This window comes from Mameliella sp. MMSF_3455, from assembly GCF_030733205.1.
Taxonomy (GTDB): domain Bacteria; phylum Pseudomonadota; class Alphaproteobacteria; order Rhodobacterales; family Rhodobacteraceae; genus Antarctobacter.
Map to the genome: position 1 here is coordinate 55936 of NZ_JASHJL010000004.1, position 54085 is coordinate 110020.

Sequence of the window (54085 nt, forward strand, 5' to 3'; positions counted from 1 at the left end):
TTCGAGGCCGTGGGCGAGAAATACTGGCCCACCTATTTCGAGACCGTGCAGGCGCGCCTCAAGCCCGGCGGCCACGCCACGCTGCAGATCATCACAGTGCAGCACAAGCGGTGGGAGATCTATCGCCGGGGTGTGGACTTCATCCAGAAATACATCTTTCCCGGCGGTATGCTGCCCTCTCCCGAGGTGCTGCGCGCCGAGGTCGAGCGTGCCGGCATGCAGGTGGTGCGCAGCCTGGAATTCGGCGAGAGCTATTCCCAGACCCTGCGCCGCTGGCACGAGACCTTCAACGACCGCTGGGACGAGATTGCCGAAATGGGGTTCGATGCGCGGTTTCGCCGGATGTGGAATTTCTACCTGGCCTCTTGCGCGGCGACCTTTCACAGCGGTAACTGTGACGTGACCCAGATCACCATCGCAAAGCCCGCCTGACTGATGCCCAACGCCGCGAAACTGATTGCCGCCCTTGGCCTCGCGGCGCTGGGTTGGATCGTCTCGGACATGATCAAGCCGCTGGTGCCCTTCAGCGTCAATTTCGGCTGGTTCAACTACGTCAACGCAGCGATCGGTGTGCTGGTCGGCTGGCTTTTCCTTGGACCCCGCTCGGGGCAGGGCATCACATCGGCGATCAACAACGGTATCACCGCCGCCATTGTCATGGTGATCGTGGGCCTGTTCGTGCAGGGCGTGAACGAGATGGTGCGCTTGTCCTTCGCCCGCCGTTACGACTCGCCTTTCGAGGCCATAGCGGCGATTTTCGAGATCAGCCTGGACTACGGGATGATCCTTCTCGACATGCAGGTGGTCCTGGCGCTGCTGGTCGGCGGTATCGTCGCCGCGCTTTTTGCCGAGACCATGGGCAGACGCTGGAGTTAATCTTGTCAGACCTGTTTTTTTACGGAACGCTGCGGCACCTGCCGTTGCTGGAACTGGTTTTGGGCCATGCGCCCGAGGTCGAACCGGCGCAATTGCCGGATCATGCGGTGCTCTGGGCCGATGGACAGGCCTTTCCGATGATCGTGGCCCAGCCGGGCGCGCGGGCCGAAGGGGTGCTGTTGCGCGGGGTCAGCGACGCGGACCGCGCAGCGCTGGATTACTACGAGGGCGGCTTTGCCTACGAGTTGCGCCCCGTGACGGTCGATACCGCGGCGGGCCCTTGTGCGGCAGAGGTCTTTTTCCCTGTATCGGAGGGCCGCTGGCAACCGGGGGCGCCCTGGTCGCTGGACGATTGGCTGGACCGCTGGGGCGGGGTGACAATGCGCGCCGCGCGGGAGGTCTTGGACCGGCGCGGTGCCTACGCAGCGCAAGAGGTGGCGGGGATGTTGCCTTTCTTTCGCGCGCGGGCCTGGGCCAATGAAATCGCGGCAGAGGGCGCGCCACAGACGCTGCGCCGGGCAAGCGGTCTGGAGGATATCGATTACCAGGGGCTGCGCGGGCAGCCCTTTCGCGGTTTTTTCCGGATCGATCCGTTCCGCCTGCGCTATCGCCGGTTTGACGGCGAGTGGAGCGCGCCGCTGGAACGGGAGTGCTTCATTGCTTTCGACGTTGCCCTTGTGCTGCCCTACGACCCGGTGCTGGACAAGGTGCTGCTGATCGAACAGATGCGCTTTGGCCCGATCCACCGGGGCGACCCGGCCCCCTGGGTGCTGGAGGCCGTGGCCGGCGTCGTCGACGCGGGCGAAAGCCCCGAGGAGGCGGCCCGGCGCGAGACCATCGAGGAAGCCGGGCTGGAGGTGAGCGCCCTGCTGCCGGCCTGCAAGGGCTATGCCTCACCCGGGTACACGACGGAATTCTACCACGCGTTCGTGGGGCTTTGTGACCTGTCCGGTCGTGAAAAGGGGATCGGCGGGCTGGACGAAGAGCACGAGGACATCCGCAGCCATGTCGTTACCTTGGATCACGCGATGGAGTTGATCGAGACCGGCGAGATCAACGCCTTGCCGCTGGCGATGCTGGTCAACTGGGTTGCGGCACGGCGGAGCGACCTGCGCGCGGGGCAGGCTGCACAAGCGTGAGGACACGGGGAGTGGCCCGGATTCAACGGGTTACAGGGGGAAATTGCGGAGGCCTGTCTTCGGCTGGTTGCCATGCTCTGTCCTCGGTTCCAGCCGCGCGCCTTTGGTGTGCCGCCAGCCATGGCCCCGGCGCCGACTGGCGCGGCTGTGATCAGCGCGCCGCTGCGTCTTGAGTTCCCCCGACCTCGGCCCTACACCAATGGGAACACGTTTCGGAAAGGACACGTCATGCGCAAATCGCAGGACCTCGCACAGGCTGTCGGGCAGACGCCGCTGATCAAGCTTCGCAAGGCATCGGAGCTGACTGGGTGCGAGATCTGGGGCAAGGCGGAATTCATGAACCCGGGCCAGTCGGTCAAGGATCGCGCGGCGCTCTACATCATCAAGGACGCCATCGCGAAGGGCCAGCTTGCGCCGGGCGGCACCATCGTCGAAGGCACCGCCGGCAACACCGGGATCGGCCTGGCGCTGGTGGGCGCCTCGATGGGGTTCAGGACCGTCATCGTCATGCCAGAGACGCAGAGCCAGGAAAAGAAGGACATGCTGCGTCTCGCAGGGGCCGAGTTGGTGCTGGTCCCCGCCGCTCCCTACAAGAACCCCAACAACTATGTCCGCTACTCCGGCCGGCTGGCCGAGAAGCTGGCCGCGAGCGAGCCCAACGGTGCGATCTGGGCCAACCAGTTCGACAACGTGGCCAATCGCCAGGCCCATATCGAGACCACCGGCCCGGAAATCTGGGAACAGACGGGCGGCAAGGTCGATGGCTTCGTTTGCGCGGTGGGCTCTGGCGGGACGGCCGCGGGCGTCGGCATGGCGCTGCAGCCCAAGGGCGTGAAATGCGGGATCGTCGATCCGATGGGGTCGGGCATCTACAGTCTCTACAAAGACGGCGAGGCCAAGCCCGAGGGCAGCTCGATTTCCGAAGGGATCGGCCAGGGGCGGATCACCGCCAACCTCGAGGGGTTCAAGCCCGATTTCCTGACCCAGGTCAGCGATGAAGAGGCCCTGCCCATCGTGTTTGACCTGCTGGCCGAAGAGGGCCTGTGCATGGGGGGATCGACGGGCATCAACGTTGCCGGCGCGATCCACATGGCCCGCGAGATGGGGCCGGGGCACACGATTGTCACCGTGCTTTGCGACTATGGCACGCGCTACCAGTCCAAGCTGTTCAACCCGGATTTCCTGCGCGACAAGGGCCTGCCGACCCCGCCCTGGATGACGCGTGGACCGTCCAGCATTCCCGGTGTATTCGAGGACGCATGACCTCTACCTCCCGTTTCTTGATGCGGGCGCTGACTGCGCTCGCCCTGTCGCTTTTCCTGTGGACAACCGCGGCGCTGGCCCAGCAGGCCATCACGCCCGACTATTCCGCATGGGACACAATCGCCACCCGTGCCGAGTCCATGATCGACGCCGAGCGGGCCTCTGATGACCGGCTAGAGACGCTGCGCGCGCAGGTGGCTGACTGGCGTGAGCAATTCCTGGCCGCGCAGAACGCCAATGCCTCGCGTATCCAGACCCTGGAGGCCCAGCTCAACGCGCTCGGCCCTGAACCGGAAGACGGTACCGAGACGGCTGAAATCTCGGAACAGCGGGCGCTGCTGAACCAGCAACTTGCCCAGCAGCGGGCGCCGGTCCTGAGGGCCGAGGCCGCCTATTCCCGCGCCGACGCTATCATCGGTGGGATCGACCGGATCATTCGGGAACGACAGGCTGACGAGCTGCTGGAATTCGGGCCGTCACCGCTGAACCCGGTGCACTGGCCCGGGGCTCTTCAGAATGTCCAGACCACCTTTGTCACGCTTTGGCAGGAGATCGTGCAGAACGTCAGCACCCCTGCCAACCGCCGGGCGGCGCTGCAGAATGCACCCAGCGTGCTGTTGTATCTGGTGATCGGCATCATGCTGATCGCGCGGGGCCAGTACTGGGCGCGCGCCGGCGTCGACAAGCTGCGCGCAGGCACGCGGCGCGGCACCGGGGTGTTCAGGTTCCTCGTCTCTCTCGGGCATATCCTGTTGCCCTACCTGGGGGTTGTCGCCCTGTTGCAGGGTGTTGCCGCAACGGGTTTCGCCATCGATGAATGGAACGTGCTGCTGAACAAGCTGCCGCTCTGGGCGGCGATGCTGTTCGGCATCCGCTGGCTGGCAGACCAGGCTTTCAACAAGGATGACGAGGTGGCGGCGCTGCCGCTCCCGGCAGAGGAACGGCCCAAGGCGCGGCGCCTGTCGAACCTGCTGGCCGTGCTCTACGTCCTCGAATCTCTGGTCGCCACGCTGATCGAGCTGGACGGCTATTCGCCTGAGACCACGGCCGTGGTGCAATTCCCGGTCCTTGTTCTGGCGGGCTTTCTGCTGTTCCGCCTTGGCCGCTTGCGCAACGACGCGGCAATGGTCGGGTCCGAGGCGGCCCGCGACGAAGGCGCCGGGGATTTCCGCCTGCGCTTTGCCAAGCTGCTGGGCCGGATCACCCAGATCGTGGGTGTCGTCGGCCCGATCATGGCGGCCATCGGCTATTTCAAGGTGGGCGAGGCGCTGGTTTACCCGACCATCGCGACCCTGGCCCTTGTCGGCCTGGTCATCGTTCTGCAGCGTTTCATCAACAACCTGTACGAACTGATCCTGGGCCGCCAGCCGGACCACTCCGAGAGCTTGCTGCCGGTGCTGGCAGGATTCGTCCTGTCGCTGGCCGCGCTGCCTCTGCTGGCGCTGATCTGGGGCGCACGCGTGGCCGACCTGACAGAGATCTGGGCCCGCGCGCAGGAGGGGATTTCCCTGGGCGACACCCGCATCTCGCCGACCTCGATCATCGTGGTGGTGCTGGTCTTTGCCGCTGGCTACATGCTGACCCGGCTGATGCAGGGGGCGCTGCGCTCCTCCGTCCTGCCCAAGACCAAGATGGATCAGGGTGCGCAAAACGCCATCGTCTCCGGCGTGGGCTATGTCGGTGTCTTCCTGGCGGTCATCATCGCGGTGACGGCCGGGGGGCTGGACCTGTCCTCGCTTGCGATTGTCGCCGGTGCGCTGTCCGTCGGTATCGGTTTCGGCCTGCAGAACATCGTGTCGAACTTCGTTTCCGGGATCATCCTTCTGATCGAACGCCCCATCGGCGAAGGAGACTGGATCGAGGTCAACGGCACCCATGGGATCGTCAAGGACATCTCTGTCCGCTCGACCCGGCTGGAGACTTTCGACCGCTACGACATGATCATCCCGAATGCGGATCTGGTTTCCGGAACGGTATCGAACTACACCCGTGGCAATTCCCTGGGCCGGATCATCATCGACGTGGGCGTGGCCTACGGCACCGATACGCGCAAGGCCGAGCGTATCCTGCTGAACGTCGCGCGTCAGCACGACATGGTCCTGATGAACCCGGCGCCGGCGGTCGATTTCATGGGCTTTGGTGCGGACTCGCTGGATTTCCGTATCCGGGCGATCCTGTTCGACGTCGGGCAGGGCCTGGCGGTCAAGACAGAGATGCGCCACCAGATCGTCGAGGAATTCGCCCGCGAGGGTATCGAGATTCCCTTTGCGCAGCGCGATCTTTGGTTGCGCAATCCTGAGGTTCTGGCCGATGCGGTCGAAAGCCGCTGGACCGCATCGCAGGACCGGAATGCTCAATCGGGACAGCACCGTCCGTCAGAGCGCAAGTCCAACGCCGTCATGGGGGATGAACGTGTGGACGACGACGGAGAAGATGCATGAGCGAGGATCTGCTCTACCAAGAGGACCCTTACCTGCGCGATGCCCCCGCCGAGGTCGTGTCCCTGACCGACGAGGGTGGCATCGTGTTGTCGCGGTCTCTCTTCTATCCGACCGGCGGTGGCCAACCCGGCGACAGTGGCTGGCTGGAATGGGATGGCCGCACGCTGGAGATCGCGACCGCGGTCAAGGGCGAGGGGGGCACCTCTGTGCTTGTGCCCGCCGAACCGGCGAAATTGCCGGCGGTCGGGACGAAGCTCGTGCAGATGCTGGACTGGGAAAGGCGCCACAAGCACATGCGCATTCATACCGCGCTGCATCTCTTGAGCGTGGTGATCCCCTTGCCGGTGACAGGCGGGCAGATCGGGGCCGGGACCGGGCGTCTTGATTTCAAGATGCCCGAACCGCCACAGGACCGCGACGCGGTGGAAGAGGCCTTGAACCGCCTGGTGGACCGCGACCTGGAAGTGACGGAGGGCTGGATCACCGAGGCGGAACTGGACGCACGACCTGAACTGGTCAAGACGATGTCCGTGCAGCCTCCGCGCGGTGCGGGCCGGATCCGGCTGGTCCGGATCGGGTCGGGCAGCGAGCAGGTGGACCTTCAGCCCTGCGGTGGCACACATGTCGCGCGCACCGGGGAGATCGGCGCACTGAAGCTGGGCAAGATCGAGAACAAGGGAAAGCAGAACCGGCGCGTGGCCATCGCACTGGCGTGATTGCGCGGGTGCGCGGTTGCGGAAATGACCGCTTCAGCGCGTTTCCATCTGTCTTTGGTCCGGTTGTCGGCGGCCCCCGGCCGCACCAGATCCCAGATCGGCGGGCCGGGGCGGGGCGCCGTCAGCGTTTCTTGATCGGCACGCCGTATAGCTCCATGCGGTGCCCTTTGAGCCGGTAGCCCAGCTTTTCCGCGATCTTCTCCTGCAGAGCCTCGATCTCCGGGTCGACGAACTCGATCACCTCACCACTGCTGAGGTCGATCAGGTGATCGTGGTGTTCGCGTTCCGCGTCTTCGTACCGGGCACGGCCATCGCCGAAATCCACCCTTTCGAGGATCCCGGCCTCTTCGAACAGTTTGACCGTGCGGTAGACCGTGGCAATCGAGATATTGGGATCGCGCGCCGAAGCGCGGGCATAGAGATCTTCCACGTCCGGGTGATCCGTTGCGCGTTCCAGCACCTCGGCGATGGTCCGGCGCTGGTCGGTCATGCGCAGGCCCTTGGCGGTGCAGCGGTCTGAAATGCTATCGGTCATGGGCCCGGAGTCGTTGGTCTGGCGCCCGTTTTAGGCAATGCGGCGGGCGAGGCCAAGCCTCGAACGCGGCGCGCACGTGCGACGTAGACGGCCAGAGTGATGATGACCACGGCGCCTCCCAGCAGCATGCGGCGCGAGGGGGCCTCGCCAGTGCCGAGCCAGACCCAGAGCGGGGCAAGCACGGTTTCCAGAAGCAGAAGCAGGCTGACATTGGCGGCGGCGGTGTGACGGGACGCCTGGCTGAGGGCGAAAAAGGAGAGCGGGAGCACGAGGATGCTGGCCACGAGGATCGCCCAGAGCGTTCCTTGCGCCATTTCTCCGGGGCCGGTGACCACCCAGCCAACCGTGCCGGCGATCAGCGCGCCGAGGCCGATGGCCAGCAGCAGCGGCATGTCCGGATTGTAGCGCAGGGTGACGAAATTGAGCGCCAGAGCAAAGGCCACGCCAAGACCACAGGCAGCGCCCGTCAGCGCGGCCGCGTCCAGCGCCGCCGCGCCCTTGTCGGTCACCGCGATCGCCAACCCGCCCAGCACCAGCACGATGGCGGTCCATGTGGCGCGCGAGGTCGCCTCGCCATGCAGGAGGCGTGCCAGCAGAGCGGACCAGACCGGAACCGTCGCCACGCCCAGGAGGACCGGTGCCACAGGCGACACCGCGATACCCACCGGGAACAGCATGGCGTTCACTGCGTGGCAGGCGATCACCATCAGCGCGGCCGGCGCGACAACACTATTCAGGTCGGCTCGGTGGGTCCGGCTGGTCAGGGTCCAGGCGGCGAAAAAGATGATCGCCATGCAGATCCCGCGCCAGCCCAGCATCTGGAATCCGGACATGCCCGACAGGCGCATCAGCAGAGCGTCGGGCGTCAGGATCAGCGCCCCGGCCAGCGCAAGGCCGAGGCCGAAGGCCGGGGAACGTGTCATGGATTTCCTAGCCGTAGAGCGGTTGCATTCCCATCTGCATGTGCAGCATGTTCACCACCGCCTCGTCGAGTTGCATGGCCTTGGCAAGACTGTCAAGGTAATCGGCCTCGGCCTGCGTATCGACCCGGATCGTCATCAGCGAGGCGGAATAGACCTGCATACGCTGCGCTTCGGGGACATCCGCGGCCAGTGCTTCGGGATCGACAGGGGCCTTGAGCTGCTGCTGGATGAAGGCGCGGTCTTCGGGGTCTGCATCCTCGCCCAGGGTTTCAAGGATCTTGGCCTGTTCGGCCTTGTCGATGCCGCCATCACTCTTGGCGGCCTGAATCATGGCGCGCAGCATCAGCGCGGCGGCGGCTTCGGCCTCTGGCGCGGTGGACTGGGCGTTCATGGCGTCCATCAGACCGGCCGCGCCCTTGCCCTGTGCTTCGGCCGTGGTACCTGCAAAGGCCGCAAGCATCCCCGCCATGCCGGTGCCGCCTTCGCCCAGCTGTGACAGAAGCCCGCCGCCTTTCGTTGTCCCCGCCTGCCCGGTGAAGGCCGAGAAATCCATGCCACCGGCCTGCATGTTCTTCATCATGTCTGCCAAGGGATTTGCCCCTGCGCCACCGGCACCGGGCATGCCGGGAAAGCCGCTTTTCTGCGCCGCTTCCATCATCTCCTGCCAGCCGCCGCCCTGGGGCGCCTGTCCACCCATCAGCTTGCCCATTTGCGCCTGCAGCGTCGCGGTCGGCGTTTTTGCCGGAACCTGCGCGCCGCCGCGGAGGAGACTGCCAAGGCCTTGACCTCCGGACAGTTGGTCGACCCCGCGCGCGGCGGCATACCCAATGGCGAGTTTTGCCAGTGTTCCCATCAGACCCATGTGCTTTCTCCTCTCAGCCGATGATCTCCCTTGGCCGACTGTGACAGATGTTCGCCTCCGCGCACAGGGGGAGCATCCGCTTTGGATTGACCTTGCCCGCGTCCGGGTGTCCAAGACGGCATGGAACGTAAGCAACAGATGGACCTCGCCGGCGCGGTGGGGATGGTGGTTTTTGCCAATCTCCTGGCCTTCAACCAGGTGGCGATCAAGCTGACCAACGCCGGGATCGGACCGGTTTTCGCGGCGGGGCTACGCTCGGCCCTGGCGCTGGTGGTGCTGGGGATCTGGCTGTGGGTCAGCGGGCGCCGGATCAAGGGGTTGCGGCGCACGCTGTGGTCGGGGTTGCTGCTGGGCGGGTTGTTCAGTCTCGAGTTCATCCTGCTGTTCAACTCGCTGGACCTGACAAGCGTCTCGCGGGCCTCGATCACCTTTTACGCCATGCCGGTCTGGCTGGCCCTGGTGGCGCATTTCACCCTGCCGGGTGAGCGCCTGTCATCCAGGCGTCTGTTGGGGCTGGTGCTGGCGATGGCGGGGGTGGCCTGGGCACTGGCCGATCCGCAAAGCCGTGTGGCGGGGGACATCCGCGGCGACCTCCTGGCGCTGCTGGCCTCCTGGGCCTGGGCCGGGATCGCCCTGACCGTGCGCCTGACGCGGGCCTCGGAACTGAACGCCGAGGGGCAACTGTTCTGGCAACTGGCGGTTTCGGCGGTGGTTCTTTGCGTAGTTGCGCCGCTCTTTGGGCCGCTTTGGCGCGGGGCCGACGTGCTGAGCATCTTCGGCCTCGCCTATGGCACTTTGGTGGCCTCGCTGGGATTTCTGTTCTGGCTGCGGCTCATGGGGATCTACCCGGCGTCGGACATTGCCTCTTTCAGCTTTCTGTCTCCGGTCATGGCCGTGGTCTTTGGCTGGCTGGTCTTCGACGAGCCGCTGGGGCCGGATTTCCTGGGGGCATTGACGCTCACGGCGGTGGGGATCGTTTTGATCAACCGCCGCCGCAAAACCCGGGGAGAGGTCCCGCCCGGACCCGGGCAGGAGACATTGCGCAAGGAAGGTTAGGCCTGGAGAAAAGGCCCCGGGACTTGCCCGGGGCGCTGGGGCTACCCCCGTAGTCTCAGGTGCCGCAGAAGGTGGCACGAACCTTTTCGCCGCTCGACGGCGGACGGTGCAGATCCGCATAACTGTCGTCCACGTCGAATGGTGCCGAAAGCGCGGCATTCAGGCGCTGGAAGGGCGCGTCGTCACCGGCGACGGCGGCCTCGATCATCTGTTCGATCCTGTGGTTGCGCGGAATCAGGACCGGGTTGACGGTCCGCATCAAGGCCAGCGGGTCGTCCTCCTGTTCCAGCCGGGTCTGCCAGCGTGCCTGCCATTCGTCGAAGGCCGCGCGGTCCGTGAACTGGTCGCGGGCGCCGCCATCCGACAGGGCGCGGAAGGTGTTGGTGAAATCTGCGTTTCCCTCGTGCATCAACGTCAGCAGGTCACCGATCAGGGACAGGTCTTCCTGTGTCGGGGCGGAAAGGCCTATCTTGGCGCCAAAGCGGGCCAGCCAGAGCGCGCGCAGCCGGTCGGGCATGGCATGCACGGCCTTGGTGAAATCCTCGACGGCCTTGTCCGTGTCGGGCATCAGCGGGACAAGGGCCGTGGCCAGCTGGGCCATGTTCCAGACGATGATGTCGGCCTGCGCCGCATAGCCGTAACGGCCAAAGCGGTCGATCGAGGAAAACACCGTGTCCGGGTCATAGGCATCCATGAATGCGCATGGCCCGTAGTCGATGGTTTCGCCTGAAAGCGCGCAGTTGTCGGTGTTCATGACCCCGTGGATGAAGCCGACGCCCATCCATTGCGTCACCAGCTGCGCCTGCCGTTCGATCACGGCGTTCAGCAGATCCAGTGGATCCCGGGCATCGGGGTAGTGGCGGTCCACCGTGTAGTCGTAGAGCGTTTGCAGGCGGTCATTGTCCTGGCGCGCTGCAAAAACCTGGAAGGTGCCCACCCGGATGTGGCTTTGCGCCACCCGGGTCAGGACGGCGCCGGGCAGGGGGCGTTCGCGGATGACTTCCTCACCCGTGCGGATCGCGGCAAGGGCGCGCGTGGTCGGGATGCCAAGCGCATGCATGGCCTCGGACACGACGTATTCGCGCAGGACCGGCCCCAGCCAGGCCCGTCCGTCACCACGGCGCGAGAAGGGCGTCGGCCCGGAGCCCTTGAGCTGGATGTCCCGGCGGACGCCATCGGTGCCCACGACTTCGCCCAGCAGCAAGGCGCGCCCGTCGCCCAGTTGCGGGTTGAACTGGCCGAACTGGTGGCCGGCGTAAAGCTGGGCCAGCGGCTCGGCCCCCTCGGGCAGGCTGTTGCCGCCGAATTGGGCCGCCAGCGCAGGATCATCTGCACCGGTGATGCCAAGGAGACCGGCGAGATCGTGGTTGAAGGCCACGGTCTGGGGCGCCTTGACCGGGGTCGGGCCGAGACGGGCAAAAAAGCCCTCTGGCAGGCGGGCATAGGAGTTGTCGAAAGGGATGTGCAGGGTCATGCCCGAGATATAGGGGCGCGATCACGGTTACGCCAGAAGTCTTGCCCCCGCCGCTCGAGGGCTAGGGTTGTTCGCGACGCAACAGACAGGAGCAAGACGATGCAAACGGAAAATGCCTACGCGATGCGCCTCATGGATCGGCCCGAGTTCGCCTCGAAGCCGCGCCCTCTGACGTTTTCGCCGGATACCACGGTGACGGCCGCCGCGCAGGCGATGGACGAGCGCAATTTCGGTTCCGTCGTCGTGGTTGATGCGGAGGACAAGGTGCTGGGCGTGGCGACGGAACGCGACATCCTGCGCAAGGTCGTGGCCCGGAACGGCGATGCCGCCAGCCTGACGCTGAAAGACATCATGACCCGAGACCCGCGCGTGGCGCGGGAGACCGACGAGGTCATCGACTGGCTGCGCATCATGTCGAACGAACGGTTCCGCCGCCTGCCTGTCGTGGACGAGGACGAGCGGATCAAGGCGGTCTTTACCCAGGGCGATTTCGTCAGCTACACATGGCCGGACCTGATCTACCAGGCCAAGGAACTGGCCAAGGCAAGCGTGGGCCGCAACTATCCGATCTGGCTGATTGGCGGGGGCATCATGCTGTACTCGATCCTGATGGTGATCGTCGTGAGCGCGATGTGAGGAGCGCTCAGAGCACCCTGCTCATGAAGATATAGCGATCCCGGGGCTTGAAGCGCGCGCGGCCATAGAAACGCTGCGCGCGTTCATCCTCGCTGTCGACCTCGAGGTGCAGCGCGCGCACCCCCGCCTCGCGCATGGCCTTGGCGATCCCGTCAAGCGCCTCGAGTCCCATGCCGCGTCCGCGTACGGCGGGACGGACATAAAGCTCATCGACAATGGCATCCAGCCCGCCGAACTCGACCGACCAGCCAAAGGTCAGAACGATATATCCCACCGGCGCGCGGCGCGGCCCGATCAGCCAGGCTGCACCGTGGGGCGATCCCTCCAGCAACGGCGAGATGGCGGCGGCACGGTGCTCGTCGTCGGTGCCATAGCCCATTTCGGTATGAAAGGCGGCCACGAGCGGCAGGAGTTTGTCGGCATCCGCCGCGCCAGCAAGATGGAGGGATTTCATAGCCGTGCCAGCCTTTCGGTCAGCAGTGAGAAAAAGCCGTCGGCGTCCAGGTCGCCCATGAACATCGCGTTGGGCGCGCGGTCGGTGACACGCCACCAGTCGGCCACCGTCATGCCGCGCGTCAGGTCCGAGCGGGTCTCGATCTCGACGTTGATGAACCGGCCCGAGAAGAGATCGGGTTGCAGCAGGTAGGCGGTGACGCAGGGATCGTGCAGCGGGGCGCCGTCCGAGCCGTATTTCTCCTTGTCGAAACGTTCGAAGAAATCGGTCATCCGGGCGACGGCGATGCCGACCGGTGTGCCGAGCGCGCGGAAGGCCTCGTTGCGGGAGGAAGTGACCAGCGCCTTGTGGGTGACGTCCAGCGGCATGACCGTGATCGGCGCCCCGCATTTGAACACGATTTCAGCGGCTTCCGGGTCGACGTAGATGTTGAATTCGGCGGCGGGCGTGATGTTGCCCACCTCGAAGTAGGCACCGCCCATCAGGACGATTTCCTGGATGCGCGCGGCAATGTCGGGCGCGCGTTGCAGGGCTGCAGCGATATTGGTCAGGGGACCAAGCGGACAGAGCGTGACGGTCTTTTCCGGCTGGGCGCGTAGGGTTTCGATGATGAAGTCGACGGCATCGCCATCCTGCAGGGGCATGGATGGCTCGGGCAGGTCGGGGCCGTCCAGGCCGGTCTTGCCGTGGACATGTTCGGCTGTGACGAGGTCATGCGCAAGCGGCCTGTCACATCCCGCAAAAACAGGGGTCTCTGGCTTGCCGGCCAGTTCGCAGACCATGCGGGCATTCCGCGCGGTGAGTTCCAGCGGAACGTTTCCTGCGACGGCCGTGATTCCCAGAACCTCAAGCTCTTCAGGCGATGCAAGGGCCAGGAGGATGGCCACGGCGTCGTCCTGGCCCGGATCGGTGTCGATGATGATCTTGCGCGCTGGCATCTGTCTCTCCTGCTCGGTGCCGGAGGAGTGACACGGGGCACGGGGCGGCGCAAGGTGGATCGCCGGCTCGGCGGGGGCTTGCCGGCGCGTCCACTTGAACTGTCAGGCGGAACAGCTGGCCCCACCCAGGACGCAGAACTTGGCGCAATGGGGGTGGTTCAGCGAGACGTCCTGTTCTGCCGCCTCCAGCGTTTCGCCCAGCTCGAACTCCTTCTCGTAGGGGAGCAGCGTGCAGGCCACGACGGAGGGGCGCGCCGCGCCCTTCCGCTTGACCACCATCCGCGAAGACGAGCACATCACCTCGGTCGGTTGCTTGCCGAGGATGCCCCAGCAAGCCGTGGTGATTTCCGGCACTTCCACGTTGACGTCCATTTCCGGGAACAGGACCGTCATGCCCGGATCATATGCATTGATGTCGAACCCCTCGGCCCGGTACAGGCGGTCGAAGCCTTGGCGCGACTGCTCTTCGGTTTCGTCCCACATGGTTCGGCCGGCAACGGCCATGCGAATACCGGTGTCGCGCAGCCAGCGCATGCCTTCCAGTGATCTCTCGAAGGTTCCCGCGCCGCGTTCGGCGTCATGGTGGCGGGCCGACCAGTGATCCAGGGAAATACGCAGCGTGAGGCGGTCGCCGTATTCCGCCTGCAGCGCCTGCAGCCCCTCGCGCACGGAAAGACGCATCATCGGGCGCATGGCATTGGTCAGGATCAGGACGTCGTAGCCCCGTGCAAGGCTGCGACGGGTCATTTCGAGCATCTGGGGGTTCATGAAGGGCTCGCCCCCGGTGAAACCGATCTCGGCCACACCCCAGCTCCGCGCCTCGAGCTGGTCGAGATATTCGGTGACCTCGTCCGCGGTCATATACACCAGCCGGTCGTTTTCAGGCGAGCTTTCGATGTAGCAGTTCAGGCATTCGATGTTGCAGAGCGTGCCGGTGTTGAACCACAGCGTCTGCGGATCGGTCAGCGCCACATGGGCGCGCGGCTCACCCTTTGCGGTGCGGGCCGGGTCCTTGAACTTGTCGATATTGGCGGTGGAAGCGTCTTTCATTTCCGGTCCTTCAATTCGTCACCCAAGGCGTAAGCAGTAGGCAAAGCCGGTTCCAGTCACAAGATTCCGCCTGACGCCATTGTGATGCATCAATTGGGTGTTAGACTTTGAAACGAACATGGGGTATGCGGAACGCGAACAGGATACGTTAGCGCTAACGGCGAAGTGCCGAAGGCAAGAGGCGGCCCGCTCCGCCGAACAGGAAAGGCAGGGGACTCATGGTTTCACGCGTAATTCCGGTCGACCCTTTCGATCTGGTGATTTTCGGGGCAACGGGCGATCTGGCCCGGCGCAAGATCCTGCCTGGGCTGTTCAGGCGCTTTTGCAGCGGCCAGATGCCCGAGGACGCACGGATCATCGGCGCCGCGCGCAGCGACATGGAGACCCAGGACTTTCGCCGCATGGTGGCGGAGGCCACACGCGAGTTCGGCGGCGGCCGTCATTGCGAGGATGGCACGCTGGAGCAATTCCTCGAGCGTATCGACTACGAGGCGGTCGACGCGATGGGGGATGGCGGCTGGGAGGCGCTGAAAGCGCACCTGCGACCAGGCACGGTGCGGGCCTTTTACTTCTCGGTTGGTCCGGCGCTGTTCGGGACGCTGGCGGAACGGCTGCGGCATTTCGGGCTGGCGGACGATGAAAGCCGCGTTGTTGTCGAAAAGCCCTTCGGTCATGACCTGGACAGTGCCAAGGCCCTGAACGCGACCCTGCGACAGCATTTTCACGAAGATCAGATTTATCGGATCGACCATTATCTGGGCAAGGAAACGGTTCAGAATCTGATGGCGGTCCGGTTCGGCAACATGCTGTTCGAACCGCTATGGAACGCCCAATACGTCGATCATATCCAGATCACCGTGGCCGAGACCGTCGATGTGGGCGGTCGTGGCGGCTACTACGACAAATCGGGTGCGATGCGGGACATGGTGCAGAACCACCTGATGCAGTTGCTGTGCCTGATCGCGATGGAACCCCCGGCACGATTCGAACCGGATTCGGTAAGGGACGAAAAATTGAAGGTGATCCGGGCGCTGGACCCGGTGGATTACCACCATATCGTGCGCGGCCAGTACGACGCGGATGATGACCAGCCGGGCTATCGCGCCCACGTCGAAAATCCGCGTTCGACCACCGAGAGTTTCGTGGCGATGAAATGTCATATCTCGAACTGGCGTTGGGCCGGGACACCCTTCTACCTGCGCACCGGCAAGAAACTGCGGGCACGGGCCAGCGAGATCGCTGTGGTGTTCAAGGATGCCCCGCATTCGATTTTTGGCCCAGAAGCGGGCACACATCGCAACGTGTTGGCGATCCGGTTGCAGCCGAACGAAGGCATGACACTGGGCGTGACCATCAAGGAGCCGGGGCCAGGCGGCATGCGGCTGGTGGACGTGCCACTGGACATGAGCTTTGCCGAGGCGCTGGGGCCGGAGGCGGAAGAGGTGCCCGACGCCTACGAACGGTTGATCATGGATGTGATCCGGGGCAATCAGACCTTGTTCATGCGCGGTGACGAGGTCGAGGCCGCCTGGGCCTGGACCGATCCGATCATCGCCGGTTGGCAGAGCCGGGGCGAGGTGCCCAAGCCTTATGATCCGGGCTCGGCCGGGCCGGACGACGCGCTGATGCTGATGCATCGCGACGGACGCCGCTGGCGCGACATCCGCGCATGAGCCTGGCAAGGCAAGGGAGGCCGGGAGCATGAGTTACGAATTCATCGAGTACCAGGATCGGGAGATGCTGGTCATCGACCTGGCAAATCAACTGGCCGGCGATTTGCGGCAGGCCCTGTCCCAACGGGACCGGGTCGGGTTCGCGGTGCCGGGTGGGACCTCGCCCGGGCCGGTCTTCGACGATCTGAACACCGTCGACCTTGATTGGTCGCGCGTGGACGTCTTGCTGACCGATGAACGCTGGGTGCCGGAGGACAACCCGCGGTCGAACACCGGGCTGTTGCGGGAACGGCTGCTGATCAACCGCGCGCAGGCGGCGCGTTACCTGCCGCTGTACGCCCCGGAGGCAGAGCCGGAAGGGGCTCTTGATGCATTGCAGGCGCCGATTGCCAAGGAACTGCCACTGGCGGTGGTTCTACTGGGCATGGGGGCCGACCTGCACACGGCGTCGATCTTTCCGGGGGCGGATCGGCTGGAAGAGGCCCTGTCACCCAAGGCGCCCGTGCTGTTGCCGATGCGCGCGCCAGGCGCGCCCGAACCGCGTATCACGCTGAGCGCGCCGGTGCTGAACGGGGCGCTGTCGAAACACGTCCTGATCTTTGGCGAGGAAAAGCGCGCCGCTCTGGAAAGCGCGCGCGGCAAGCCGGTCGCAGAGGCGCCGATCAACGCGGTCTTGTCCGAAGCGCGGGTGCACTGGGCACCCTGAACAAGACGCCGGGGTCGCACGTCTGTCATTTTCCACCTGCTATGAGGTGGACACATGTTCAAAGGGCCGCATCACGGGCGGCGAGGGGGATGGAATGTTCGAAGAACTGAAGACACTGGCGGCAGGCATCGGCGAGCGCCGGATCGAAGCGCTGTTTGAGGATGAGGGCCGGGCAGGGGCGTTCTCGCTTTCGGCAGAAGGCATGCTCTTCGACTATTCCAAGACGCAGATCGACGCCGAAGTGCGTGCAGGCCTGCTGACCCTTGCCGAGGCGCGCGGGGTGTCGGCACGGCGGGACGCGATGTTTGCCGGGGAAAAGATCAACGAGACCGAGGGACGGGCGGTATTGCACACGGCGCTGCGCAACCTGGACTGGGCCGAGGTTCTTGTGGATGGCGAGGACGTGATGCCGCCGGTTCTGGACACGCTGGGGCGGATGGAGGCGCTGGCGCGCGAGGTCAGGGCCTCCGGCATCACGGATGTGGTCAACATCGGCATCGGCGGCTCGGACCTTGGGCCGGTCATGGCGACGCTGGCGCTGGCGCCTTATCATGACGGGCCGCGCACGCATTTCGTGTCGAATGTCGATGGCGCGGATATCGCGGACAAGCTGGCGCTTTGTGACCCCGAGACGACGATGTTCATCGTCGCCTCCAAGACCTTCACCACCATCGAAACGATGACCAATGCACGCACGGCCAAGACCTGGCTTGCCGAAAAGGGCGTGTCGGACGAAGGGCGTTTCATCGCCTTGTCGTCGAACCAGGAAAAGGCAGCGGAATTCGGCATCCCGGCGGACCGCGTGTTCGGCTTCGAGGACTGGGTCGGCGGGCGGTATTCCGTCTGGGGGCCGATTGGCCTGTCGCTGATGCTGGCGATTGGACCGGATGATTTCCGTGCCTTCCTGACCGGCGGCATGAAGATGGACCGCCATTTCCAGTCGGCGCCCCTGGCCGAGAACATGCCGGTGCTGTTGGCGCTGGTGGGGATCTGGCACAATCAGGTGCTGGGTCATGCCACGCGCGCGGTGCTGCCATATGACAACCGCCTGTCGCGGCTGCCCGCCTACCTGCAACAGCTGGAGATGGAGAGTAACGGCAAGGGCGTCAGCATGGATGGCGCCGATCTGCCCTATCACTCCGGCCCGGTGGTCTGGGGAGAGCCGGGCACCAACGGCCAGCACGCCTTTTACCAGTTGATCCACCAGGGCACGCGGGTGATCCCGGCGGAGTTCCTTGTCGCTGCGAAAGGCCACGAAGCAGATCTGAAGCATCACCACGAGCTGTTGGTTGCCAATTGTCTGGCCCAGTCCGAGGCGCTGATGCGCGGGCGCGATCTGGACGAGGCCCGCGCCAAGGTGGCGGACAAGTTCGAGGGCGACGAACTTGAGCGGCAGGCGCGGCACCGGGTCTTTCCGGGCAACCGTCCGTCCACGACGCTGATCTATCCGCTGCTCGACCCCGAGACGCTGGGCAAGATCATCGCGCTGTATGAGCATCGGGTCTTTGTCGAGGGCGTGATCCTTGGGATCAATTCCTTCGACCAATGGGGGGTGGAATTGGGCAAGGAGCTTGCGACCGCGCTCGGGCCGATGGTGACGGGCGCAGCGCCTGTCGATGGCAAGGATGCGTCGACGGCCCAGTTGTTGAAGTTCGTGCATACGCACGGACGCGGTTGAAGTTCCTGCAAACGAAAAAAAATTAGTGGGGAACGGGAGCGGAAAAAGGCGCGTTCCCTAGGCAGATCGAACGGAAAAACAGAAGGAGTTCAACATGAAACGCTTCATGACAACCGTCGCTGCAACCGCTCTCATCCCCGCCGTCGCGCTGGCGGAAAGCCACGAAACCGGCGATGCAATGGACCCGGCCGCAGAACCGGCACCGATGGAACAGGCCGACACCGCCGATCCTATGGTCACCGACAAGGACATGGCCGAAGGCGATGATCCAGCCGCTCCCAAAGCGGACGTTACGGATATGGCCAAGTCGGACACCGGTCTGACCGCGCCGGTCAAGGCGTCGGTGATTGTCGGCGCGCCGATTTACACGCTGTCCGCGAACGAAAGCGTCGATTGGGACGTGAATGTGAACTACGATACCGTGGCCGACGAATGGACACGCATCGGGTCGATCGACGACTTTATCGTCGATGAAAACGGCGAGGTCATGGGCCTTGTGGCAGAGGTCGGCGGTTTCCTGGGCGTCGGTGACAAATACGTCATGCTGCCGATGGACGAGACCAAGATGATCATGGTGAGCGAGGCGGAGTACGCCGTCGTCACGCCGTTCACCAGCGATCAACTGTCCGATATGGAACGGGTCGAGTAATCTTCGGCAGAGACGAAGAAATTGCGCCCGGGGCCAAGTGCCCCGGGCGTTTTTGCATGTATCATCCCGGGATGTCGAAATCGGGCGGCGCCAGTTCGAAACCGTCGAATTGGAAACCCGGGGAAACGGTGCAGCCGACCAGGGTCCAGTCCCCCAGCGATTGCGCAGCCTGCCAGTGACCGGGTTCGACGATGCCTTGCGGGCGCTGCCCCTGTGCCAGATCCGGCCCCAACACCATGTCGTCGCGCGGGCCTTTGTCGTTTGCGGCACGCATCAGACGCAGCGGGCTGCCGGCGTAGAAATGCCAGATCTCGCCGGCATCCACCCGGTGCCAGTGGCTGCGTTCGTCTCCTTTCAGCAGGAAATAGATACAGGTTCCGGGTGCGCGTTCGCCGCTGTCGGCGGCGGCCACCCATGTCTGTCGATAGTGCCCGCCTTCGGGGTGCGGCGACAGGCCCAGCAGGGCGATGATCTCGTCAGCGGTCATGCAACGTACGGTCCCGTGAGGATTGGTTAAGAGCTGCGGCGCACCCTCTGGCCATCGAGAGTGAACCGAGCAGGAGAGACTGGATGTCGACTCTGACCCCCCGCGTCCGCAGGATGGCCGAGGAAATCGTTGCCCGCGAGGGCGGATATGTCAACGACCCGGACGATCCGGGCGGTGCCACGAAATACGGCGTCACGATTCACACGATGCGTCGTCTGGGTCTGGACCACGACGGCAACGGGCGCGTTGATGCCGCCGATGTGCGCCAGATCACCCGCGAACAGGCGGTGACGATTTTCCTGACACATTACTTCCTGAAACCGCGTATCGCGGAACTGCCGGAGTCTCTGCACGCCACCGTTTTCGACATGTATGTCAACGCGGGCGGCAACGCGGTCAAGATTCTGCAGCGATTGCTGAACCAGATGGGCGAACAGGTAGCGGTGGATGGCGCCATTGGCCCGCAGACCATTGCCGCGACGGTGCGTGCCCACGCCAAGGCACCGCATCACATGACGGACGCCTACGGGATCGCGCGGCGCAACTATTACTTCCGCGTCGCTGACAACCGCCCGGCGTCGCGCAAGTACGCGCGGACCCGCGCAGGCGGGAAAGGCGGGTGGATCAAGCGCGCCGAGGAGTTCATCGCACCCAAGTACCACATGACAGAGGCCGAGTTTCGCGCCCGGGTGGCAGCATGGGACTGATTGGTCAGCTTTTGAATGCCCTGTTCGGCTCTGGCCGCAACGTGGTGTCAGAGACGGCGGAAGTCTTCCGCGTCAATGCCGAAGCACAGGCGCAACGCGGCCACGAGGCCCAGGCCGCAGCCCTTGCACAAATGGCAGGCGAGTTCCGCATTCGTCGTCGCGGCTGGTTCGACAGGCTGATGGACGCACTGAACCGCGTGCCGCGTCCGGCTATGGCGTTGGGGACGCTGGGCATGTTCGTGGCGGCGATGGTCGACCCGGTCTGGTTTGCGGCGCGCATGGCGGGCATCGCGCTGGTGCCGGAGCCTCTGTGGTGGCTGTTGGCGGCCATCGTCAGCTTTTACTTCGGCGCGCGTCACCAGGCCAAGGGGCAGGATTTCCAACGCGACCTCGCGGTGACGATGGCGGCGGTCCCAAAGGTGGTGCAGACGGTCAAGGACGTCGAGGCGCTGCGGGATGTCACGCCCGATGCCGCCGCCCCCGTCGAGACTGAAATGTTCGAGGTGCCGTCGGACAACCCGGCACTGGCGGACTGGCGCCGAACCGCCGGCTAGCGGACGTCCTGAATTTGTTGCGAATGCCGCGCCCCTTCTAGGGAGCGCGGCTTTTTTAGGGCAGGGCAGCACGCATATCATTGCGACAATGTGATCTGCACATCCGGGCGAAAACGATTGGCCCGGAAGGGCGGCGGAACTATAACTCCGGACATGATTACAGAGCTCGGACACTTCGCCCTGATCCTCGCCTTCCTGGTATCGCTGGTTCAGATGGTCATGCCCCTGGTGGGCGCGCACAAGCGATGGCCCGGGTGGATGGCCGTGGCGGAACCGGCAGCAACGCTGCAATTCCTGCTTGTGGCCAGCAGTTTCGCGGCGCTGACCTATGCCTTCGTCGTCTCCGATTTCTCGTTGAAGCTGGTCTACGAGAACAGCCATTCGGCCAAGCCGATGATCTACAAGATCTCGGGCGTCTGGGGGAACCACGAGGGGTCCATGCTGCTCTGGGTTCTGATCCTGGCGCTGTTCGGGGCCTGTGCAGCTTGGTTCGGTAGCAATATCCCACCGACACTGCGTGCCCGCGTGTTGGCTGTCCAAAGCTCTGTCTCGGCGGCGTTCTATGCCTTCATCATCTTTACCTCGAACCCGTTCACGCGTCTCAGCGTCCCGCCGATTGATGGCACGGACCTGAACCCGTTGTTGCAGGACCCGGGGTTGGCGTTTCACCCGCCGTTTCTCTACCTGGGGTACGTCGGTCTCTCGATCTGCTTCAGTTTCGCGGTCGCCGCACTCATCGAGGGACGGGTGGACGCGGCCTGGGGCCGGTGGGTGCGCCCCTGGACCCTGGCAGCCTGGATCTTTCTGACGATCGGTATCGCTCTGGGGTCCTGGTGGGCCTACTACGAACTGGGCTGGGGCGGGTTCTGGTTCTGGGATCCGGTCGAGAACGCCAGCTTCATGCCCTGGCTCTTTGCAGCCGCCTTGCTGCATTCGGCCATCGTCGTGGAGAAACGCGAGTCGCTGAAAAGCTGGACCATCCTGCTTGCGATTCTGGCCTTCGGTTTTTCGCTGATCGGCACCTTCATCGTGCGGTCCGGCCTGCTGACCTCGGTCCACGCCTTCGCCAATGACCCGGTCCGCGGCAAGTTCATCCTCTACATCCTGCTGTTCTTCACTGGCGGTGCGCTGACGCTGTTTGCTGCGCGGTCGAACGTGATGGAATCGAAGGGCGTCTTTGGTGTGGTCAGCCGCGAAAGTGCCCTGGTGCTGAACAACATCCTGCTCGCGGTTTCCAGTTTTGTCGTCTTTGTCGGGACGATGTGGCCCTTCGTGGCCGAAATGCTGTTCGAGCGGAAACTCTCGGTGGGTGCGCCTTTCTTCAACATGGCATTCACGCCCTTCATGGTGGTACTGGGGTTGATCCTGCCGGTGGGCGCGATGATCAGCTGGAAGCGCGGCAAGCTCGATCGTGTGCTGCGGTCTCTGGCGCCTGCCTTCGTTCTTGCTGTCGCCTTGATGGGACTGGTCTGGGCGATGCAGACCGGACGCAGCCTGATGGGGCCGATCGGCGTGTTCCTGGGCACCTGGATCGTTGCCGGCGCCGTCACCGACCTGATCGGACGCACCGGACAGTCGCGCGATTTCTCGCGGCTGTTGCGGTTGCCGCGCGCGGAATGGGGCAAGGCCGTCGCCCATGCGGGCCTGGGGATCACCATGCTGGGCATTGCCGGGTTGCTGGCCTGGCAAGAGGAAGACATCCGTGTCGCCCAGATCGACGAGCCCTGGACCGTTGGCGATTTCGAATTCACCTTGTTGAGCGTCAACAGGGTGCAGGGGCCGAACTACAACTCCACGATGGGCGAGGTTCGGGTCACGGCCAATGGGCGCGAGATAGCCGTGCTGAACCCCGAGAAACGCGTTTACCCGGTGGCCCAGATGCCCACGACCGAGGCGGCCATCGACTATCGCGTCATGCGTGACGTCTACGTCGTGATCGGCGATCCGCAGGACAACGGCGGATGGGTCATGCGGGTCTATATCAAGCCGCTGGCCAACTGGATCTGGGCCGGGGCGATCATCATGGCCCTGGGCGGCTGCCTCAGCCTGTCCGACCGCCGGTACCGGATCGCCGCCGGGGCTCGGAAAACGGCCCCTGCGCAGGGAGTGCCCGCGGAATGAAGGGGATCACCATGCGGCGGGATGGAACGACGTCCTGCATTCTTGGAATGCTGTTCGCCCTCATGGCCACCGTGGCCCTGGCGGTTCAGCCGGACGAGATACTGGATGACCCGGCGCTGGAGGCCCGGGCACGGGATATATCCGCCGGGCTGCGTTGCCTCGTCTGCCAGAACGAGAGCATCGACGAAAGCAACGCCTCGCTGGCGCGGGACCTGCGCATCCTGGTGCGCGAGCGGATCATGGCGGGCGACACGGACGAGGAAGTTGTGGCCTTCATCGTCGACCGCTACGGCGAATTTGTCCTGCTGAAACCCACGGCGGGCGGCTGGAACTGGTTGCTCTGGGCTTCGGGCCCGGGGTTGTTCCTGTTGGCCCTGGTCGTGGGCATGGCCTATGTGCGGCGCCGGTCACTTGCGTCCGGGGCAGGGGATGAAGGGCTGTCACCGGACGAGCAGAAGCGCCTGGACGAATTGTTGAAGGGCGAGGAAGGCTGAGGCCCTGCGGGCGGGGTCACGCCGGCGCGCCCATCTGTTTCGCGACGAACCACTGTGTGCCGCAGGGGGTGCGAAACCCGCCGCGACGGTCACCGTCGCCCTTTTCCATCATCGGTTGGATTTCTTCCGCCCCAAGTTCCATCGCCTTGGTGAATGCCGCGTCGGGGTCTGGCAAATAGAGATGCACGAGCGCACCTGCGGCGCTTTCCGCCCCGCCCATCATCAGCACGGAATCCCCGATCCTGCACTCGGCGTGCATGATCCTGTCACCATCGTGAAAGACCCGCAGTCGGCTGGCGCCAAAGACAGCCTCGCAGAACTGCAGGACAGCCTCGGGATCGGGCACGACGAGATAGGGCGAAAGATCTGTATAGCCGTCCGGTTTGTAGCTCATGGTCCCAAGCATGACAGGCCGAGGGTGCCAGGGTCAACGGCGATGGACCCGGTCCCGACTTTCTGCTAAGCGGCTTTCATGGGTCCGCAGTTCACCCAGGCGCCGCCTTTCGCTAAACCTGCGATAGCATGATCCCGTGGATTGCCTTCGCGATACCCTTGGACAAGGGCGGCCCTCCTTTCCCCGACACAGGGGATGCGGTATCGGTGACGGAGGATACACATGTCTCGTGATCCCATTGCCCTGACCATTCCCGACCTGTCGGCCTTTGCCAAGTCCCTGCGCGCGGGGTTGGACAGTCCGCCCTCGCACCTCGAGATGCTGGGGCTGATTGCCCGCGCCGCGGGGTATCGCAACTACCAGCACATGCGCGCGCGGCTGGGGGACAGCCCGGCAGAGCCGCTGGACGACCGTGCGGTTGCCCGCGCGGCACGGTTCTTTGACGATGCGGCCCGGTTCACGGACTGGCCGGGGCGTACCTCGGTGCAGGGCCTCTGCCTCTGGGTGATCTGGGCTCAATTGCCGCCGGGCACCACCTGGACGGAACGTGAGATCAGCGCCCGGATCGACACCCTGTGCACCTTTCGCGATGCGGCACAGATCCGCCGGGCGATGATCGAACACGGGCTCTTGCGGCGCGAACGGGACGGCAGTGCTTATGCTCGTCTGGAACGGCGTCCCAGCGCCGAGGCCCGTGCCCTGATTGCCCGCGTGTTGCGGCCGTGACGCGGCGTTTGGCTTTGCCATTCGCCCGCCTGCGATGTTTGATGCCGCCAAGGTTACAGGGAGCATACCCATGCAGTACGACATGATCACCTACGCGGTGGCCGAGGACATCGCCACCGTGACGCTGAACCGGCCGGACGTGATGAACGCGCTGAACACCCAGATGCGGGCCGAGATCACCGACGCGGTCGAGCGCGGCGGGCGCGAGGCGCGGGTCGTGGTGTTGACCGGCTCCGGCCGTTCCTTCTGTTCGGGACAGGACCTGGGAGATGGCGGCAATGCCGCCAACCTGGATCTGGAGCGGACACTGCGCGACGAATACGTGCCGATGCTGAGGGCGATCTATGACTGCCGGGTGCCGACGATCAGCGCGGTCAACGGCGCGGCGGCGGGGGCAGGGGCCAACCTGGCTCTCGCGGCCGATGTGGTGATCGCGGCGGAATCGGCCTTTTTCCTGCAGGCCTTCACCCGGATCGGGCTGATCCCGGATGCGGGCGGCACCTGGCTTTTGCCGCGGCAGATGGGGCTGGCCAAGGCCATGGGCGCGGCGCTCTTCGCCGAAAAGATCACCGCGGCGCAGGCGGATGCCTGGGGCATGATCTGGGAGGCCGTGGCCGACGATGTCTTCGGCGCCCATGTCGCGGCCCGCGCCCGGCACCTGGCGCAGGGCCCCACGGCGGCCTATGCGCGTGTGAAACAGGCTCTGCGGGCCTCGTACGACAACGACCTGGAACGGCAACTGGGGGTGGAGTCGAAACTTCAGGGGGAATGCGGCAAGACGCGGGACTTCAAGGAAGGCGTTGTGGCCTTTCACGAAAAGCGGCCGGCGGTCTACGAAGGGCGGTGAGCGGGCAAAGGGGGCTCTGCCCCCCGCCTTCGGCACCCCCGGAGGCATTTATCGGCCCAAAGAAAAACGAAGACGGCGTTCCGGCACGATTTCCGAGGCGCATGGAGGCTCAAACGGAAAAGGCCCGGGCGGTGTGCCCGGGCCTTTCGCGTCCGTGAAATCCGCGTTCAGCGGTTTTCGATGTCGACGTAGTCGCGCAGGGTCTCGCCCAGGTACAGCTGGCGCGGGCGGCCAATCTTGTTCTGCGGATCGTTCAGCATCTCTTTCCACTGGCTGACCCAGCCGACGGTGCGCGACAGCGCAAAGATCGGCGTGAACATCGAGGTCGGGAAGCCCATCGCCTCGAGAATGATGCCCGAGTAGAAATCGACGTTCGGGAACAGTTTTTTCTCCGAGAAGTAAGGGTCCGCAAGCGCCTGCTTTTCCAGTTCCTTCGCGGTGGCGAGGATCGGGTTGTTCTCGACGCCCAGAAGGTCCAGCACCTCGTCGGCGGACTGCTTCATGACCTTCGCACGCGGGTCGAAGTTCTTGTAGACCCGGTGGCCAAAGCCCATCAGTCGGAAGGGGTCGTTCTTGTCCTTTGCGCGGGCAATGTACTCGGGGATGTTCTCGGGCGAGCCGATTTCCTTGAGCATTTCCAGGCAAGCCTGGTTGGCGCCACCGTGCGCCGGACCCCAGAGGCAGGCGATGCCGGCGGCGATACAGGCAAAGGGGTTCGCGCCCGAGGACGAGGCGAGGCGCACCGTCGAGGTCGAGGCGTTCTGCTCGTGGTCCGCGTGCAGGGTAAAGATCCGGTCCATGGCACGGCTCAGGATCGGGTCCACGACGTATTCCTCGGCCGGAACCGAGAAGCACATGTGGAGGAAGTTCGCCGCGTAATCCAGGTCATTGCGCGGATAGACGAAAGGCTGGCCGACCGAGTACTTGTAGGCCATGGCCGCGATCGTCGGCATCTTGGCGATCAGGCGGTGGCTGGCGATCTCGCGCTGGCGCGGGTCGTTGATGTCGGTCGAATCGTGGTAGAAGGCCGCCATCGCGCCGACCACGCCGACCATGATCGCCATGGGATGCGCGTCACGCCGGAATCCACGGAAGAAGTTGTACATCTGTTCGTGGATCATCGTGTGGCGGGTGATCGTGTTCTCGAACTGCTCCAGTTCTTCCGCCTTGGGCAGGTAGCCGTAGAGCAGCAGGAAACAGACTTCGAGATAATGCGACTTGGACGCCAGCTGGTCGATCGGGTAGCCGCGGTGCAGCAACTCACCCTTGTCGCCGTCGATGAAGGTGATGGTCGAATCGCAGGAGGCGGTCGAGGTGAACCCGGGGTCATAGGTGAAGACACCGGCCTGGCCATAGAGCTTGCGAATGTCGATCACGTCCGGACCGGCGGTCGGCGAGTGCATCGGCAGTTCAAATTCCTTGCCGTCGATCGAAAGCGTCGCGGTCTTGCTGGTCTCAGCCATGCTAGTCATCCCTCTTATGTCGTGAAGCGGGGCCGTGAGACGGCCCAGCCGGTTGAAGTCACATGGCCGGTCCGGGGCCTCAGCCCTCTTCTTCGGCCGCGGCCCGGGCCAGCCGTGCAAGGCTTTCGTCGCGGCCCAGGACGAGCATCATGTCGAAGACCGAAGGGGTCACGGCGCGCCCGGCGAGCGCCGCCCGCAGCGGGCCGGCCAGCTTGCCGAACTTGGTCCCCTGATCCTCGGCGAAACGGTTGAGAACCGCCTCCAGTTCGTCTCGGGACCAGCTAGCATCTTGCAGGTGCGGCGTCAACGCGGCCAGTATACCACGGGATACCGCGTCAAGGTTCTTTGCCGCCTTCGCATCCGGCCGAACCGGGGTATCCGTCAGGACAAAGTGCGCCTTTTCAAGAAGTTCGGGAAATGTCTTGGCCCGGTCTTTGAGGCAATACATCGCACGATGCAATCCGTCGCGTTGAGCCTCTGTCAGGGCGGTTTCACCTGTGGCTGCAAGAAACGCCTCGATTTCTTGCAGCAGTGCAGCATCCTCGCTGATCGCGATGTGCTGGCCGCAGAGGTTTTCGAGCTTCTTGAGATCGAACCGGGCCGGCGACTTGCCGATCCCGTCCAGCCCGAACCAATCCCGCGCCTGCGCATCGGTAAAGAACTCGTCGTCGCCGTGGCTCCATCCCAGCCGCGCCAGGTAGTTGCGCATGCCGGCCGCCGGGTAGCCCATCTTCTGGTATTCGTCGGCGCCAAGCGCACCATGACGCTTCGACAGTTTCTTGCCGTCCGGCCCGTGGATCAGGGGGATATGGGCGTAGACCGGCAGCGGCCAACCCATCGCGGTATAGATGCCCATCTGGCGCGCGGCGTTGTTGAGGTGATCGTCGCCCCGGATCACATGGGTCACACCCATGTCGAAATCGTCGACCACGACGGCCAGCATGTAGACGGGCGAGCCGTCCGAGCGCAGCAGCACCATGTCATCAAGCTGGTCGTTGCGGATGGTGACGCGACCCTGAACCTGGTCCTCGATCACCGTCTCGCCGTCCTTCGGAGTCTTGAGGCGCACAACGTAAGGCGCGTCCGGGTGCGTCGCCGGATCGACGTCGCGCCACGGGCTCTGGAACAGGGTCGAGCGGCCATCGGCCCGCGCGGCCTCGCGAAAAGCCTCGATCTCTTCCTGCGTCGAGAAGCACTTGTAGGCTGCGTCCTTGGCGAGCAGCTCATGGGCAACCTCGGCGTGACGGGGGGCGCGTTCGAACTGGCTGACGACCTCGCCGTCATGGTCCAGACCCAGCCAGTCCAGCCCGCGCAGGATCGCCTCTGTCGCCTCCGGTGTCGAACGTGCGCGGTCCGTATCCTCAATCCGCAGCAGGAACTTGCCGCCACGGCCCCTGGCATAGAGCCAGTTGAACAGCGCGGTGCGTGCGCCGCCTATGTGCAGGAAACCGGTGGGTGAGGGGGCAAAGCGGGTGACGACCTGTGCGTCGGACATCTTGGTTAACCTTTTCATAACGGCATCGGGGCTAGGCTTTGCCGTTCCTTAACGAGCCGCCCAACGGGGGGCAAGCATGGGTCAGGTCATGACGTGGCTGGCCGCCCTTCTCCTGGGGCAACGCGGTCATCTCTTTCCCTGGGCGCCGGTCTGCCTGGCAACCGGCATCGGGGTCTATTTCGCGATCCGCGCCGAACCATCGGCGACGGTGCTCTGGGCCTGTGGCGGGATTGGCTGTCTTGCCCTGGTGCAACACCGCGCCGGACCGCTCTGGGGGCCGTTGCTGGGTGCGGTTGCGCTGGCAGCGGCGGGGTTTGCGCTTGCCGGTGTGCGGGCGCAGCAGGTGGCCGGGCCAGTCCTTGATTTCCGGTATTACGGCGCGATCGAGGGGCGAGTGATCCAGATCGACCGCTCGGCCTCGGACGCGCTGCGGTTGACGCTGGACCGGGTGGTGCTGGAACGCATGGACCCGGACGAGGTGCCGCTGCGTGTCCGCGTTTCGCTGCATGGTCAGCAGGGCTATCTTGACCCGCGCCCGGGGCAGGTGGTGATCCTGACCGGGCACCTCTCCCCACCGGGTGGCGCGGTCGAGCCGGGCGGTTTCGATTTCCGCCGCCATGCCTGGTTCCTGCGACTCGGTGCGGTGGGCTACACGCGCAGTCCGGTCCTGCTGTTGCAAGAGGCCGATGACAGCCTGCCCGTGGCGCGGTTGCGGCTGTGGCTGTCGGCCCGGGTTCAGGCGGCCCTGCCTGGAGAACGGGGTGCCTTTGCTGCCGCGATCATGACCGGAGACCGCTCCGGTATGGGACAGGAGACGCTGCAGGCCTTGCGGGACAGCAACCTGGCGCATCTGTTGGCGATTTCCGGGCTGCACATGGGGCTGTTGGCGGGCTTCGTGTTCGCGGCCCTGCGACTGATCCTGATCCTGCCACGCCACGCCCGCCATCACTGGCCCGGAAAAAAGCTGGCCGCTCTTGGCGCGTTGTTGGCCGCCGCAGGGTACCTGGCGCTCTCCGGGGGCAACGTCGCGACCGAGCGCGCCTTCATCATGGTGGCGGCGGCGCTCTGCGCTTTGATGCTGGACCGCCGGGCCTTGAGCCTGCGCAGCGTGGCCATTGCGGCGCTGGTTGTGCTGGTGATGCGGCCCGAGGCGCTGCTGGGGCCGGGGTTCCAGATGTCCTTTGCCGCCACCACCGCGCTGGTCGCGGTCTTTGAACAGGTCAGCCTGCTTCAGCGCGACCGCAAGTGGCCACGCTGGATCGCGCCGATCCTTTCGGTCGTCGTGTCCTCGGCCGTGGCGGGGGCGGCGACGGCGCCGGTGGGCATGGCGCATTTCAACCAGGTTGCGCATTTCGGCTTGGTCGCCAACCTCGTGGCCGTGCCGGTCATGGGGATCTGGGTGGTTCCGCTGGCGGTTCTGGCGGCGCTGCTGATGCCCTTGGGTGTGGACTGGATCGCCCTGGAACTCATGGCGCTGGGACTGGGCTGGATCCTTGGCGTCGCGCATACGGTGGCGGATTGGGAGGGCTCCGTCGGACATGTCGTGGCGCCCGGTCCCTGGGTGTTGCCGCTGATCGCCTTTGGCGGGCTGATTATGTGCCTTTGGCGGGGCCGTGGGCGGCTGGCCGGACTGGTGCCTTTGGGGATGGCGGTGGCGCTCTGGGTGGGAACCGACAGGCCCGGAGTGCTGATCTCGGACAGCGGGACGCTGGTCGGGATCATGTTGCCAGAGGGGCGGGCTCTGTCACGCGACCGCGGGTCGGGCTTCGTGGCGGGCGTCTGGCTGGAAAACGACGGACTTGGTCATGTCCAGCCCGAGGCGGCGGCGCTTTGGCCCACGCCGGTCGAGGGGCGCGTGGCGCGGGCAATCATCGGGGACCTGGAGATCCTGCACCTGCAGGGCAAGCGCGCCGCGCGCGGTGTTTCCGGCTGTCATTCCGGACAGATCGTGGTGTCCAGTGTGGCGTTGAGCCTGCCGGGCGACTGCGAGGTCTTCGATCCGCCGCGCCTGAAGGACAGCGGATCCGTCGCGGTCTGGCTGAAGGATGGTGTGCACCTGGTGACCGACCGTGACCTCTCGGGCCACCGGCTCTGGCATGGCGGCGCGCCGGAACCGGTGCGGCTGGCGCGCTCTGCGGTAGCTGGTCAGTAGGTGCGGATCAGGCCGACAAGACGGCCCTGCACGGTGACGGCCCCCCGGGGCAATACACGCGGTTCGTAGACCGGGTTCGCGGCCTCGAGGACGATCATCTCCCCCTTGCGGCGAAACCGTTTCAGCGTGGCCTCGTACCCTTCGATCTGGGCCACCACGATGTCGCCGTCCGCGGCGTCCGAAGTTTCGCGGATCACCACCACGTCGCCGTCGTTGATGCCCGCCTCGATCATCGAGTCGCCCTTGACCTCGAGCGCGTAGTGACGCCCCTGGCCGTGCAGCATCTGCCCGGGCACAGAGACGCCCGGCGCGGGGTCATTGATCGCCTCGATCGGCCGGCCGGCGGCGATGCTGCCGACCAGCGGCAGCTCAGCCAGATTCGCCGGCCCAAGGTCAAAGGCTTCCGAAGGCCGGTTGTCGGGACGGTCGCCCTCGATCACCTTGGGTGAGAAGCCGGCAGGCTGGCCGCCAAGGCTTTCGGGCAGTTTCACGATCTCGATTGCCCGCGCCCGATGGGCCAGGCGACGGATGAACCCGCGTTCTTCCAACGCGGTGATCAGGCGGTGAATGCCGGACTTGGACCGCAGGTTCAGCGCGTCCTTCATCTCGTCAAAGCTGGGGGGGACACCGTCACGGGTCATCCGCTTGTTGATGAAATCGAGAAGGTCGAGTTGTTTTTTTGTCAGCATGCTCAGCCCCGCAGTTGTTAACTTTTGTTCTACGGCTGTTCATGTTTTGTGTCAACGATCATGTGGATAAGCCCTGCGTCCTGTTGCGCATTGGCGTCAACAGTGCACCAGGCGCAACCTGACCGTCATGGGGCGTTTCGTGCGGCGCGACGGCCGTTATAGCGGCAGGTAGTCCACCATTGCGCCGGTCTTGCGTTCCGCATCGCCTACGGGGCGCACCAACAGCGCGTTCGCCTTGCCCAGTACGCTGAGCAGACTGGAATCCTGCCGGTCCAGCGCCCGGATTCCGTCGTCGTCCAATTGCGCGCGCATGTAGTGTTCGCGCGGGCCATTCTGCATGAGCGGCGCGCTCAACCGGGCTTTGAGCCGTGGCGAGGCTGCGGTGCCCAGTCCCAGCATTGCCCGGATCACGGGCGCCAGGAAGACATGACCACAGACCATCGCAGACACCGGATTGCCCGGCAGGCCCACCATCATGGCACCGTTCAAGCGGCCCGACATCAGCGGTTTGCCGGGGCGCATGGCAACCTTGTGAAAGGCCCGCTCCATCCCGAGTTCGCCCGCCACACGCGCCACCAGGTCATGGTCCCCGACCGAGGCCCCCCCGATGGTGACAACCAGATCCGCGTCGTCGACCAGCGAGAACCCGTGGATCAGCGACTCTGTCGTATCGCGGGCGATGGGCAGGATGCGGGGCTCTGCGCCCAGGTCGCGCAAAAGCGCATGCAGGCCAAAGGTGTTCGAGGCGATGATCTGGTCCGGGCCGGGCGTGTCGCCCGGCATCACCAGCTCATCCCCGGTCGAGATCAGCGCAACGCGCGGTCTCCGGGTGACGGGAACCTCGGCAATGTTCATCGCCGCCAGCAGGGCCACGTCCTGCGGCGTCAGGCGGCGGGGTGCCTCAACCGTCTGGCCGACGCGGAAATCGGTGCCCGCGGGCCGAATATAGGGGTTGTCGTCCAGATCCTCATTGAGGGTGATGGTCTCGCCGTCGCGTGTCACGTCCTCTTGGATGATGATGCGTACGGCCCCCTCCGGGACGGGGGCGCCGGTAAAGATGCGCACCGCTTCGCCGGGGCCGACACTGCCCTCGAAACGGGTTCCGGCGGCGCTTTCGCCGATAACGGTGAACCGCTGGCCCGGCGCAGCCTCCGGCACGGCGTAGCCGTCCATCGCCGAGGCGGGAAAGGGCGGTTGATCGCGCCGCGCAGTGACGGGCTGCGCCAGCACACGGCCCGCAGCCTGGACCAGCGGCACGGTTTCCACCGGCAGCGGTTCGGCAAGCGCGAAAAGCTGGTCGAGGGCCTCGGAAACGGAGATCATTTCGCCTCGTAACGCCCCGATTTGCCACCATCTTTCAGCAGGACGCGAATGCCGCCGATCTGCATGTTTTTGTCTACCGCCTTGACCATGTCATAGACCGTCAGTGCGGCGGTCGACACGGCGGTCAGCGCCTCCATCTCGACCCCGGTCTGGCCCGAGGTCTTGACGGTCGCCGTGATGCGCAGGCCGGGCAGGTCCGGGTCCTGGGTCAGGTCGACGGTCACCTTGGTCACGGGCAACGGGTGGCAAAGCGGGATCAGCTCGGGCGTCTTCTTGGCGCCCATGATGCCCGCCAGTCGCGCCACGCCGATCACGTCGCCCTTTTTCGCGCGGCCCTCGGTGATCATGGCAAATGTCTCTGGCGCCATTGTCACATGGCCTTCGGCGGTGGCGATGCGATCCGTCACCGGCTTGTCCGAGACATCGACCATATGGGCGTTGCCCTGGTCGTCGAAATGGCTCAGCCCGCTCATGCCGGCACCGGGTTCTCGAGCAGCGCCTGCGTGGCCGCCGCGACATCCGCCTGCCGCATCAGGCTTTCTCCGATCAGGAAGGCGCGGGCGCCGTAGCCGGCCATATCGGCCAGGTCGGCGGGCGTGTTCAGCCCGGACTCGGAAATCAGGAAACGGTCGTCGGGCAGGCGTTTCGACAGTGTCCGCGTCGTGTCCAGCGTGGTTTCAAAGGTCTTGAGATTGCGATTGTTGACCCCGATCAGAGGCGAGTTCAGCGCCAGTGCGCGGTCGAGTTCCTGACCGTCGTGCACCTCGATCAGCGCATCCATGCCCCAGCTCTGCGCGGCCTCCTCCAACTCGGCGGCCTGTGCGTCGCTGACGCTGGCCATGATGATCAGGATGCAGTCGGCACCAAGCGCGCGGGCCTCGGCCACCTGGTAGGTGTCATACATGAAGTCCTTGCGCAGCGCCGGCAGCGAACAGGCCGCGCGGGCGGCGGTCAGGAAGGGCTTGGCCCCCTGGAAACTGGGCGTGTCGGTGAGCACCGAGAGACAGGTGGCGCCACCCGCCTCGTAGGCTTTCGCCAGCGCCTCGGGGTCGAAGTCCTCGCGGATCAACCCCTTGGAGGGAGACGCCTTCTTGATCTCGGCGATCAGGCCGTAACCGCTCTCGGCGGCCTCCATCAGCGCACCGGCAAAGCGGCGCACCGGCGGCGCGGCGCGGGCTTCGTCCTCGACCGTGCTCAGCGGCTTGGCGGCCTTGTCGGCGGCGATCTCTTCCAGCTTGTAAGCCTTGATCTTGTCGAGAATTGTGGTGGTCATCACGGTCCCTTGGGCGTCGTCCAGTTGATCGGCGTCTGGCCCTTGTCCTTAAGCCAGTCGTTGATGCGGGAAAAGGGGCGCGAGCCGAAAAAGCCCCGGCGCGCCGAGAGGGGCGAAGGATGGGCGCTGGTCAGGACAAGGTGGTCCGCGCCGACAATATGCTTGGCAAACCCCTGGGCATGACCACCCCAGAGCAGGAAGGCGCGGGGACGGTCCGACAGCGCGGCCAGCACCTGTTCGGTCAACCGCGCCCATCCCAGTTTCGCATGGGCCCCGGCCTTGCCTGCCTCGACCGTCAGCGCCGTGTTGAGCAGCAGCACGCCCTGGTCGGCCCAGAAGTGCAGATCGCCATTGTCGGGACAGGCACCGAGATCGTCCGTCATCTCCTTGTAGATATTGTTCAAGGAGCGGGGCAGGGGCCGCACGTCCGGTTCTACGGAGAAGGCAAGCCCATGTGCATGGCCCGGTGTCGGGTAGGGGTCCTGGCCCAGGATCACGACGCGCGTGGCCTCAGGCGGGCAGGCGTCGAGCGCGGCAAAGACCTGATGGGCGGGCGGCAGCACCTGCACGTCACTTTGTGCAAGTTGCCCCGCGATCCGGGGCAGATCCTGCACGAAAAAGGGCAGATGCCGCCAGCTGTCGGGCGGCGTCAGGGCAGCGTGGGTCACGCCGCCTGCGTCGCCTTGGCCAGCGCCTGCACCTTGCCGAGCGCTGCACCGCTGTCGATGCTTTCCCGGGCCAGTGCCGCACCGTCGCGCAGGTCCGCCGCCTTGCCCGCGATGGTCAGCGCCGCGGCGGCGTTCAGCAGAACCGCATCACGATAGGCCGACTGGGCGCCATCGAGCAGCGCGCGGAAGGCGCGCCCGTTCTCCTCTGGCGTGCCGCCGACGATCTCTTCGAAGGGATGCACGGGCAGGCCCGCGTCCTCGGGGTGCAGTTCGGCCTCTCGGATGCTGCCGTCCTCTTCCAGCGCGGCGATCCAGCTGACTCCGGTGATGGTCAGTTCATCCGTGCCGTCCGAACCATGCACCAGCCAGGCGCGTTCGCTGCCCAACTGGCCCAGGGTCTCGGCCATTGGGCGGATCAGCGTGCGGCTGAAGGCCCCGGTCAACTGACGTTTGACGCCTGCCGGATTGGTCAGCGGCCCGAGGATGTTGAAGATCGTGCGCGTGCCCAGCTCTGCCCGGACAGGGCCGACATGGGCCATGGCCGGATGGTGCATGGGCGCCATCATGAAACAGATCCCGACGTCGGCCAGCGCCTTCTCGACCCTGTCGGCGGGGATCATGACCTCGATCCCCATCTGTCCCAGCGCATCCGCCGCGCCGGACTTGGACGAGAGGTTGCGATTGCCGTGCTTGGCCACCGGCACACCGGCGCCCGCGACGACAAAGGCGGTGGCGGTCGAGATGTTCAGCGTGCCCTTGCCGTCACCGCCGGTTCCGACGATGTCCATCGCGCCCGCGGGGGCGGCAACCTTGTTGCATTTGGCGCGCATGACCGCGGCGGCGGCGGCATATTCGTCCACCGTTTCGCCGCGGGTGCGCAGGGCCATCAATAGCCCGCCGATCTGGGCCGGGGTCGCCTCACCGTCGAACAGGATCTGAAAGGCGGTCTCGGCTTCGGCCCGGGTCAGGGGGCGATCGGCGCTGGTGCCGATGAGGGGGCGAAGATCGTCGCTCATGCCGGCACCTTCATCGCGTCGAGGAAGTTCTGCAACATGGCATGGCCATGTTCCGAGGCGATGGATTCGGGGTGGAACTGCACGCCGTGGATGGGCAACTCGCGGTGCATCAGGCCCATGATTGTCCCGTCCGCCAGCTCTGCCGTCACCTTGAGGCTGTCGGGCAGGTCGGACCTCCGCACCACGAGGCTGTGATATCGGGTGGCTTTCAACGGTGAGGGCAGGCCGGCAAACACGCTTTCGCTCTGGTGATGGATCTCTCCCATCTTGCCGTGCACGATCTCGTCATGGCGCACAACAGTGCCGCCAAAGGCCTGGCCGATGGTCTGGTGCCCAAGGCAGACGCCCAGCAGGGGCATGCGCACCTCGGCGGCGGCCGCGGTCAGGGCAAGGCAGATGCCCGCCTGGTCCGGGTCACAGGGGCCCGGGGACAGCACGATGCCCTCGGGCTTCAGTTCCATGGCCTCCTGCACGTTCAGGGCGTCATTGCGCCAGACCTGTACCTCTGCGCCCAACTCGCCCAGGAAATGGACGAGATTGTAGGTGAAACTGTCGTAGTTATCGATCAGGAGCAGCATGGCGCGGGTCGCCTTTGGACTAACGTTTACAGGTCTATAGAGCGGGGACGTGATCGGGGGCTGGCGGCCCGGGGCCACGTCGCGGTATACATGCGCAGGCCCTCCCGGTGGCGTCAAGCCCGCCAGGGGGACCGGACTGCAGGACAAAGGCGCCGGGACAGGCGCGCAAGGGGTCGGAGAGAGCAGCATGGCACGGGGATTTCTGTCTGGGGCGATCTGGGGCGCGGTGTTTTCGGGGGCCGGGCTGGCGGCGGTATCGCTGAACACGCCATTGCCCGAAAATCCGTCCATCGTGCCGCCGCCGGGTGGGGCGATGGACAGCAGCCTGCTGGACAAGGCCCCCGATGTGGAACCGGACGCGGAGCCGGACGACGAACCTGTGGCCCAGCCCGACCCTGTTGACCCGGCCCCTGCTGACCCGGTTCTCGATGCCTCGAAGCCGCGCGTGGTCGAGACGCCCGAGGCCGGCGACGTGGCAGATCCGAAACCGGACCTCTCCGAGCCGGGGCGCCGCCCGGTGCCCGAAAGCGGTGTCGACCGGCCCGCCGCGCCGGGTGGGGCGCCCGCCGCACCCTCGGGGCCCGTGGCGGTCGGGGCGGATACAGCGCCGCCCGCGGCCCCGCGTGTCGGGGGCGCGCCGGATGCGCCTGAGGGTGCAAGCCCCGCGCCGGACGGTGCGGCGCCGGTTTCCGTCGGGCGTGATGCACCTGTCAAACCCGGGGCAAAAAGCTCGGCCCCCGGCGCACCCCGTCCCGAAGCGCAGCCGATCATCATCACCGGACCGGCCCAGCCGCCGGCCCCGGCGGTGCCCGACGGCGACAGCGCGCTGGTCACCGAACGGGCGGACGGACCCGGTGCTGTCGATCCCGCGCCGGTTGACCCGGCCACCGTCGATCCCGCGTCCGAGGCGCCTGAACCCGGCTCATCTCCGGACCCTGATGTGCCCGCATCGGATCCCGATGCCTCCCGTGCAGCGGCCCCCGTTCCCGATCCGGCGCCGGAACCCGTGCTGGAGGCGACGGAACCGGCGCCCGCCCCCGGGGGGCCGGCCATCGGCACACCCGCGCGCTCGCTCGTGGATCGCGCGACGCCAACTGCGCCAGACCTCAAACCAGAGCCGGAAGACACCGGGCCGGCCGCGACATCCTCTGCATTGGCAGCGCTGCCGGACGACAGCCCGCTGGTGCGTTTCGCCGCGCCGGTCGAGGTGGACGGAGATGTGCCGCGTATGGCCATCGTGCTGATCGACGACGGCAGCGGCCCGCTTGGCCCCTCCGGGCTGGAGGCCTTTCCCTTCCCGGTGAGCTTCGCGATTTCTCCGAACCATCCAGACGCCGCCGCCGCCGCCCGGGGCTATCGCGACCTTGGGTTCGAGGTGCTGGTGCTGGGCGACATGCCCGATGGCGCGCAGGCCGCCGATGTCGAAGTCGCGATGGAGGGGTTGATGGGCGCGGTGCCCGACGTGGTGGCCGTGCTAGAGGACCCGGATGGCAGCCTGCAGGAAACCCGGGATGTGTCGAGCCAGGTCGCGGCCTTTCTTGCCGACAGCGGACACGGTTTGATCTCGCAGCCCAAGGGGCTGAACACGGCTCAGAAACTGGCGCTGAAGGACGGCGTGCCCTCGGTCACGTTGTTCCGCGATTTCGACGGCGAAGGGCAGGACGCGACGATGATCCGCCGCACCCTGGACCAGGCCGCCTTTCGCGCCCGGCAGGAGGGCGGGGTGGTCATGATGGGGCGGCTGCGCGCCGACACGATCTCTGCGCTGGTGCTCTGGGGGCTGCAGGATCGCAGTGGCAGTATCGCTCTGGTTCCGACCTCACTGGTCCTGGCCGAGTCTTTGGCGACGGACTAGGCGTCAGGCTGTGGCCGGTGCGCCGGCCCAGCCCTCCAGAACCCGCGCCAGATCGCCGTAGCCGGTAAAGCGACGCTCAAAGGCAAGACCCATGCGGGAGGCGCAGGCCTCTGCCCGGGCGGTCAGCTCGGCATCCTCGGTCTGGGCGAGATAGACCAGCCGATCGTAATTGCCGAAATACATCTCGCGCAGCTGCGGGTGACGGTCGAGGCCGAGGGGCTTCCAGACGAAGGCGTCGAACTGGCGGCAGAGGAAATCGGTGAGGTAGAAGGCCGTGACCTCGTCGCGGGCCTCGAATGTGGCAAGCCCGTCGAAGAAGGCATAGCAATGCGGGCCGGGCACCATCTCGATCCCCATCTCGTCGCAGGCGGCCTGCAACAGCCCGCCAGTGCCACAGTCGGCGTAGACCACGCAGATCCGCGCATAGTTGGGGCGGTGCTTTTCTACGGCCGCGCGCACGGCATCGGTGATCTTTTCCGGGTGGTTGTGCAGGATCGCCGGCAGGCAGGCCAGATCCATCTGCCCCCAGCCATTGAGCCGGATCAGCGCCAGGATCTCTCGGGCGAGCGCGCCGCAGGCCAGCAGCAATATACGGCCCTCACCTTCAGGGCGCAGGCCGTTTTCTGTCAGCGCACGGTCGGAAAGCGCGTCAGGTGCGGCTGTCGTCATAGGGAACATGGGCAAGCGCCCAGCGGGCCAGCAGTGCGATCGCCAAGAGCACCGGCACCACCGTAAGAACCCCGAAGGAAGACACCGCCCAGACGGTCAGGCCGGCGGCCATGATCACGGCGCATACAAGCAGGGCAAAGGATGTGACGGGCATTGGGGTCTCCTTCCTACTGTTTAATATGGGCCAAAGGTTGCAAAAGAAAAACCCCATTCGCGCACTTGCGGCATCAATACGCGCCGGGCTGCCTACTGCGACAGCTTGACCGCGGTGCCGTAGGCGACGATCTCGGAGGCCCCGCGCGTGATGGCAGAGGTCTGCATCCGCATCGCGACGATGGCATCGGCGCCAAGTGCCTCGGCCTCGGCGGCCATGCGATCCAGCGCCTGTTCCCGGGCGCCGACCATCAGCGAGGAATAGCCCGTCAGCTCTCCGCCGACGAGCATCTTGAGCGCGGCGACAATGTCCGTTCCCAGATGCTTGGCCCGCACGGTAGCGTCGCGCACGAGACCAAGCGAGGCGATGATTTCGCGCCCGGCAACTTGTTCCGAGGTGACGATCAGCATCAGTGTTTCATCCCGTCGTAATGGTCGTCTTCGGCATTGCCGACCCGCTCGGCGATTACCCTGTAGAGAATATAGCCCACCAGTGCCGCGGGCAGCAGGGCCAGCCATGCGAAGGGCACACTGAGCGAGGCGAGGAGCAACATCCCGAGCCAGAAAATCACGGCGCTGCCGGCCAGGACGCAGACGATGATCAGTACCAGTCTGTCGAGTTTCATGGCAGCCCCCTCTGCATCCACCCTGACCGCCGGGCGCGCAAAAGAAAAGAGGCGGGACCGAAGCCCCGCCTCGTTGACCGGCAGCCAGGTCAGCCGGCCGCCATCTGGTTGTGCTTGCGCGAGATGAATTCCTTGGCGGTTTCCACCGCCACGGCGGCGTCTCGGCAATAGGCGTCGGCGCCGATGGCCTTGCCGAATTCCTCGTTCAGGGGGGCGCCGCCGACCAGCACCACATAGTCGTCGCGGATGCCCTGTTCGACCATCGCGTCGATCACCACCTTCATGTAGGGCATGGTGGTGGTCAGCAGGGCGGACATGCCCAGGATGTCGGCCTCTTCCTTCTGGATCGCCTCGATGTAGTTCTCGACCGGGTTATTGATCCCCAGGTCGACCACCTCGAAACCGGCGCCTTCCATCATCATGGACACCAGGTTCTTGCCGATGTCGTGGATATCGCCCTTGACGGTGCCGATCACCATCTTGCCCTGCTTGGGCGCACCGGTTTCGGCCAGCAGCGGTTTCAGGATGGCCATGCCACCCTTCATCGCGTTGGCCGCCAGCAGCACCTCGGGGACGAACAGGATGCCGTCGCGGAAGTCGTGGCCGACGATGGTCATGCCCCCCACCAGCGCCTCGGTCAGGATCTTGTACGGAGCCCAGCCGCGCTCGAGCAGGATGTTCACGCCTTCCTCGATCTCTTCCTTGAGACCGTCGTAAAGGTCGTCGAACATCTGCTGGACGAGTTCCTCGTCGTCGAGTTCGGAGAGGATGATGTCGTCTTCTTCATCGGACATGGCGCGGTTCCCTTGGCTTGGCATGGCATCGCATGCCGTCGTTTAAACGACTATTCGTCGTTTTCTGCGGATTTCAATTGGCGGATTGCGACATTGGGTAAAGCTGGACCGACCTGCGACACCCAAGTGCCGCAAATCTTGCCAGTGTTCCCGTTGTGTTCTATGTGTTCGGCATGAAACCTCCATCCCGTCCCGTTGATCCCGACCGCGCTCGTGGCCGCGCCGCGACGAGTCGCGACTGTGGCCGCTACGAACGGCTGCGGCGCGAGGACGTGCATGATGGATGGGACCTGCCGGAAGAGGGCGGAGTGTACCGGACCGAGGTCAGCGAGGAAGTGCCGCGCAAGGTCATTACCTATGTCCGTTCGCCGGACCTGCCGTTCGACAGATCGCTGAACCCGTACCGGGGCTGCGAACATGGCTGCATCTATTGTTTCGCGCGGCCCACCCATGCCTGGCTGGGGCTTTCGCCGGGTCTGGATTTCGAAACGCGACTGGTGGCACGGCCGACCGCGCCCGAGGTGCTGGACCGCGAATTGCGGAACAGGCGCTACGAGGTGGCGCCGCTGGCCATCGGCACCAATACCGACCCCTACCAGCCGGTCGAGCGAGACCGGGGCATCATGCGCGCCTGCCTGGAGGTGCTGCGCGATTTCCGGCACCCCGTGGCCATCGTGACCAAGGGCGCGCTGATCGAGCGGGACATCGACATCCTGTCGGACATGGCCGCACAGGGACTGGCGCGCGTGGGCATATCCGTGACCACGCTGGACCCGGTCCTGTCGCGAAGGATGGAGCCGCGCGCACCTGGAGCGCAGCGGCGGTTGCAGGTCATCCGGCGGCTGACAGAGGCGGGTATCCCGGTGCGAATCATGGCCTCTCCGATGATCCCGGCGCTGACCGATCCCGAACTCGAGGTGATCCTGAAGGCGGGCGCCGAGGCGGGGGCGGATGCGGCTAGCTGGATCATGCTGCGCCTGCCGCTGGAGGTTGCCGATCTCTGGCAGGATTGGCTGCACCAACACTATCCCGACCGCGCCGCGCGCATCATGGGCCATCTGCGCGACATGCACGGCGGCGAGGTCTATTCGGTGAAATGGTTTTCCCGCATGCGCGGAGAAGGGCCCTATGCCGACCTGCTCGCAGCGCGTTTCCGGCGCGCGGCGCGTGCCCTTGGGCTGGACCGTGACCAACCCGCGCTGCGCTGCGATCTCTTTGAGCCGCCGGTTCGGAAGGGCGATCAACTGAGCCTGTTCTAGCCGGCGGTTGTCGGGTCGATGCGGGTCTTGATCTCGGTAATCGTATCCGCCGGGAACCCGCTCAACTGTGCGTGTTCGCGGATCGCATCCTCGTCCTCGGCCAGGTAGATGCAGAAGGTCTTGTCGCCGGCGACGTAGGAGTGGTTCCACTGCACCCGCGGTGCCAGTTTCGCCAGGGCCGTATTGGATGCGCTGGCCGCGCCGCAAAGCTCGTCCTGCGACATGGACCCGGCGCCGGGAATATTGCGTTCGATCACGTAGGTCTTCATCTGGGCCTCCCTGGTGGACAAGCGTTTGTTGTCTCATCCCCAGTAGAGCGCAGTTCTGTCCCGCGATCATTTGAGTTATTCTATCCGTCGGGTGACAGAATGTTGTCGAGGGAGCATGCCGCTTTCGCATCTGAATGCGTGGAGGGCGGTGGATGCCGTTCTGAACGAAGGCACCGTGGCGCGCGCGGCCGGAGAACTGGGCGTGACGCAGGCCGCGGTCAGCGCACAGATACGCCGGTTGGAAGAACGGTTGGGCCGGACACTCTTCCGGCGCACCCCGGGCGGGCTCATACCGGTCGAGGACCTCTCCGGTCTGGCTCATGCACTGCGCAGCGGGTTTGTGGGCATTGCCTCGGTTCAGGATGCCCTGTGCTCCGGGCAGGTCGAGCGGCGGGTGGCGTTGACGGTCACCCAGACCTTCGCGGAAAGCTGGCTGCCGCATCACCTGCCGGATCTCTTTGCCAAGGTCGGTGCCGTGGACCTGCGCATTGACACCAGCTGGGATGTTGTCGACCTCGCCAGTTCCGATGTGCATTTCGCCATCCGTTTCATGCCGCCGCCCGGTCCGGGCTACGGCGCGATCGACCTGTTGCCCAGCGGCGTGGTGCCGGTCTGCACGCCCGATTTCGCCCGCCGCTACGGATTGGCCCCCGGCCAGACGGAGCTGGGAGGCGTGCCCATCGCCCATATCGATGTCCCGACCTCGGACGCCGCCTGGCTGGATTGGCAAGGCTGGAGCCATGCCACCGGCATCGACATCTCCAGCGCCAGCGGTGGGCCGCAGTTCGCGTTGCAGGGCAGCGGAGCGAGGATTGCCCGGGCGGGCATCGGCCTTGTGCTGGGGGGGCTGTCGGACGTCGTGCATTCGGTGGACAGAGGTGCGCTTGTCATGCCCTTCGGGGCAGGCTCTGTCGTGCCGGCAAAGTACTGGCACCGGCTGTTGTGGTACGAAAAGAGACCGCTCGGACCGTTTCAGCGCAGGTTTCGCGACTGGATCGCCGCCCGTGCGGCGGATGACCGTGACCGGATGCGCGTTCTGTTCGGAGTCTGACCGCGACGTGGCCGACCCTGCAGTTACGTCCGCGGTCACCCCCAGCGTCACGCAGGCCCTCTGCGTCCATCGCGACACGTCATGCACCGCGCAGGGCTGCCCTTGTCGCTTGTCCGCCATTGACCCGAATACGCCTTTCAAGATCGCCTGGAACATCCGCGATCCATCTTTGATCCGCAATAATTCTCCCTTTCCTGCCAACGGTTTCCACCCTGTGGCGTCAGAAGGAAAAGGGAGTTTGACCCGGCTTTTATGCGTGGCGCCGTGGCGGATGTGAAATCCGCCACCGCCCGGTCAGCCGCGCCGGCGCCGTCCCCGACGCTCGCGGGTGGGGCCGTCGTCGCCCGTGCCGTCGCTGTCGGACGAGAACCCGCCCAGCATGCCGGTGATCTGTTCCAGCGTCGGGCGCGGGCCTTTTTCGCGGGTTTCCAGGGCTTCGCGCATGGCCTTGAGGTGTTCGGGCATCGTGCCGCAGCAACCGCCGATGATCCGGGCGCCGGAATCGCGCGCCATGACCGCATATTCGGCCATCAACTCGGGCGTGCCGTCATAGTGGATGTGACCGTCGACATACTTGGGAATGCCGGCATTGCCCTTGGCGATGATCGGACGTTCCGTGCCCTGCGCGGCAAAGCCCAGCACCGTGCGCAGCAGGTCAGAGGCGCCGACGCCGCAGTTGGCCCCGAAGCCAAGCGGCGGGGTCGGCAGGCCTTCGACCATCTTGACCATGTCGGCCGAGGTCATGCCCATCATCGTGCGCCCCGCGGTGTCAAAGCTCATGGTGCCACACCAGGGCATGCCGACGTTGGCAAAGGCTTCGGCGGCGGCCTTGTATTCCTCGGGGGCCGAGATCGTCTCGACCCAGAGCACGTCCGCGCCGCCATCCTTGAGGCCCGCGGCGGTTTCCTCGAACATCTCGACCGCGCGTTCGTGGGTCAGGTTTCCGGCCTCGCCCATGATTTCGCCCGTCGGACCGACAGAGCCCGCGACGATCACCTCGCGGCCCGCGCCATCGGCAATCTCGCGTGCCAGTTCGGCAGCAAGTTTGGAAAGTTCGTAGGCGCGGTGCCCGGCATCGTGCAGTTTCAGCCGCGAGGCATTGGCGCCGAAACTGTTGGTCAGGAAAAGATCCGATCCTGCCTCGACCGCGCCGCGATAGAGCGCGCGGATCTTGTCCGGCTCATCCTCGTTCCAGAACTCCGGGGCATCCCCGGATTGCAGCCCCATGTTGAAGAGGTTGGTACCCGTCGCCCCGTCCGCCAGCAGCCAGTCGCGCTGAGCCAGGGCCCGGGAAAGTGCGTCGCTCATCGTTCTTGCCTTATCCGGACGTCGTTGATTGCGTGTTTCACATCTGCCGACTGGAGGCAAATTCATAATCATCATCATTGTCATGAGGGTTGTTTGCCTCGCAACGACGCGAATGCCGGCCCGATCAGATCAGCAGGAACTGGGGCAGGTGGGTTTCCAACCCCATCGCACGGCCGATTGACCACGCCCCGGCGCGCAGGATGTTGGCGCCCCAGGCCGCGACCTCGCGTACAAGGTGGAGGGTCCGGTGGGGCAGGCGCCGGCCGGGTTCGGGGCTGGCACAGATCGCAGCCGGCCGCCCGGCCCAGACAAAAGAGGCCTTGGCGCGCCAGGCGTGGAATGCCTCTGTCACTAGGATCAGGTCAGCTTCGGAAGGGAGGTAAGGGCGCGAGAACAGAGCGTTCTGCAATGTCGACAGCGAGCGGGCCTCGGTGCTGAGAACCGTGTCCGGCAGTCCCTTGTCCCGGGCCAGCCGGGCCAGCAGGGGCGCATTGCTGCTGCGGCCATCGGGACCGCCGCCGGTCAGGTGCAGGTGCTGCACAAGACCGCGCCGGTAGAGGCGAACCGCTGAATGGACGCGGCCCGTTTCCGCCTCCTGCACTGCCTTGCGCAGTTCATCTCCGCCGCCAAGAACAACGGCAATGTCGTAAGGCTGTTCGACTGTGCTGCAGGCCGGTGTCAGCAGCAGCGACCCCAGCGTCAATGCCACGCAGGCAAGGGTATAGATGACCGCTGCGCGGACCAGCCAGCGCAGCAGCCTTGTCATTCCCACTCGATCGTGCCCGGGGGTTTCGAAGTGACGTCGTAGGTGACGCGGTTGATCCCCTTGACTTCGTTGATGATCCGGGTGGCGGTTTCGCCCAGGAAATCATGGCTGAACGGATAGTAATCCGCCGTCATCCCGTCGACCGAGGTCACCGCGCGCAGGGCGCAGGCATAGTCATAGGTGCGCCCGTCGCCCATCACGCCCACGGTGCGGACCGGCAGGATCGCGACGAAGGCCTGCCAGATCTCGTCGTAAAGGCCGTGCTTGCGGATCTGGTCGATATAGACCGCATCTGCCTTGCGCAGGATTTCCAGCTTGTCGCGGGTGATCTCTCCGGGGCAGCGGATGGCAAGGCCGGGGCCGGGGAAGGGGTGACGCCCGATGAAACTTGCCGGCAGTCCCAGTTCATGGCCAAGCGCGCGCACCTCGTCCTTGAACAGTTCGCGCAGCGGCTCGACCAGTTTCAGGCCCATCTTTTCGGGCAGGCCGCCGACGTTGTGGTGCGATTTGATCGTCACGGAAGGCCCGCCGCTGAAAGAGACGCTTTCGATCACGTCCGGATACAGCGTTCCCTGCGCCAGGAACTGCGCCCCCTCGATCTGATCGGCGTATTTCTGGAACACGTCGATGAACAGCTTGCCGATGGTCTTGCGCTTGACCTCGGGGTCGCTGACGCCCTCCAGCTCACCCAGAAAGAGATCCTGTTCCTGCGCGTGAATGACCTGAAGGTTCATGTGATCGCGGAACATGCCCACGACTTCCTCGGCCTCGTGCAGGCGCAGCAACCCGTGATCGACGAAAACGCAGGTCAGCTGGTCGCCCACCGCCTCGTGGATCAAGGCCGCCGCCACGGAGCTGTCGACACCGCCGGACAGGCCGCAGATCACCTTGGCGTCGCCCACTTGTTCGCGGATCTTGGCAATGGCCTCTTCACGGTAGGCGCCCATCGTCCAGTCGCCCTTGAACCCGGCGGCCCGCACGAAATTCTCGTACAGCGTCTTGCCGTTGGGCGTATGGTGTACCTCGGGGTGGAACTGCACGGCGTAGAAATTGCGCGAGACATCCGCCGTGATCGCAAAGGGCGCGCCCGGCGAGGTGCCGTAGACCGCAAAGCCCGGCGCGATTTCCGAGACGTGGTCACCGTGGCTCATCCAGACCTGCTCTCGGCCCGAGCCGTCCATGAACCAGCCGTTCAGCATGTCGATCCGCGTCTCGCCGGGGACGACATAGGCGCGGCCGAATTCGGCGGTGCCTTCGCCCGCCACGACCTTGCCGCCCAGGTCCTGCATCATGACCTGCTGGCCATAGCAGATGCCGAGGATCGGCACGCCCAGGTCATATACGCCCTTGGGTGGGCGCGGGCTGCCCTCTCGGGTCACCGAATCGGGCCCGCCCGAGAAGATCACGGCTTTCGGCGCGAAGTCGGCCAGGAAAGCTTCGGTGACGTTCTGGTAAGGGTGGATTTCGCAATAGACATTCAGCTCGCGCAGGCGGCGCGCGATCAGCTGCGTCACCTGGCTGCCAAAGTCGATGATGAGGAGGCGGTCGTGCTGGGTCTCGGTCATGCCTTCCCTTAGGCAGGGCTGCGGAAAAGTGCAATCGCGCTGTCAGCCTTCGGCCAGAAAGGCCTCTGTCCGGGAAAGAACCTGTTCCCACATCGGGTCCTGCGGCAAGAGCATGTGACTGCGGCTGTCCAGCCGGATGAATTGGGCGCCTTTCAGATGTGCGGCCAGTTTCAGACCCTGGCTGAGCGGGTGGATCGCATCCTGTTCGGCGTGAAAGATCAGCGCCGGAACGTCGACACGGGCGAGGTCCTCGGTCACATCGAAACGGTCGATCACCTTGCGAAGGGTGACGGCGGTCTCGGGGCTGGCGCTGGACAGCTGCATCCGTACCAGTTCGTCGCGCTGTTCGCGCGTGGCGTCCGGCGCAAAGAGCGTTGAAAAGGCCTGCATGAAAGGGCTATCGGCCTTGCCCCAGCCTGCGCGGATCATGGCCAGAATGGTTTCCTCATCCACTTCCCCGGTTCCGGTGGCGCGGTGAACGCGGCCCTGAACATAGCCCCCGACGATCACCATGCGCCTGACACGGTCGGGCCAGCGTGCGGCGAAGCGGATGGCGACGGGCGCGGCCTGCGAGGCGGCAAACAGATCGAAGTGCTCAAAGCCTGCGGCATCGGCCACTGCCGCCATGTCCTCGGCAAAGACGTCGATGCCGGTCAGCGGCGCATCCCGCGCCGACAGTCCGGTGCCACGCAGATCATAGCGCAACAGCCGGTGGTGCTGCGACAGGCGGTCGATCAAAGGCCCCCAGATCGTGCCGGCCCTGTCCATTTCCAGATGTGACAGCCAGTGTCCGATTCGCATCAGGGGTGGGCCGTCGCCGGTCAGGCTCCAGGCGATGGCGCTGCCGTCCTGCGACAGGGCATAGGCGACCTCGGTCGGGGTGGTCGTGGGGGGATGCGCGGCCAAGGGGGCGTCCCGCAATTCGGCCACAAAGGACAGGCCGCGCCGTGGTATCGTGCGCAGAACGCCCTGTTCCTTGCCGGAATCGCCCACCGCCGCCCGCGCCGCGCTGATACGCGCCGCGATGGTCGCGTCCGAGACGGCAAGGCCTTTCCAGACCACCTCGACCAACCTGTCCTTGGACACCACCCGCCCGCCGGACTGTGCCATAAGCGCCAGCAGGTCAAAGACCTGCGGTTCCAGGTGCACCTCTTGCCCGCCCCGGACCAAAGTCCGGCGGTCTAGGTCGAGCGCACAGTCGTTGAAGGTAAGGATCATGCGACCAGTGTCCGGCAAGCCCGGCGCCGTTGGCAAAGGTTTTCGCAAGGGGAAGTCGAATGACAAGGGTTTCTGAAGACAAGGACAAGACCGCCTTCAAGCGCGGCAGGCCTTGGTCGGTTCAGATGGGGCATGACAGTCCAGACCCGGAGACAGACCATGACCCAGCAGAACGACACGATCCGTACCCGCCCCGATGGTTCCATCGACACGGCCTATTACATGGCACGGGGTCGCCACATGCGTTCGCAGGCGGCCCATGCCATGTTTTCTCCCGAACCCGCCAAACCCCGCCGCCGACGTGGGTTTGCCCGCTTGTTCGGTGCCGCCACGGCCTGACGCGCCGGGCCAGCCGTCAGGACCGGCCCCGCGTGCCGAAAAGGGTGGTGACCCTTCTCCGGTGCGTGGGGCGCCCTCTCAGCCCATCGAATAGGATTTGACCCGCCCACGCTGCCGGGCCCGTTTCACGTCCGACCGCCACGACCAGAGCGCCATGCCGGCGGCAGCGCCGACATAGATGACGCCGGTCACGATCAGGACTTCTCCCGCCACGGGCCCGACATCGGCGCGCGAGATCGCCTCGTCCCAGGTCTTCACCGGGGTGGGATGCACCGCCAGTTTCCCGGCAAACGCCAGCGACTGGATCAGCAGGATCCACAGGTAGTTCGACCGAATGCGACGCCCCACGGCGGTCATCAACGTGACGTGATAGGTGGGACGCCGGTAGTCGGCGGCCAGCGTCTTCTGCCAGTTTTCCTCCAGGTGCAGGTCGCCATCGTCCAGCATGGGCGCGTAGAAATGCTGTTCCATCCAGCGGCAGCGCGCGCGCCAGACGTTGAAGTAGCGGTAGCGCCGCGCCTCCAGCATCAGGAACAGCAGGATCAGCACCCCCACCAGCACCAGCGGCAAGGGTGAGGCTCCCGGCGCCGAAAACGAGATCGACAGCGCGACACCCAGTGTCACCACTGCCCAGTTGGTCGTCGTGTCCAACCGGGTGCGCCAGATCGTGCTGCGATAGACCTCGCCGCGATAGAGATGCGCGACGGCGGTGATCTCGGACGAACTCAGCGTCTTGCGCTCCAACTCTGGCGCTTCTGCTTCGGCCTCTCCTCCCATGATGCCGGTTTCCCTTCCCTTTTCGTTCACTCTGCCGCGTCTCTGCGCAGAGGTCAAAGTCACTTCGGATTTTCGGCGCTTGACCCGGGGGCGTCGGTCTGGCTCCTCTGAGGCGACCAGCGCGATGGAGGGCACATGCAGGTATTGACGGAATTTGGCCTGGGCACGTCGCTCCGGCGAGGCGATTACACCGAGGCCTCGGCCCGCGCATTGCGTGATCTGTTGTGGAAGGCCTCGATCAACGCCGCCGAATGGCTGGGACGCGAAAAATCCGAGATGCGGCTGGCCGTGCGCGTGGCGGTACAACAGCCCGACCTTGTGGACCGGGCCGAACTGCAAAAGGTCTTTCCCTATGGCGAGGCACGGATCGAGGTGGTCTTTGGCGGGCTGGACGTGCCGCGCCCCGAAGGCCACGGCAATCCGACGGTCATGGCGCTGGCCGCTCTGACCGTATCCTTCGAGGAGGCGGCGGCATGAGACAGAGGCTGATCGTGCAGATGGGCATGGGCGTCGGCGCAACCGCCGGTCAGGCGGGCGAGCGCGCCATCGCGGCGGCGCAGGCGCGCGCGGTCCTGCATGTGGACGTGGATTGCGCGGTGCATGTCACTCTTGGCGTGCCCGAGGCGGCGGATCTCGACACCAGCGGCGTGAACCATGCCTTCGGCGCCGGCGAGGTGGAGGTGCGCGTGGTGCCAGGCGGTATGGTCGTGCCGCAACCAGGTGGGTCCGCGCTGGTCATGGTCAGCGCGGCGATCGAGGTCTTTCCGCTGGGGCCCGCGGGCTGACGGGAGCCGGCCCGGTCTGCCGGCGATGGGTCGGCGCCGTGGCTCACGGTCGTGTTCCGGCCTTGCTCCCCAGAGGGATCGAGGCCACGGCGACATTCCCATCGAGGCGCCGCAAACCCCGATTGAGAAATTGCCGTGCATGGCCCTGCCGGCCCCACTTCGGCTTTGGGAGGTCCGCTCGTCATCATGGGCCGGGAATTGCGTCCCGGAGACGCGAACTGGTTCTGCGAAGCGCAATCCTACGCCTGGCTTCCTTCTCTGGGTCATCAATGCCGCGCCGCGATTCCCGGCCGGTGGGTCACGTGGGCGCTTGCATGGCACAGAGCGGCGTAGGAATGTCGCTTTTTCCCCGCACCTGCCGGAAAAGACCGATGGGCCCTCTGCGCGACGCGTTAGAACGGGGAATGATCCGGTGGGCCGATGACGGCACCGCCCCCGCAGACAAGGGCTGAAACAGATGGCAGAAGCAGCAGCGCGCAAACGGTCCAGAGGTGGCGGCGGTGCCGCGCGCCGCGCCGAACGGACCTCGGTCCAGGTGGAGACCGCCCGCTACATCGAGCGTAACATCCCCAACATGGAGTTGTTGGACGACGCCGCTCTGGAAATGATCGAGGATCACGCCGAACAGGTGCTCGAAGAGGTCGGCGTCAACTTCGTCCAGAATCCCGCCGCGCTGGAGCGTTGGCGGGAGGCAGGTGCCAATGTCGATGGCGAACGCGTGCGTATCCCGCGCGGTCTTGCCCGCGAGCTGATCAAGACGGCGCCGTCGCGGTTCACCCAGCACGCCCGCAACCCGGCCAAATCCGTCGAGATCGGTGGCAACAGCCTTGTTCTGGCGCCGGTCTACGGCCCGCCCTTCGTGCGCGACGCCGACGGCGGTCGCCGCTACGCCACGATCGAGGATTTCCGCAAGTTCGTGAAGCTGGGCCAGATGTGCAAATGGCTGCACCATTCCGGTGGCACGGTTTGCGAACCGACCGACGTGCCGGTGAACAAGCGTCACCTGGACATGCTGCTGGCTCACATGACGCTGTCTGACAAGCCCTTCATGGGGTCCGTGACCGAACCCAGCCGCGCGCAGGACAGCGTCGACATGGCGGGCATCCTGTTCGGCAAGGAGTTCGTGCAGGACAACACGGTGATGACCTCGCTCATCAACATCAACTCGCCGCTGACCTTCGATGACGTGATGATGGGCGCGCTGGAAATCTACGCGGCCAACAACCAGGCCTGCATCATCTCACCCTTCATCGTGGGTGGCGCGATGGCGCCTGTCTCGGTCGCGGGCACGCTGGTGCAGGTGCTGGCGGAAACGCTGGCCGGTGTGGCCTATGCGCAGCTGGTGCGCCCGGGCGCACCGGTCATCATGGGCGCCTTCGTGACCTCGATCGACATGAACTCGGGCGCGCCCACCTTCGGCACGCCGGAAGCGTCGCAGGTCACCTACGGTGCCGGTCAGCTGGCTCGGCGTCTCGGGCTGCCCTTCCGGTCGGCCGGGTCGTTCTGCGGCTCGAAGCTGCCGGACGCACAGGCGGCCTACGAAACGGCGAACTCTCTGAACATGGGGCTCTTGTCCGGCGTGAACTTCATGCTGCATTCCTGCGGCTGGCTCGAAGGCGGGCTCGTCGCCTCGTTCGAAAAGTTCGTGATGGATGCCGACCAGCTGGGCACGCTGCACAAGATGGCGCAGGGCGTGACAGTGAATGAGGAAACGCTGGCGATGGATGCGATCCGCGAGGTCGGCCCGGGCGGACACTACCTTGGCTGTGCCCACACTCAGGCCAACTTCAAGACCGCCTTCTGGCGTTCCGAGGTCTTCGACTACAAGCCGTATGAGACCTGGTCCGAGGAAGGCGCCCGGGACACCGTGGCATTGGCGACGGCGCGGGTTCAGAAACTCCTGGATACCTACCAGCAGCCGATGCTCGATCCCTCGATCAACGAGGCGCTCAACGCCTATGTGGCAGAGCGCAAGGCCTCGATGCCCGACGCCTTCTCCTGAGGGTCGGGCCGGAGGAACGCGGGCGGTCTCAGTAGGCTGCCTCGCGCAGGATACGGGCTTCGCCCATCATTGCGGTCAGCACCTCGACATGGCGGCTGACCGAATAGGCGGCGTCATCGGCATGGCGCCGCTCGTTCAGTTCGGCCTCGATCTCAACCAGCCGCATCAGCGCGGCGCCGGGGCGGGGCAGGGCGCCATATCCCAGCAGACGGTTGAGGTGCGGATTGCGCCGATAGTCCTGTGCGCCGATGCGGGCTGCGCGGATCAGCAGGCGCGGGCGGCGCAGGTCGTTCAGCAAACCAAGAATGTCTTTCATCGTCTCGCTCCATGCAGTTCGCGTCATGCGAATTCCGGCTGACTATGCACGGTCTGGGCGAGTGTTGCGTCGGGGGCGCACGGTCCGAACGCAGAGTTCAGAACTAGTTTAACTTTCTTATAAACAATCACTTTTGCGGTGTTTCATTAACTGTCCAGTAAGGAACACACGTTTAGGTTGCTCAAGTTGCCACTGGGGATAAGTCTGTGGAAATAACCCCTTTTTCAGTATGCGCCCATGCGTGACGCGCGGATCGACATCCCGGCGGATCAACTGCCGAACTGGGTGCCCGATGCGGCGCGCGTCTACCTCGCGCACACTGAACAGGGGTGCTCGATCCGGGAACTCGCGCGGCAAGCTGGGTGCCACGCGTCGACCGTCCTGCGCCAGGTGCGCAGGATCGAGACCCGCAGGGACGATCCTTTGGTTGATGCGGCTTTGTGCAACCTGGGGGCTGCCGGGGAAACGGTTCCGGCACAAGAGACCAGAAAGGACATGGACCCGATGAACGCTGCCATGACACCCACGCCGCCGGACGAGGCCACGCTGGCCCGCGAGGCACGGCGCGTGCTGCGCCGCTTGTGCGAAAGCGGCGCCGTGCTGGCCGTCGCGGTAGAGATGGACAAGGCCGTGGTCGTGCGCGACACCGGCGACGGCGGCAGCACGCGCACCGCCGTGGTGGATGTCGCCGTTGCCCAGGCAATGGCGCTCAACGACTGGATCGCCTGTGATGCGCCGGGGCGGATCTCGCGCTATCGCATCACTTCTGCGGGGCGCGCGGCGCTCAACCGCTTGGTGGCCGAGCAGGAAAGCCGCGTCCGCGGCTTTGCCGAGGCCCAGGCCGGGTTCGAGACCGGGCGCGATGCCGAGGCCGCACTGGACGAGGTCGAGCGTGACCCCCGCGCGCGCAAGGGGCGCTACATGCTGGCCGAGAGCCCGCTGACCGCCCTGGGACGCCGTCGCAGCAAGGATGGCGAGCCGTTCCTGTCGGAAGAGTTGATCGCTGCGGGCGAGCGTCTGCGCGAGGATTTCGAACTGGCCCAGATGGGGCCGCGCACGGCCCAGAACTGGGACCAGTTCCTGACCGCCGGTGTTGTCACGGCCCCCAGCGGGCAGGAGGAGAGCGGATCAGCCGCCGCGCAGGCCCGCCTTCAGTCGGCGCTGCGCGACCTGGGCCCCGGCCTCGGGGACGTTGCGCTGCGTTGCTGCTGTTATCTCGAAGGCCTGGAAACCACCGAGAAACGGTTGGGGTGGTCGGCCCGGTCGGGCAAGATCGTGCTGCGTATCGCGCTGCAGCGTCTGCGCCGCCACTACGAGGAACGCAGCAAGGGGGGCGGTGACCTGATCCGCTGATCCAGTCCTGCCAACAAGGCAACCCTGACAGACACCTCTTGCATGGCCCCGGGGGGGCATCACGCCGCCCCGGGGCCTAAGTTTTTGAAACACCGGGGAAAGGTGCAAGGGGAAATCGTTAGCATCGGGGAAAGGCCACAGGGACTGCGGCCGGGTGCACTGGAAACGCCCCCTGCAATACGATACTAAGGAAAAGGTCCTTGTCAGGAGAGGGGAAATATCCGTGCGCGATCTCAAAATGCCCGCCGAACGCCACCCGGAAAAGGCGCATCGCCCGGACAACGCCCAGCCGAAGAAACCGGATTGGATCCGGGTCAAGGCGCCCGGCGGAAAAGGCTATGCCGAGACCCGCCGCATCATGCGAGAGCACAACCTGGTCACCGTCTGCGAAGAGGCCGGCTGTCCCAACGCGGGCGAATGCTGGAACCAGGGCCATGCCACCATGATGATCATGGGCGAGATCTGCACTCGCGGCTGTACCTTCTGCAACGTCGCCACCGGGCGCCCGGACACTCTGGACGTGTTCGAACCCGGTCGCGTGGCCGATGCTGTGCAGAAGCTGGGGCTGAACCACGTCGTCATCACCTCTGTCGACCGCGACGATCTGGAAGACGGGGGAGCAGAGCATTTCGCCCAGACCATCCGCGCCGTGCGCCACCGCGCGCCCGGCACAACCATCGAGATCCTGACGCCGGATTTCCTGAAATGTGGTCCCGAGGCGCTGGAAGTCGTCGTGGCCGCAAAGCCCGATGTCTTCAACCACAACCTCGAAACCGTCCCCGGCCTGTACCCGACCGTGCGGCCCGGCGCGCGCTATTTCCACAGCCTGCGCCTGTTGCAGCGGGTCAAGGAGATCGACCCGTCGATCTTTACCAAGTCCGGGATCATGGTCGGCCTCGGCGAGGACCGGCAGGCGGTCACGCA

At 65.3% G+C, this 54085-nt stretch carries 58 protein-coding genes (2 of these 58 running past the window's edge); 28 read left to right on the forward strand and 30 right to left on the reverse strand.

The genetic code is table 11. The features are described from left to right. The 6 genes from RBB42_RS03600 to RBB42_RS03625 form a co-directional block, all read left to right on the forward strand. Window positions 1-432 carry the final stretch of an SAM-dependent methyltransferase gene (locus RBB42_RS03600; RefSeq protein WP_305968145.1) on the forward strand. 774 nt of this gene lie to the left of the window's left edge, so 432 of the gene's 1206 nt are visible here — the last part of the coding sequence; the start codon falls outside the window, past its left edge; it ends in the stop codon at window positions 430-432. Between the two features lie 3 nt (window positions 433-435). After that, window positions 436-876, forward strand: coding sequence for a TrgA family protein (locus tag RBB42_RS03605; protein ID WP_305968146.1), 441 nt, complete (start codon window positions 436-438; stop codon window positions 874-876). A 2-nt stretch (window positions 877-878) separates the two neighbouring features. Beyond that, window positions 879-2015: a gamma-glutamylcyclotransferase gene (locus tag RBB42_RS03610; RefSeq protein WP_305968147.1), complete on the forward strand. Its 1137-nt coding sequence runs from the start codon at window positions 879-881 to the stop codon at window positions 2013-2015. Window positions 2016-2243: 228 nt separating this feature from the next. Next, window positions 2244-3278: a cysteine synthase A gene (locus RBB42_RS03615; protein ID WP_305968148.1), complete on the forward strand. Its 1035-nt coding sequence runs from the start codon at window positions 2244-2246 to the stop codon at window positions 3276-3278. Between the two features lie 20 nt (window positions 3279-3298). Further along, a complete protein-coding gene (locus RBB42_RS03620; protein ID WP_305968149.1) occupies window positions 3299-5719 on the forward strand; it encodes a DUF3772 domain-containing protein in 2421 nt (806 codons plus the stop codon). Next, the gene (locus tag RBB42_RS03625; RefSeq protein WP_305968150.1) at window positions 5716-6435 is read left to right on the forward strand and encodes an alanyl-tRNA editing protein; all 720 of its coding nucleotides are present in this window, start codon (window positions 5716-5718) and stop codon (window positions 6433-6435) included. The genes RBB42_RS03620 and RBB42_RS03625 overlap by 4 nt, the downstream gene beginning before the upstream one ends. A gap of 121 nt (window positions 6436-6556) precedes the next feature. Here RBB42_RS03625 and RBB42_RS03630 read toward each other — a convergent pair whose 3' ends face one another. The 3 genes from RBB42_RS03630 to RBB42_RS03640 are packed head-to-tail and all read right to left on the reverse strand — an operon-like array spanning window position 6557 to window position 8755. After that, on the reverse strand, window positions 6557-6970 hold the full coding sequence (locus tag RBB42_RS03630) for a Fur family transcriptional regulator (protein ID WP_305968151.1): 414 nt from the start codon (window positions 6968-6970) through the stop codon (window positions 6557-6559). Next, window positions 6967-7893, reverse strand: coding sequence for a DMT family transporter (locus RBB42_RS03635; protein WP_305968152.1), 927 nt, complete (start codon window positions 7891-7893; stop codon window positions 6967-6969). The genes RBB42_RS03630 and RBB42_RS03635 overlap by 4 nt, the downstream gene beginning before the upstream one ends. Window positions 7894-7900: 7 nt before the next feature. Beyond that, window positions 7901-8755: a tellurite resistance TerB family protein gene (locus tag RBB42_RS03640; protein ID WP_305968153.1), complete on the reverse strand. Its 855-nt coding sequence runs from the start codon at window positions 8753-8755 to the stop codon at window positions 7901-7903. A gap of 120 nt (window positions 8756-8875) precedes the next feature. On the opposite strand from RBB42_RS03640, the gene RBB42_RS03645 reads away from it, so the two are divergent. Next, window positions 8876-9811 (forward strand): DMT family transporter, encoded by a 936-nt coding sequence (locus RBB42_RS03645; RefSeq protein WP_305968154.1) that lies wholly within the window; start codon window positions 8876-8878, stop codon window positions 9809-9811. Window positions 9812-9866: 55 nt separating this feature from the next. On the opposite strand, the gene RBB42_RS03650 is transcribed toward RBB42_RS03645, so the two are convergent. Next, window positions 9867-11285: a protein adenylyltransferase SelO gene (locus RBB42_RS03650; RefSeq protein ID WP_305968155.1), complete on the reverse strand. Its 1419-nt coding sequence runs from the start codon at window positions 11283-11285 to the stop codon at window positions 9867-9869. A 99-nt stretch (window positions 11286-11384) separates the two neighbouring features. Here RBB42_RS03650 and RBB42_RS03655 point away from each other — a divergent pair, with 99 nt between their 5' ends. Continuing rightward, window positions 11385-11921 carry a CBS domain-containing protein gene (locus RBB42_RS03655; protein WP_305968156.1) on the forward strand — a complete coding sequence of 179 codons (537 nt, stop codon included), beginning with the start codon at window positions 11385-11387 and terminating at the stop codon, window positions 11919-11921. A gap of 7 nt (window positions 11922-11928) precedes the next feature. On the opposite strand, the gene RBB42_RS03660 is transcribed toward RBB42_RS03655, so the two are convergent. The 3 genes from RBB42_RS03660 to RBB42_RS03670 all read right to left on the reverse strand — a co-directional run bounded on the left by RBB42_RS03660 (window position 11929) and on the right by RBB42_RS03670 (window position 14363). Beyond that, window positions 11929-12375, reverse strand: a complete 447-nt coding sequence (locus RBB42_RS03660) for a GNAT family N-acetyltransferase (RefSeq protein WP_305968157.1) — start codon at window positions 12373-12375, stop codon at window positions 11929-11931. After that, window positions 12372-13313, reverse strand: a complete 942-nt coding sequence (locus RBB42_RS03665) for a nucleoside hydrolase (RefSeq protein WP_305968158.1) — start codon at window positions 13311-13313, stop codon at window positions 12372-12374. Before RBB42_RS03665 ends, RBB42_RS03660 begins: the two co-directional genes overlap by 4 nt. A 102-nt stretch (window positions 13314-13415) precedes the next feature. Next, window positions 13416-14363 carry a radical SAM protein gene (locus tag RBB42_RS03670; protein ID WP_305968159.1) on the reverse strand — a complete coding sequence of 316 codons (948 nt, stop codon included), beginning with the start codon at window positions 14361-14363 and terminating at the stop codon, window positions 13416-13418. Between the two features lie 218 nt (window positions 14364-14581). On the opposite strand from RBB42_RS03670, the gene zwf reads away from it, so the two are divergent. The 4 genes from zwf (at window position 14582) to RBB42_RS03690 (ending at window position 19069) form a co-directional block, all read left to right on the forward strand. Then, a complete protein-coding gene (gene zwf / locus RBB42_RS03675; protein WP_305968160.1) occupies window positions 14582-16036 on the forward strand; it encodes a glucose-6-phosphate dehydrogenase in 1455 nt (484 codons plus the stop codon). A gap of 28 nt (window positions 16037-16064) precedes the next feature. Beyond that, window positions 16065-16742 (forward strand): 6-phosphogluconolactonase, encoded by a 678-nt coding sequence (gene pgl, locus RBB42_RS03680; RefSeq protein ID WP_305968161.1) that lies wholly within the window; start codon window positions 16065-16067, stop codon window positions 16740-16742. Between the two features lie 94 nt (window positions 16743-16836). Next, window positions 16837-18420, forward strand: a complete 1584-nt coding sequence (pgi, locus tag RBB42_RS03685; RefSeq protein WP_305968162.1) for a glucose-6-phosphate isomerase — start codon at window positions 16837-16839, stop codon at window positions 18418-18420. Window positions 18421-18514: 94 nt separating this feature from the next. Further along, window positions 18515-19069, forward strand: a complete 555-nt coding sequence (locus RBB42_RS03690) for a PRC-barrel domain-containing protein (protein WP_305968163.1) — start codon at window positions 18515-18517, stop codon at window positions 19067-19069. A gap of 61 nt (window positions 19070-19130) precedes the next feature. Here RBB42_RS03690 and RBB42_RS03695 read toward each other — a convergent pair whose 3' ends face one another. Continuing rightward, the gene (locus RBB42_RS03695; protein WP_305968164.1) at window positions 19131-19556 is read right to left on the reverse strand and encodes a cupin domain-containing protein; all 426 of its coding nucleotides are present in this window, start codon (window positions 19554-19556) and stop codon (window positions 19131-19133) included. Between the two features lie 83 nt (window positions 19557-19639). Here RBB42_RS03695 and RBB42_RS03700 point away from each other — a divergent pair, with 83 nt between their 5' ends. The 4 genes from RBB42_RS03700 to RBB42_RS03715 all read left to right on the forward strand — a co-directional run bounded on the left by RBB42_RS03700 (window position 19640) and on the right by RBB42_RS03715 (window position 23432). After that, a complete protein-coding gene (locus RBB42_RS03700; RefSeq protein ID WP_305968165.1) occupies window positions 19640-20263 on the forward strand; it encodes a holin-associated N-acetylmuramidase in 624 nt (207 codons plus the stop codon). Beyond that, window positions 20254-20817 (forward strand): holin family protein, encoded by a 564-nt coding sequence (locus RBB42_RS03705; protein WP_305968166.1) that lies wholly within the window; start codon window positions 20254-20256, stop codon window positions 20815-20817. Before RBB42_RS03700 ends, RBB42_RS03705 begins: the two co-directional genes overlap by 10 nt. A 153-nt stretch (window positions 20818-20970) precedes the next feature. Then, entirely contained in the window at window positions 20971-22938 is a 1968-nt protein-coding gene (locus RBB42_RS03710) for a heme lyase CcmF/NrfE family subunit (protein ID WP_305968167.1), read from the forward strand. Further along, complete coding sequence (locus RBB42_RS03715; protein WP_371931749.1) at window positions 22935-23432, forward strand: cytochrome c-type biogenesis protein; 498 nt, start codon at window positions 22935-22937, stop codon at window positions 23430-23432. The genes RBB42_RS03710 and RBB42_RS03715 overlap by 4 nt, the downstream gene beginning before the upstream one ends. Window positions 23433-23448: 16 nt before the next feature. Here the strand turns inward: RBB42_RS03715 and RBB42_RS03720 are convergent, their stop codons facing one another. Further along, the gene (locus RBB42_RS03720; RefSeq protein WP_305968168.1) at window positions 23449-23826 is read right to left on the reverse strand and encodes a VOC family protein; all 378 of its coding nucleotides are present in this window, start codon (window positions 23824-23826) and stop codon (window positions 23449-23451) included. Between the two features lie 222 nt (window positions 23827-24048). Here RBB42_RS03720 and RBB42_RS03725 point away from each other — a divergent pair, with 222 nt between their 5' ends. Together RBB42_RS03725 and RBB42_RS03730 are read left to right on the forward strand one after the other, a co-directional pair. Continuing rightward, on the forward strand, window positions 24049-24552 hold the full coding sequence (locus RBB42_RS03725; RefSeq protein ID WP_305968169.1) for a DUF2087 domain-containing protein: 504 nt from the start codon (window positions 24049-24051) through the stop codon (window positions 24550-24552). Window positions 24553-24622: 70 nt separating this feature from the next. Next, on the forward strand, window positions 24623-25399 hold the full coding sequence (locus tag RBB42_RS03730) for an enoyl-CoA hydratase-related protein (protein ID WP_305968170.1): 777 nt from the start codon (window positions 24623-24625) through the stop codon (window positions 25397-25399). Window positions 25400-25566: 167 nt separating this feature from the next. On the opposite strand, the gene gltA is transcribed toward RBB42_RS03730, so the two are convergent. Both gltA and gltX read right to left on the reverse strand, forming a co-directional pair. Further along, on the reverse strand, window positions 25567-26862 hold the full coding sequence (gene gltA / locus RBB42_RS03735) for a citrate synthase (RefSeq protein ID WP_305968171.1): 1296 nt from the start codon (window positions 26860-26862) through the stop codon (window positions 25567-25569). Window positions 26863-26941: 79 nt separating this feature from the next. Next, complete coding sequence (gene gltX, locus RBB42_RS03740; RefSeq protein ID WP_305968172.1) at window positions 26942-28357, reverse strand: glutamate--tRNA ligase; 1416 nt, start codon at window positions 28355-28357, stop codon at window positions 26942-26944. Window positions 28358-28433: 76 nt separating this feature from the next. Between gltX and RBB42_RS03745 the strand changes: the two genes are divergently transcribed. Further along, a complete protein-coding gene (locus RBB42_RS03745; protein ID WP_305968173.1) occupies window positions 28434-30509 on the forward strand; it encodes a ComEC/Rec2 family competence protein in 2076 nt (691 codons plus the stop codon). Here the strand turns inward: RBB42_RS03745 and lexA are convergent. From lexA to RBB42_RS03780, 7 genes are all read right to left on the reverse strand, one after another. After that, window positions 30503-31198: a transcriptional repressor LexA gene (gene lexA / locus RBB42_RS03750; protein WP_305968174.1), complete on the reverse strand. Its 696-nt coding sequence runs from the start codon at window positions 31196-31198 to the stop codon at window positions 30503-30505. The two genes, RBB42_RS03745 and lexA, sit on opposite strands and share 7 nt — an antisense overlap. A gap of 156 nt (window positions 31199-31354) precedes the next feature. Continuing rightward, on the reverse strand, window positions 31355-32521 hold the full coding sequence (locus RBB42_RS03755; RefSeq protein WP_305968175.1) for a molybdopterin molybdotransferase MoeA: 1167 nt from the start codon (window positions 32519-32521) through the stop codon (window positions 31355-31357). Next, complete coding sequence (gene moaC, locus RBB42_RS03760) at window positions 32518-32994, reverse strand: cyclic pyranopterin monophosphate synthase MoaC (RefSeq protein ID WP_305968176.1); 477 nt, start codon at window positions 32992-32994, stop codon at window positions 32518-32520. The genes RBB42_RS03755 and moaC overlap by 4 nt, the downstream gene beginning before the upstream one ends. Further along, window positions 32991-33794, reverse strand: a complete 804-nt coding sequence (gene trpC, locus RBB42_RS03765; protein WP_305968177.1) for an indole-3-glycerol phosphate synthase TrpC — start codon at window positions 33792-33794, stop codon at window positions 32991-32993. Before trpC ends, moaC begins: the two co-directional genes overlap by 4 nt. After that, window positions 33794-34447 carry a uracil-DNA glycosylase gene (locus RBB42_RS03770; RefSeq protein WP_305968300.1) on the reverse strand — a complete coding sequence of 218 codons (654 nt, stop codon included), beginning with the start codon at window positions 34445-34447 and terminating at the stop codon, window positions 33794-33796. The genes trpC and RBB42_RS03770 overlap by 1 nt, the downstream gene beginning before the upstream one ends. A gap of 11 nt (window positions 34448-34458) precedes the next feature. Next, window positions 34459-35478, reverse strand: a complete 1020-nt coding sequence (gene trpD / locus RBB42_RS03775) for an anthranilate phosphoribosyltransferase (protein WP_305968178.1) — start codon at window positions 35476-35478, stop codon at window positions 34459-34461. Beyond that, on the reverse strand, window positions 35475-36056 hold the full coding sequence (locus RBB42_RS03780; protein WP_305968179.1) for an anthranilate synthase component II: 582 nt from the start codon (window positions 36054-36056) through the stop codon (window positions 35475-35477). Before RBB42_RS03780 ends, trpD begins: the two co-directional genes overlap by 4 nt. Before the next feature lie 187 nt (window positions 36057-36243). On the opposite strand from RBB42_RS03780, the gene RBB42_RS03785 reads away from it, so the two are divergent. Next, a complete protein-coding gene (locus RBB42_RS03785) occupies window positions 36244-37911 on the forward strand; it encodes a divergent polysaccharide deacetylase family protein (protein WP_305968180.1) in 1668 nt (555 codons plus the stop codon). A gap of 3 nt (window positions 37912-37914) precedes the next feature. On the opposite strand, the gene RBB42_RS03790 is transcribed toward RBB42_RS03785, so the two are convergent. The 5 genes from RBB42_RS03790 to RBB42_RS03810 all read right to left on the reverse strand — a co-directional run bounded on the left by RBB42_RS03790 (window position 37915) and on the right by RBB42_RS03810 (window position 40153). Beyond that, window positions 37915-38580, reverse strand: a complete 666-nt coding sequence (locus tag RBB42_RS03790) for a DUF1638 domain-containing protein (protein WP_305968181.1) — start codon at window positions 38578-38580, stop codon at window positions 37915-37917. Continuing rightward, complete coding sequence (locus tag RBB42_RS03795) at window positions 38561-38734, reverse strand: hypothetical protein (RefSeq protein WP_305968182.1); 174 nt, start codon at window positions 38732-38734, stop codon at window positions 38561-38563. Before RBB42_RS03795 ends, RBB42_RS03790 begins: the two co-directional genes overlap by 20 nt. 92 nt (window positions 38735-38826) lie before the next feature. Continuing rightward, a complete protein-coding gene (locus tag RBB42_RS03800; protein ID WP_305968183.1) occupies window positions 38827-39144 on the reverse strand; it encodes a YbjQ family protein in 318 nt (105 codons plus the stop codon). After that, a complete protein-coding gene (locus RBB42_RS03805; RefSeq protein WP_305968184.1) occupies window positions 39144-39359 on the reverse strand; it encodes a hypothetical protein in 216 nt (71 codons plus the stop codon). The genes RBB42_RS03800 and RBB42_RS03805 overlap by 1 nt, the downstream gene beginning before the upstream one ends. Before the next feature lie 89 nt (window positions 39360-39448). Beyond that, entirely contained in the window at window positions 39449-40153 is a 705-nt protein-coding gene (locus RBB42_RS03810; protein WP_305968185.1) for a corrinoid protein, read from the reverse strand. A gap of 173 nt (window positions 40154-40326) precedes the next feature. Between RBB42_RS03810 and RBB42_RS03815 the strand changes: the two genes are divergently transcribed. Further along, window positions 40327-41412: a PA0069 family radical SAM protein gene (locus RBB42_RS03815; RefSeq protein ID WP_305968186.1), complete on the forward strand. Its 1086-nt coding sequence runs from the start codon at window positions 40327-40329 to the stop codon at window positions 41410-41412. Here RBB42_RS03815 and RBB42_RS03820 read toward each other — a convergent pair. Further along, window positions 41409-41681 carry a DUF4242 domain-containing protein gene (locus tag RBB42_RS03820; RefSeq protein ID WP_305968187.1) on the reverse strand — a complete coding sequence of 91 codons (273 nt, stop codon included), beginning with the start codon at window positions 41679-41681 and terminating at the stop codon, window positions 41409-41411. The genes RBB42_RS03815 and RBB42_RS03820 overlap by 4 nt on opposite strands. A 115-nt stretch (window positions 41682-41796) precedes the next feature. Between RBB42_RS03820 and RBB42_RS03825 the strand changes: the two genes are divergently transcribed. Continuing rightward, on the forward strand, window positions 41797-42732 hold the full coding sequence (locus RBB42_RS03825; RefSeq protein ID WP_305968188.1) for a LysR substrate-binding domain-containing protein: 936 nt from the start codon (window positions 41797-41799) through the stop codon (window positions 42730-42732). Window positions 42733-43026: 294 nt separating this feature from the next. Here RBB42_RS03825 and bmt read toward each other — a convergent pair whose 3' ends face one another. The 4 genes from bmt to RBB42_RS03845 form a co-directional block, all read right to left on the reverse strand. Further along, window positions 43027-44040 (reverse strand): betaine--homocysteine S-methyltransferase, encoded by a 1014-nt coding sequence (gene bmt / locus RBB42_RS03830; protein ID WP_305968189.1) that lies wholly within the window; start codon window positions 44038-44040, stop codon window positions 43027-43029. A gap of 124 nt (window positions 44041-44164) precedes the next feature. Next, a complete protein-coding gene (locus RBB42_RS03835) occupies window positions 44165-44806 on the reverse strand; it encodes a YdcF family protein (RefSeq protein ID WP_305968190.1) in 642 nt (213 codons plus the stop codon). Further along, window positions 44803-46371, reverse strand: coding sequence for a glutamine-hydrolyzing GMP synthase (guaA, locus tag RBB42_RS03840; protein ID WP_305968191.1), 1569 nt, complete (start codon window positions 46369-46371; stop codon window positions 44803-44805). The genes RBB42_RS03835 and guaA overlap by 4 nt, the downstream gene beginning before the upstream one ends. Before the next feature lie 42 nt (window positions 46372-46413). After that, on the reverse strand, window positions 46414-47589 hold the full coding sequence (locus RBB42_RS03845) for an alpha/beta hydrolase (RefSeq protein WP_305968192.1): 1176 nt from the start codon (window positions 47587-47589) through the stop codon (window positions 46414-46416). 159 nt (window positions 47590-47748) lie between these two features. Here RBB42_RS03845 and RBB42_RS03850 point away from each other — a divergent pair, with 159 nt between their 5' ends. Next, window positions 47749-47928: a hypothetical protein gene (locus RBB42_RS03850; protein ID WP_305968193.1), complete on the forward strand. Its 180-nt coding sequence runs from the start codon at window positions 47749-47751 to the stop codon at window positions 47926-47928. Between the two features lie 78 nt (window positions 47929-48006). Here RBB42_RS03850 and RBB42_RS03855 read toward each other — a convergent pair whose 3' ends face one another. Next, entirely contained in the window at window positions 48007-48705 is a 699-nt protein-coding gene (locus RBB42_RS03855; RefSeq protein ID WP_305968301.1) for a DUF2270 domain-containing protein, read from the reverse strand. 135 nt (window positions 48706-48840) lie between these two features. Here RBB42_RS03855 and RBB42_RS03860 point away from each other — a divergent pair, with 135 nt between their 5' ends. From RBB42_RS03860 to RBB42_RS03870, 3 genes are all read left to right on the forward strand, one after another. Next, window positions 48841-49182 carry a Lin0512 family protein gene (locus RBB42_RS03860; protein ID WP_305968194.1) on the forward strand — a complete coding sequence of 114 codons (342 nt, stop codon included), beginning with the start codon at window positions 48841-48843 and terminating at the stop codon, window positions 49180-49182. Next, window positions 49179-49490 carry a Lin0512 family protein gene (locus RBB42_RS03865; protein WP_305968195.1) on the forward strand — a complete coding sequence of 104 codons (312 nt, stop codon included), beginning with the start codon at window positions 49179-49181 and terminating at the stop codon, window positions 49488-49490. Before RBB42_RS03860 ends, RBB42_RS03865 begins: the two co-directional genes overlap by 4 nt. A gap of 457 nt (window positions 49491-49947) precedes the next feature. Continuing rightward, window positions 49948-51492, forward strand: coding sequence for a trimethylamine methyltransferase family protein (locus tag RBB42_RS03870; protein ID WP_305968196.1), 1545 nt, complete (start codon window positions 49948-49950; stop codon window positions 51490-51492). Window positions 51493-51520: 28 nt separating this feature from the next. On the opposite strand, the gene RBB42_RS03875 is transcribed toward RBB42_RS03870, so the two are convergent. Beyond that, window positions 51521-51808 carry a DUF6477 family protein gene (locus RBB42_RS03875; protein ID WP_043139790.1) on the reverse strand — a complete coding sequence of 96 codons (288 nt, stop codon included), beginning with the start codon at window positions 51806-51808 and terminating at the stop codon, window positions 51521-51523. Between the two features lie 237 nt (window positions 51809-52045). On the opposite strand from RBB42_RS03875, the gene RBB42_RS03880 reads away from it, so the two are divergent. Both RBB42_RS03880 and lipA read left to right on the forward strand, forming a co-directional pair. Next, the gene (locus tag RBB42_RS03880; protein WP_305968197.1) at window positions 52046-53161 is read left to right on the forward strand and encodes a DUF6456 domain-containing protein; all 1116 of its coding nucleotides are present in this window, start codon (window positions 52046-52048) and stop codon (window positions 53159-53161) included. A 223-nt stretch (window positions 53162-53384) separates the two neighbouring features. Further along, on the forward strand, window positions 53385-54085 hold the 5' portion of the coding sequence (gene lipA / locus RBB42_RS03885; protein ID WP_305968198.1) for a lipoyl synthase. Its footprint extends 247 nt past the window's final position; 701 of the gene's 948 nt are visible here — the first part of the coding sequence; it begins with the start codon at window positions 53385-53387; its stop codon lies beyond the right edge, outside the window.

Bases quoted from the DNA above. Each gene is read 5' to 3' on its own strand.
- RBB42_RS03620 (WP_305968149.1), top strand. From the start codon at position 3,299: ATGCGGGCGCTGACTGCGCTCGCCCTGTCGCTTTTCCTGTGGACAACC.
- pgl (WP_305968161.1), top strand. From the start codon at position 16,065: ATGAGTTACGAATTCATCGAGTACCAGGATCGGGAGATGCTGGTCATC.
- RBB42_RS03820 (WP_305968187.1), bottom strand. From the start codon at position 41,681: ATGAAGACCTACGTGATCGAACGCAATATTCCCGGCGCCGGGTCCATG.
- RBB42_RS03655 (WP_305968156.1), top strand. From the start codon at position 11,385: ATGCAAACGGAAAATGCCTACGCGATGCGCCTCATGGATCGGCCCGAG.
- trpD (WP_305968178.1), bottom strand. From the start codon at position 35,478: ATGAGCGACGATCTTCGCCCCCTCATCGGCACCAGCGCCGATCGCCCC.
- RBB42_RS03695 (WP_305968164.1), bottom strand. From the start codon at position 19,556: ATGACCGCTGACGAGATCATCGCCCTGCTGGGCCTGTCGCCGCACCCC.
- RBB42_RS03615 (WP_305968148.1), top strand. From the start codon at position 2,244: ATGCGCAAATCGCAGGACCTCGCACAGGCTGTCGGGCAGACGCCGCTG.
- moaC (WP_305968176.1), bottom strand. From the start codon at position 32,994: ATGAGCGGGCTGAGCCATTTCGACGACCAGGGCAACGCCCATATGGTC.
- RBB42_RS03710 (WP_305968167.1), top strand. From the start codon at position 20,971: ATGATTACAGAGCTCGGACACTTCGCCCTGATCCTCGCCTTCCTGGTA.
- RBB42_RS03700 (WP_305968165.1), top strand. From the start codon at position 19,640: ATGTCGACTCTGACCCCCCGCGTCCGCAGGATGGCCGAGGAAATCGTT.
- RBB42_RS03810 (WP_305968185.1), bottom strand. From the start codon at position 40,153: ATGTCCGATGAAGAAGACGACATCATCCTCTCCGAACTCGACGACGAG.
- RBB42_RS03835 (WP_305968190.1), bottom strand. From the start codon at position 44,806: ATGACAAGGCTGCTGCGCTGGCTGGTCCGCGCAGCGGTCATCTATACC.
- RBB42_RS03645 (WP_305968154.1), top strand. From the start codon at position 8,876: ATGGAACGTAAGCAACAGATGGACCTCGCCGGCGCGGTGGGGATGGTG.
- RBB42_RS03825 (WP_305968188.1), top strand. From the start codon at position 41,797: ATGCCGCTTTCGCATCTGAATGCGTGGAGGGCGGTGGATGCCGTTCTG.
- RBB42_RS03630 (WP_305968151.1), bottom strand. From the start codon at position 6,970: ATGACCGATAGCATTTCAGACCGCTGCACCGCCAAGGGCCTGCGCATG.
- guaA (WP_305968191.1), bottom strand. From the start codon at position 46,371: ATGACCGAGACCCAGCACGACCGCCTCCTCATCATCGACTTTGGCAGC.
- gltX (WP_305968172.1), bottom strand. From the start codon at position 28,357: ATGTCCGACGCACAGGTCGTCACCCGCTTTGCCCCCTCACCCACCGGT.
- RBB42_RS03805 (WP_305968184.1), bottom strand. From the start codon at position 39,359: ATGAAACTCGACAGACTGGTACTGATCATCGTCTGCGTCCTGGCCGGC.
- RBB42_RS03715 (WP_371931749.1), top strand. From the start codon at position 22,935: ATGAAGGGGATCACCATGCGGCGGGATGGAACGACGTCCTGCATTCTT.
- RBB42_RS03725 (WP_305968169.1), top strand. From the start codon at position 24,049: ATGTCTCGTGATCCCATTGCCCTGACCATTCCCGACCTGTCGGCCTTT.
- RBB42_RS03745 (WP_305968173.1), top strand. From the start codon at position 28,434: ATGGGTCAGGTCATGACGTGGCTGGCCGCCCTTCTCCTGGGGCAACGC.
- zwf (WP_305968160.1), top strand. From the start codon at position 14,582: ATGGTTTCACGCGTAATTCCGGTCGACCCTTTCGATCTGGTGATTTTC.
- RBB42_RS03795 (WP_305968182.1), bottom strand. From the start codon at position 38,734: ATGCCCGTCACATCCTTTGCCCTGCTTGTATGCGCCGTGATCATGGCC.
- RBB42_RS03660 (WP_305968157.1), bottom strand. From the start codon at position 12,375: ATGAAATCCCTCCATCTTGCTGGCGCGGCGGATGCCGACAAACTCCTG.
- RBB42_RS03720 (WP_305968168.1), bottom strand. From the start codon at position 23,826: ATGAGCTACAAACCGGACGGCTATACAGATCTTTCGCCCTATCTCGTC.
- RBB42_RS03880 (WP_305968197.1), top strand. From the start codon at position 52,046: ATGCGTGACGCGCGGATCGACATCCCGGCGGATCAACTGCCGAACTGG.
- RBB42_RS03780 (WP_305968179.1), bottom strand. From the start codon at position 36,056: ATGCTGCTCCTGATCGATAACTACGACAGTTTCACCTACAATCTCGTC.
- RBB42_RS03690 (WP_305968163.1), top strand. From the start codon at position 18,515: ATGAAACGCTTCATGACAACCGTCGCTGCAACCGCTCTCATCCCCGCC.
- RBB42_RS03875 (WP_043139790.1), bottom strand. From the start codon at position 51,808: ATGAAAGACATTCTTGGTTTGCTGAACGACCTGCGCCGCCCGCGCCTG.
- RBB42_RS03870 (WP_305968196.1), top strand. From the start codon at position 49,948: ATGGCAGAAGCAGCAGCGCGCAAACGGTCCAGAGGTGGCGGCGGTGCC.
- RBB42_RS03650 (WP_305968155.1), bottom strand. From the start codon at position 11,285: ATGACCCTGCACATCCCTTTCGACAACTCCTATGCCCGCCTGCCAGAG.
- RBB42_RS03785 (WP_305968180.1), top strand. From the start codon at position 36,244: ATGGCACGGGGATTTCTGTCTGGGGCGATCTGGGGCGCGGTGTTTTCG.
- RBB42_RS03605 (WP_305968146.1), top strand. From the start codon at position 436: ATGCCCAACGCCGCGAAACTGATTGCCGCCCTTGGCCTCGCGGCGCTG.
- RBB42_RS03865 (WP_305968195.1), top strand. From the start codon at position 49,179: ATGAGACAGAGGCTGATCGTGCAGATGGGCATGGGCGTCGGCGCAACC.
- lexA (WP_305968174.1), bottom strand. From the start codon at position 31,198: ATGCTGACAAAAAAACAACTCGACCTTCTCGATTTCATCAACAAGCGG.
- RBB42_RS03845 (WP_305968192.1), bottom strand. From the start codon at position 47,589: ATGATCCTTACCTTCAACGACTGTGCGCTCGACCTAGACCGCCGGACT.
- RBB42_RS03850 (WP_305968193.1), top strand. From the start codon at position 47,749: ATGACCCAGCAGAACGACACGATCCGTACCCGCCCCGATGGTTCCATC.
- RBB42_RS03755 (WP_305968175.1), bottom strand. From the start codon at position 32,521: ATGATCTCCGTTTCCGAGGCCCTCGACCAGCTTTTCGCGCTTGCCGAA.
- RBB42_RS03855 (WP_305968301.1), bottom strand. From the start codon at position 48,705: ATGGGAGGAGAGGCCGAAGCAGAAGCGCCAGAGTTGGAGCGCAAGACG.
- RBB42_RS03640 (WP_305968153.1), bottom strand. From the start codon at position 8,755: ATGGGTCTGATGGGAACACTGGCAAAACTCGCCATTGGGTATGCCGCC.
- trpC (WP_305968177.1), bottom strand. From the start codon at position 33,794: ATGACCACCACAATTCTCGACAAGATCAAGGCTTACAAGCTGGAAGAG.
- RBB42_RS03625 (WP_305968150.1), top strand. From the start codon at position 5,716: ATGAGCGAGGATCTGCTCTACCAAGAGGACCCTTACCTGCGCGATGCC.
- bmt (WP_305968189.1), bottom strand. From the start codon at position 44,040: ATGAGCGACGCACTTTCCCGGGCCCTGGCTCAGCGCGACTGGCTGCTG.
- pgi (WP_305968162.1), top strand. From the start codon at position 16,837: ATGTTCGAAGAACTGAAGACACTGGCGGCAGGCATCGGCGAGCGCCGG.
- RBB42_RS03860 (WP_305968194.1), top strand. From the start codon at position 48,841: ATGCAGGTATTGACGGAATTTGGCCTGGGCACGTCGCTCCGGCGAGGC.
- RBB42_RS03730 (WP_305968170.1), top strand. From the start codon at position 24,623: ATGCAGTACGACATGATCACCTACGCGGTGGCCGAGGACATCGCCACC.
- RBB42_RS03800 (WP_305968183.1), bottom strand. From the start codon at position 39,144: ATGCTGATCGTCACCTCGGAACAAGTTGCCGGGCGCGAAATCATCGCC.
- RBB42_RS03790 (WP_305968181.1), bottom strand. From the start codon at position 38,580: ATGACGACAGCCGCACCTGACGCGCTTTCCGACCGTGCGCTGACAGAA.
- RBB42_RS03665 (WP_305968158.1), bottom strand. From the start codon at position 13,313: ATGCCAGCGCGCAAGATCATCATCGACACCGATCCGGGCCAGGACGAC.
- RBB42_RS03635 (WP_305968152.1), bottom strand. From the start codon at position 7,893: ATGACACGTTCCCCGGCCTTCGGCCTCGGCCTTGCGCTGGCCGGGGCG.
- gltA (WP_305968171.1), bottom strand. From the start codon at position 26,862: ATGGCTGAGACCAGCAAGACCGCGACGCTTTCGATCGACGGCAAGGAA.
- RBB42_RS03815 (WP_305968186.1), top strand. From the start codon at position 40,327: ATGAAACCTCCATCCCGTCCCGTTGATCCCGACCGCGCTCGTGGCCGC.
- RBB42_RS03705 (WP_305968166.1), top strand. From the start codon at position 20,254: ATGGGACTGATTGGTCAGCTTTTGAATGCCCTGTTCGGCTCTGGCCGC.
- RBB42_RS03670 (WP_305968159.1), bottom strand. From the start codon at position 14,363: ATGAAAGACGCTTCCACCGCCAATATCGACAAGTTCAAGGACCCGGCC.